Genomic DNA, 57671 nt, shown 5'->3' with positions numbered 1-57671 from the left:
CCGGAGCCGCTGAACTACACCCCGGTGCTGCGCACCCGCTACGGCGCCGATCCCGTGCATATCAAGGAAGCCGCGGCCGTGCTGATGGCGGCCAAACGCTCGGTGATCTACGCCGGCCAGGGCGTGCATTACGCCAAAGCCTGGCCGCAGTTGAAGCGGCTGGCCGAACGGCTCGCCATTCCCGTGACCACCAGCCTCGGCGGCAAGTCGTCGTTTCCGGAAGACCACCCGCTGTCGCTCGGCTCCGGCGGCCTGGCCGTGCCGCGCGCGGTTCCCAAATTCCTCGGCGAGGCCGATGTGATCTTCGGCATCGGCTGCTCTTTCACGGAAACCTCGTTCGGCATCGCCATGCCGAAGGGCAAGACCATCATCCACTCGACGCTCGACCCCAACCATCTCAACAAGGATGTCGAGGCCCAGATCGGCCTGGTCGGCGACGCCGGCCTCGTGCTCGACGCGCTGCTCGAGGAGATCGGCAAGACCGTCAAATCGGATCGCGACGCCAGCGCCGTCGCCGCCGAGATCGCGGCGTCGCATAAGGAGTGGCTGGCGAAATGGCTGCCGAAGCTGACCCACAACGACGCGCCGCTCAATCCCTACCGCGTGCTGTGGGACCTGCAACATACCGTCGACATCAGGAACACCATCATCACCCATGATGCCGGCAGTCCGCGCGACCAGCTCTCGCCATTCTGGAAGTCGGTCGAGCCGTTGTCCTATATCGGTTGGGGCAAGACCACCCAGCTCGGCTACGGGCTGGGCCTCGCCATGGGCGCCAAGCTGGCAAAGCCGGACAAACTCTGCATCAACGTCTGGGGCGACGCCGCGATCGGTTTCACCGGCATGGATTTCGAAACCGCGGTGCGGGAGCGGATTCCGATCATGTCGATCCTGCTCAACAATTTCAGCATGGCGATCGAATTGAAGGTGATGCCGATCTCGACCGAAAAATACCGCTCGACCGACATCTCCGGCGACTACGCCGCGATGGCGCGCGCCTTCGGCGGCCATGGCGAGCGGATCACCAAACCGGAAGACATCATCCCCGCCATCCAGCGCGGCATCGCCAAGACCAAAGAAGGCATTCCAGTGCTGCTGGAGTTCATCACCTCGAAGGAAACCGAGGTATCGCGGCCGGGGACGTGAACGGCTGCAGCCGTCAACGCGACGACCGAGGTTGCGCGGCCGGGGTCCTTAGGATCCCGACGAGCGCCGTCTTAGGGCTTGAAGAATGCGGGATCGTTCAGCGCCTTGATCATGGTGTCCACCATGTCGGCGGCGGCATGGTCTTCGCGCTCTTCCAGCAGTTCCCACATCTTGCGCAGGTTGGCGCGCAGCGGCGCCTTCAGCGAGGGATCGCGTTCGATCAGGGTCCGTGCGATGCAGAAGGCGATCCCCTCGGTACCCATCTTGGTCTGTTCAATCGTGGCTTTGCTCATGACGAGTTCCTGCAGGTTAGATGTCCGGTGGTTGCGGCCGCTGTAGATGAATTGCCGGCCGATAGATAGCCGCCACGGCAGGATGCGGCGTAGGCGCGCGTTCTATTCCGCCGGATCGGCCGGGATCATGGCCGGACCGGCCAGCGGCCGCTCTTCCATCAGGATCATGCACAGCAATGAGACGGCGATCAGGGCCGTGGCGGCGCCGAACACGTAGCGGAACGCCGTGACCATGTCGGCCGCGGCTATCGCATTCACCGTCCCGCGATGCTCGCCGACGGAGATGCCGGCGCCGAGCGACATCAGCAGGATGGCGCTGAACGCGGCCACCATGAACGACGCCATCAGCGCGCGAAAGAAATTCATCGCTCCGGTGGCGGTGCCGATCTGGAATCGCGCCACCGAATTCTGCACCGATACCACGCTGACCGGAAACACCGTGCCGAGCCCGAGCGCGTATACCGACAGCAGCGCCAACAGCCCCCATAACGGCATCGCCGCCACCGCGAGCACGCCTCCCGCCAACACCGCACACCCGGTCCCGGCGATGGCCACCCGCTTGTAATGCCTGGCGCGGGCCATGGTCTTGCCCGCGATCGCGGCGCCGACCGTCGAAACCGCCGCCAGCGGAATCAGCGCCAGCCCGGCCTCGCTGGCGCTGAGATGATAGACCACTTCGTAATACAGCGGCAGATGCACGGTCAGCCCCAGCATCGCACCCATCGCGCAGCTGCCGGCCGCCATCGCATAGGGCACCACCGTTCCGCCCAGCAGCGGCAGCGGCAGGAAAGGCTCGTCGGCATTGCGGGCATGCCACACGAACGCCAGCGCGAGCGCGATGGATGCGCCGATCATCGCCATGATGACCGGCGAGAGCCAGAGGTAGCGGTTGCCGCCCCAGGTCAGCACCAGCATGATCACCACGGCGGAAGCCATCAGCAGGATGCCGCCGAGCCAGTCGACCTTGCGCCGGCGGTGAAACACCGGGATCTTGCCCATCTTCGGCAGCAGCAGCGCCAATGCGCCGAGCGCCAGCGGCACGTTGATCCAGAAGATCATCGACCAGTGCAGGTGCTCGGCGAACACACCGCCGAGAATCGGCCCGCTGATGCCGCCGATCACCCATACGCCGCTGAAATAGGCCTGGTACTGGCCGCGCTCCCGCGGGCTCACCACGTCGGAAATCACGGTTTGCACGATCGGCATGATGCCGCCGCCGCCGAGCCCCTGCAGGGCGCGCGCCAGGATCAGCACCGTGATGTTCGGCGCCAGCGCGCACAGCACCGAGCCCGCGACGAACAGGCTGAGGGATACGATGATCATGGCACGGCGGCCGTAGATGTCGCTGAGCGTGCCGAACAGCGGCGCCACCGCGGTCGATGCCAGCAGATAGGCCGAGATCACCCAGGCCAGGCTGGAGACGTCATTGAACTGGCGGCCGATGGTCGGCAGCGCGGTGGCGACGATGGTCTGGTCGAGCGCGGCCAGAAACATCGTCAACAGCAGGCTCATCAGGATGGTGCGGACTTCGCCTTGCGTCAGCGGCACCTGCGGCGCGATCGGCGGCGCATCGCTGAGTTCGAGGACCTTCTCCGGCGATGGCGGCGGATCGCCGGCGCTGGCCTCAGGCAATGTTTGCTGGTCGGCCGGGTGATGGCCCTGCCGTTCGAACTTGTTCATTTGGCCGCGTGTGATCGGGGCGCGGCGGGGCCGCGGAATCGCTGTATCGAGGCAATGTAACGGGGAAATCGTGGCCCCGGCAGCGGGTTGCACGCATGGGTGCATCCCGCGAAGCGACAATCGCGATCGCGTGATCGGCCCTCCCCGCCGCAGTTACCTCGGTGGCCGCTTCTTCAGCCGGGCCCGCTTCGGCAACAGCGCCGGCCATTGCACGATATGGTCCTCGAGGTCGGCGTCCGCGATCTCGTTCTCGGTCCCCTGCACCCGTCCGCGCACGGAGACGCCGGCTTCGTGAACGGTGGTGGGGTCGCCCGAAATCAGCGGGTGCCACCAATAGAGATCGCGGCCCTCCGCCACGAGCTTGTAGCCGCAGCTCGGCGGCAGCCAGTTCAGGGTGCGGACGTTGTCAGGCGTCAGGCGAACACAGTCGGGAACCTGGTCGGAGCGGTTCGCATAGTCCTTGCAGGCGCACAACCCGGCATCCAGCAGCTTGCAGGACACATGGGTGAAGTAGATCTTGCCGGTATCCTCGTCCTCGAGTTTTTCCAGGCAGCAGCGCGCGCAGCCGTCGCACAGGCTTTCCCATTCGGCGCTGGACATCTCTTCCAACGTCTTGGTTTTCCAAAAGAATCCCTCTTGACCCGAGGGCGGCTTGGGCTGGGCGGTCATAATTCCCTGACTGGGCGGTAATGGGCTCGGACCCCTTCTATAGCGATTTCGACCGACGTGGGTACCGGTAACTCCGGTCCGCGCGCCAAAGCTGACCGGCGGCGTTAGCCCTGCTGTTCAAATGGTGAGCCAGACCATTGGTTTATGGTCCCCGCTCGGTTAGATAGGAGACGAGTCCCCGATGGCGTAAAAGCGCCTTGGGTTTGCCGCAACATTCCCGCATGACGTCTCGACGGTGCCCGGCCGGGCGCCTTCAAGCGCTGCGAACTGACTTGGGGTCCCGGTGCGCCAGATCGTACCACCACAGTGGAAGAAGAAGATCCGGCACTGGATGCTGGATCTGGATGCGCGCATCGACTCGACGCTGTTCTCGTCGGGCAAGGGCCTCCGCGAGCTTTATGAGCGGTTCTCCACCTTCATGGACCGCTTCTATGTCGGCCGCTGGAAACGCTGGGTCTTCATCGAACCCGTCTCCGAGGCCGCGACCATCGGGCTCGTCGGCCTGGTGCTGATGCTGGCGCTGGCCGTGCCGGCGTTTCGCGAGACCGCGGACGACGACTGGCTGAAGAAGTCCGATCTCGCGGTGTCGTTTCTCGACCGCTACGGCAATCCGATCGGCAATCGCGGCATCAAGCACAATGATTCGATTCCACTGGAGGATTTTCCGGATCACCTGATCAAGGCGACGCTCGCCACCGAGGACCGCCGGTTCTATGACCATTTCGGCATCGACATCGCCGGCACCAGCCGCGCGCTGGTTACCAACGCGCAGGCCGGCGGCGTCCGCCAGGGCGGCTCATCGATCACCCAGCAGTTGGCGAAGAACCTGTTTCTGAACAACGCGCGCACCATCGAGCGCAAGGTCAAGGAAGCCTTCCTGGCGGTCTGGTTGGAAACCCGCCTCACCAAGAATGAAATTCTGAAACTCTATCTCGACCGCGCCTATATGGGCGGCGGCACCTTCGGCGTCGATGGCGCCGCGCATTTCTACTTCAACAAGTCGGCGCGCGACGTCACTCTGGCGGAATCCGCGATGCTGGCCGGGCTGTTCAAGGCCCCGACCAAATATGCGCCGCACATCAACCTGCCCGCCGCCCGCGCCCGCGCCAATATCGTACTGGACAATCTGGTCGATGCGGGCTTCATGACCGAGGGTCAGGTGTTCGGCGCGCGGCGCAACCCGGCGATGGCAGTCGATCGCCGCGACGAGAATTCACCGAACTACTATCTCGACTGGGCGTTCGAAGAGATGCGCCGGCTGGTCGATACCTTTCCGAAATCCTATGTCGAGCGTGTCTTCGTGGTCCGCACCTCGGTCGACATGACGGTGCAGCGCGCTGCGGAGGCTGCCGTCGAAAACCAGTTGCGCCAGTTCGGCCGCGACTATCACGCCACCCAGGCCGGAGTCGTGGTAGCCGATCTCGACGGCGGCGTGCGCGCGATGGTCGGTGGCCGCGACTACGGCGCCAGCCAGTTCAACCGCGCGGTGGACGCGATGCGCCAGCCTGGTTCGTCGTTCAAGCCATACGTCTACGCCGCCGCGCTGCTGAACGGCTGGAAGCCGAACGACACCATCATCGACGGCCCGGTCTGCATCGGCAACTGGTGTCCGCAGAACTACGGCCATTCCTACTCCGGCAAGGTTACGCTGACGACGGCGATTACCCGTTCGATCAACGTGGTGCCGGTCAAACTGTCGATCTGGCTTGGCGGCAAGTCGCCAAATCCCGCCAAGGCCGGCCGGGCCAAGATCACCGAGCTGGCCCGCAAATTCGGCCTCACGGCGCCGCTGCCGGATACGCCGTCGATGCCGATCGGTTCCAACGAGGTATCGGTGCTCGAACACGCGGTTGCCTATGCCACCTTCCCGAACAAGGGCAAGTCGGTGACGCCGCATGCGGTGCTGGAAGTCCGCACCGGCACCGGAGACCTGGTCTGGCGTTTCGACCGCGACGGCAAGAAGCCGGTGCAGGCGATCCCGGCCTCGGTCGCCGCCGACATGTCGGGCATGATGAGCCACGTCGTCAGCGAGGGTACGGCGCGACGCGCGCGGCTCGACGGCATTCCGACCGCCGGCAAGACCGGAACCACCAACGCCTATCGCGACGCCTGGTTCGCCGGATTTACCGGCAACTTCACCTGCGCGGTGTGGTACGGCAATGACGACTACTCGCCGACCAACCGCATGACCGGCGGCTCGCTGCCGGCGCAGACCTGGCGCGACATCATGGTCGTCGCCCACCAGGGCGTCGAGATCAAGGAGATCCCGGGGATCGGCGCCGGCACGAAGCTGCCACAGCCCGCGGCCGCCGCGGGGATGGCGGCCAGTGGCGGGCTGAAGCTTCCGGACATCAAGCCCGGCCCCCCGCCGATCCTTACCAGGCGCGGCGCGGATATTCTGGTGCGGGTGGAAAAGATGCTCGACGAGGCCGGCAAGACCGCGGGCAAAGCCGCGCCGGGCGATGCCGCCAAAGCCGCCAAGCCGGTATCGTCAAGCGCTATCGCATTCCCGGATAGTTTTGCCGCGGCTGCACGGGGCGAAGCCGCGGCGACGCCTGCGCCCCGCAAGAACTGACCGTGCGGCTGATCTTCATCACTCTGCTGGCGTTGATCCTCGCGACCGTCGTCGGCCTCGGCGCGACCTGGATGACGGCGACGCGCGGCACCGAACTCGGCACCCTGACGATCGGCGCCTGGACCGCGCGGCCGAAGACCGGCACCGCCGATGTCGATCCCTATTCGCGCGCCTCGATCGCCCGCAGCGGCGAACTGCCGGTCGGCACCGGTGACGGCGTCGCCTTCTCGGCGACCACCGACGACCGCAACCAGCCGCTCGACGGTCGCTGCGACGTCCTCGTCAGCGGCGTCACCCCCGCGGCACGGTTCTGGACGCTGACGCTCTACAATACCAAGGGACATCTGGTCGCGAATTCACTGCAGCGCTACGGCTTCACCAGCCAGGAAATCGTTCGCGGCGCCGATGGCGCCTTCGAGATCCGGGTGGCGTCGCGGTCACGCGCCGGAAACTGGCTCCCCACCGGCGGCATCGAGCGCTACGCGCTGATGCTTCGGCTTTATGATACCCCGGTCGGCGTGGCGACCCGGACGCAGCGCGACGCGCCGATGCCGTCGATTGCGACGGTGGGCTGTCCATGATCCGCCTGCTGTTCACGATCGTCGCAGGCGTGCTGCTGGGCGCCGTCGTGCATCTCGTCAGCGTGTTGGCGCTGCCGTGGATCGCGACCCAGGACGCCTATTCGCGCCTCGCGCCGATTACGACCCTCAATGCGGTTACCGCGCTGCCGCCGGCGGAGCCGAACAAGGCACCGCTGCCGTTCATGGATCCCGCATTTGCGACCGCGGTCTGCCGCTACGACCTGTCGGGCGGACCCATCAAGCTCACGGTGCCCGTGAGCCAGGCCTACACCTCGGTGTCGTTCTATACCCGCAACGAAGTCGCCTATTACGCCATCAACGACCGCTCGGCCGGACGCAGGCTGATCGAACTCGACCTGATGACGGAGGCGCAGCACGCCGAACTGCCCAAGGATGAGGAGATCACCGCGGCCGACCGGCTGATCATCGACTCCCCGACCGCGACCGGCCTGATCGTGCTGAAGGCGCTGGCGCCGGAGCCGGGACTGATGCCGCAGGCGCAAGCCTCGCTCGCAGCTTCCAGTTGCAGGGTGCAGACCGAGCCTGCGCCTGCCAAGCAGGAAGAGCCCGCCCCCGCGCCGCCGCCGCCGCCGCGGGCCAAGCGCTGATCCGATAGCCGGATCGCAGCGGCACCTGCCTACGGCGCGAGCGGCCAACCCCGAAATTCTATCAAAAGTTGTGTAAGACCTGCTGACCAATTACGGCGACTGCGATGCCTAGCTTTCGCCAAACAATCGAATACAAATATGGAACGCCTCGTGGCGGCGTTCGCCGAACGCGACCGACTGAGCAACGCCAACAATAAATTCAGGAGGGGTGACTCACAGAAATCCCAGCCAGGCCAACCAGCAGCAAGGAATTTCGCAGCGACGACGGTGGGCGCCCATCCCTCGATGTTTTGCCGCACACCTCGAAGCACCATCAGCAGCCTATCAAAGCGAGGATCGAGCATGATCAAGGTGAAGGTGAACGGCCAGCAAAGAGACTGGGATGGCGATCCCGATCTTTCGCTACTCTGGTTTATCCGCGACGAAATCGGATTGACCGGCACGAAATTCGCCTGCGGGCAAGCGCTCTGCGGCGCCTGCACCGTGATCGTCGACAAACAGGCGGTACGCGCCTGCATCACCTCGGTTTCCGATGTCGTCGGCCGGGAAATCACCACGATCGAAGGCCTTCACCCGACGGGCGATCACGCCGTCCAGAAGGCATGGCGCCAGGTCAACGTGCCGCAATGCGGCTTCTGCCAGACCGGCCAGATCATGCAGGCGGCCGCGCTGCTGATGGAAAACCCGAAACCCAGTCACGACCAGATCCGCGAAGCGATGGCGGGCAACATCTGCCGCTGCGGCTGTTACCAGCGCATCGAAAACGCGGTCCATCTCGCGTCGACAGGGGTCTGATCATGAATATCATCACAAATCCCGGCAGGCTTCGCGGCATCGGGGGTCGCATCCAGGTCGAAAAAATCTCCCGCCGCAGCGTCCTCAAGGGCCTCGGCATCGCGGGCGGCTTCGTGCTGGCCGCGCCGGTGATGTCGCGGCAGGCGTTCGCGGCTTATAAAACCGGCGCCGGCGATATGCCGCACGGCACCGTGGTCGACCCCCGCGTGTTCGTTGCCATCGCCTCCGACGGCACCGTGACGATCGTGGCGCATCGCGCCGAAATGGGAACGGGTGTGCGGACCAGTCTGCCGCTGATCGTGGCCGAGGAAATGGAGGCCGACTGGTCGCGGGTGAAAATTCAGCAGGCGCACGGCGACGAGGCCAGGTTCGGCAATCAGGATACCGACGGATCGCGCAGCACCCGGCATTACTTACTGCCGATGCGTCAGATCGGGGCATCGGCGCGCGCCATGCTCGAAGCCGCGGCCGCCAAACGCTGGGGCGTGCCGGCAGCCGAGGTCAAGGCGGTCAACCACGAGGTGGTTCATTTCGCGACCAGCCGCCGCCTCGGGTTCGGCGAACTCGCCGCCGACGCGGCGAAGGAACCGGTGCCCAGCGTCGAGGGACTGAAGCTCAAGAATCCCGCGGATTTCCGTTATCTCGGCAAGGGCCAGATCGGCATCGTCGACCTTCGCGACATCACCGTCGGCACCGCGCGATACGGTGGCGATGTCCGCCTGCCCGGCATGAAGTATGCCGTGATCGCGCGTCCGCCGGTGACGGGGGGAAAACTGAAATCGTTCGACGCGACCGACGCGATGAAGGTCTCCGGCGTCGAGAAAGTGATGGAGGTGCAGGGCTGGCCGTGGCCGTCCAAGTTCCAGCCGCTCGGTGGCGTCGCGGTGATCGCCCGCAATACCGGAGCGGCCATCAAGGGGCGCGAGGCCCTGAAGATCGTCTGGGACGACGGCGCCAACGGCAAGTATGAATCGGCCGCCTACCGGACCCAGATCGAGGAAGCCGCGCGAAAACCCGGGCTGGTGGTGCGCAAGGAAGGCGACGTCGACGCCGCGTTGAAAGGCGCGGACAGGGTCATTGTCGGCGAATACTATCTGCCTCACCTCGCCCATGTCGCGATGGAGCCGCCCGTTGCGCTTGCCAACGTCAAGGATGGCAAGGCCGAAATCTGGGCGCCGGTGCAAAGTCCCGGCGGAACGCGGGAAGACATCGCCAAGACGCTCGGAATTCCCCAGCAGGACGTGACGGTCAACGTCACGCTGCTCGGCGGCGGCTTCGGGCGCAAATCGAAATGCGACTTTGCAATCGAGGCGGCGCTGCTTTCGAAGGCGATCGGGGCGCCGGTGAAGGTGCAATGGACCCGGGAAGATGACGTCCGCAACGGCTTTCTCCACGCCGTGTCAGCCGAGCGAATCGAAGCCGGCCTCGACAAGAGCGGCAAGGTGGTGGCCTGGCGGCACCGCAGCGTGGCGCCGAGCATCGCCTCGACCTTTGCTCCGAACGCCCTCCACCAGGCAGCGTTCGAACTCGGCATGGGGCTGATCGACATGCCGTTCGAGATTGCCAACATCCAGTGCGAGAATCCGGCAGCCGCCGCGCATACCCGCACCGGCTGGTTCCGCGCGGTGTCGAATATCCCGCGCGCCTTCGCGGTGCAGTCGATGGTGGGCGAACTCGCCCATGCCACCAACCGCGACCAAAAGGACATGCTGCTGGAGCTGATCGGCTCGCCCCGGATCGTCAAGCTCGACTCGGTGAAGGACCCCTGGAACTACGGCGAGCCCTACGACAGCTATCCGATCGACACGGCGCGGCTGCGCCGCGTGGTCGAGGTTGTCGCGGACAAGGCCGGCTGGGGACGGACCATGCCCAAGGGACACGGCCTCGGCATTGCCGCGCACCGCAGCTTCGTCAGCTATATCGCCACGGTCGTCGAAGTATCGGTCGGCGAGAAGGGTAAGCTGGTCGTCCACCGGGTCGATACCGCGATCGATTGCGGCACCTTCGTCAATCCGGAGCGGATCGAGTCGCAGATCGAGGGCGCGGCGATCATGGGCCTCAGCCTCGCCAAACATGGCGAAATCACCTTCAAGGACGGCAGGGTCCAGCAGGGCAATTTCGACGACTTCCCGGTGATCCGGATGGACGAGGCGCCCCTCGTGACCCACGTGCACATCGTGCCCGCCGATACCGATGCGCCCCCCAGCGGCGTCGGCGAACCCGGCGTGCCTCCGTTCGCACCCGCCCTGATCAACGCCATCTTCGCAGCGACCGGCAAGCGGATCCGGGCATTGCCGATCGGCAAGCAACTCGAAGCTTGAGGCGGGCTCGAATGTTTTGCTTCCTGGAAGGGAGCAACGGATGAGTGCAGGAATGAGGACGCCCGTCGCGTTGCTGTCGGGCGTCCCGGTTTCGTGCAGACATTCGCTTGCCGAAGCCCGGCTCAACGCGCTGGTCTAGGGGCGCATGAACATGAAATCCGTTCCGGGATCGCAGTTTTCGGCGACAAAGCGAAGCTCCGACTGGACGTCGGAGACGCTCCTGCGCTCGAGGTATTTCGCGACCACGAGGCCAAGCAGCGACCGGCAGACGCTGTCATCACCCACCCCGGCGGCTTCCGCTTCAGCGATGGCCGCTGAGAAGTGAAGCTTCGCGATCTCGGCTGCAGACATCTCGGTTTCCCCTTTTTGTCCTTGTCTCATCAACGCCCCGAATGTCGTTTGATCTGCGTCAAAAATAGCCCTGCTGCAGCCGCCTGCGCAGCACATCCATCCACCAGCTTCGACGAGAACTCTCGGTTTGTTGACTTGCTGACTTGCCGGACTACAAAAGCAAGATAGCGCCGCACCGGGGAATTGGATCGCATGACGTTGCCGATGAGCTGGGACGAGTGGGCGCAACACGATGGCGTGGCGCTGGCGGCACGCGTCAGGAAGGGCGAACTGACCGCCGGGGAATTGGCAAGTCAGGCGGCCGCGGCAATCGCCAGGGTCGATCCTGCGCTGTCGGGAGTGGTCGAGGTCTTCGAGGACGCGGTCCGGGCTCCGGCCACGGACGGCACCAACCTCGCCGGGCCGTTTGCCGGCCTGCCGTTCCTGATGAAGGATCTGGGCCCGACGATGAAGGGCCGGTTGCAGGAAATGGGCTCGCTGCTGATGCGCGGCAACCGCGCCGGCGCCGATACGTTCCTGACCGCGAGGATTCGCGAGGCCGGACTCAACCTGATCGGACGGACCACGACACCGGAGTTCGGCCTTTGCAGTTCGGCCGACAATCCCGCCGTCTACGTGACCCGCAACCCGTGGGACACGGACTACACGACCTGCGGATCGTCGGCCGGCAGCGGCGCCATGGTCGCGGCCGGCGCCGTGCCCATCGCGCATTCAACGGATGGCGGCGGCTCGATCCGCATTCCGGCCGGGGTCAACGGCAACATCGGCCTAAAGGTCTCGCGGGGTGTGTTCTCGCTCGCGCCGCACATGTCGGACTTGACCGGGCTGGTGTCGATCCAGGGCTGCCAGTCGCGTTCGGTGCGCGATACCGCTGCTTTCGTGGATGCCTGCCGGGGTCCGGCGCCGGGCGAATTCATGCCGTTCTGGACCCCGCCCGAGACCTACCTGAACATGATCGAGCGCGATCCGGGGCGGCTCAGGATCGCGCTCTCGCACCAATGGGGCGACTACCGCGCGACGCCCGAGATCGCAGCCGAACTCGAAAGAACGGGAAAATTCCTCGAAGGCCTCGGCCATCACGTGGATTTCGCGTTGCCCGCGATCGATTTTCGTGCCGCTTTCGACGCCCAGACCACCTGCTACATCAGCAATTTCGCGATTGTGATCGGCAACCTGCTGGCGGCGCGCGGGCTGGACCGGCCGCCGGCCGATCTGGTCGAGCCGGTCAACATACGGGTCTGGGAAGCTGGCCGGCACACCTCGTTTGCCGAGCGCGCCCGCATGCAGGCGGTCTTCAATACGACCACGCGCGGCTTCGGTGCGTTTTTCGAGGAGTGGGATATCATTCTGACGCCGATCACCGCGCTGCCGACACCGAAGGTCGGCACGACGGAATATCTGACGATCTCGGACAACCCGTCGGTGCTGGACTGGTTCGGCAACCTCTGGCGCAACTTCGCCTTCACGCCGCTGGCCAATCTCAGCGGACTTCCCGCCATCTCGCTGCCGCTGGCGCAACACGCGAACGGGTTGCCGCTCGGCATTCAGGCGATGGCGAGGCAGGCCAATGATGGACTGCTGCTGCAGCTGGCGGCACAGATCGAGCGGGCAGTCGGCGGCCGCTGGAACGCCGGACGCACGCCCGGGGTTCACGTGACGAAAGGCTGAATTCTTCTCCCCTCCCGCGACACGCAAGGGCGCGTGGCGGGGGAGCGAAAGAGCATCGCCAGCGATGCAAAAATCTCGATCCCCCACGCCTTTTGTTACCCGCGCAATATGGCGTAGAACCCCGGCATGTCGAATCCCCCCGTCATCACGCCGCTGCCATTTGACCAACTGGCCGAAGCCGTCAAGGCCAGCCGCTCCGTCTATGGATATATCAGCGGACTTCGGCTCGACCGCGCATCCAAAGGCGAAGCCTGGTCGAGCCTGCCGTACCGCCCGGTTTTCGTCGGCGACACCGCGACAGGCGTTCTGCACGGCGGTGTCGTCACCGCCATGCTGGACGAGAGCTGCGGCATGGCTGTCCAGCTCGCGCTCGACGGCACCAGCGCGATCGCCACGCTCGACCTGCGGATCGACTATCAGAAGCCGGCGACGCCGGGCCTCGACATCAGGGCGCATTCGGTCTGCTACCGCGTCACCCGCTCGATCGCCTTCGTGCGCGCAACGGCCTATCAGGAATCGGAAGACGATCCCGTCGCCACCGCGACCGCCTGCTTCATGGTCGGCGCGAACCGGACCAACATGCTGGACCGGGGCATGGAGGATCGCGCGTTGCCGGTGCTCGACGCGCCGGAGGATCCGGCAAGCCCGTTCGCCAACAGCCCGTTCGCGCGCTGCCTCGGCATCCGCATCGGCGGGGATGGCACGCTGGTGATGCCGTTCTCGCCGAAGATCATCGGCAACCCGATCCTGCCTGCCATCCACGGCGGCATGACCGGCGCCTTCCTCGAAACCACCGCGATCGTGGGCGTGGCGCGCGAACTCGGCGTGTCGTCGCCGAAGCCGATCGGCCTCACCGTCAACTATCTCCGCTCCGGCCGCGCGCTCGACAGTTACGCCAAGGTCTCGATCGTCAAGCAGGGCCGCCGCGTCGTCGCCTTCGAGGCGCAGGCCTGGCAGGACGACCCGGCCAAGCCGATCGCCTCGGCGTTCGGTCATTTCATGCTGCGGCAGACACCGGGCGCGGACGAGGAATAGGCGCAGCGTTCGCAGGCTGGAGAATTCGGGTGTGCCTTTGCCGAACGGCGATGGAGCCGTCAGTTCAGGCCGGAACCGCCCGCCACGATTCGTTCGTTCAGTTTCTGATCCACGATCTCGACCGTGCGGTCGATCTCGGCATTGGCCATGCCGAGCTGGTGCGAGATCAGCTTGACCAGCAGGTCGACGCGCTCGATGAAGGGCGCGCCGCTGGCGACCGCCCGGGCCGCCGATGAGGGCTTCAGCAGGCTTTCCGCCGCCTTGGCATATTTGCCGAAAGGCACCTGATCCTGCGGGTCAGCCCCGAGACGGCGGGCCACGGCGTCGACATGATCATAGATTGCCTGCGAGAGCTTCAAATCGCCATGCACGGCGTCGCGGATCGACTGCGGCTCGTGCAGCGTGATGCAGCGATAATTGCCGGTCAGCAGCATCGACCATTTGGCAAGGGGGACGAACAGCGAATCGAACACCTTGAGCTTCACCGGAACGTCGTGGCCGTCCAGCGTCACCGCGTCGATGTCCGCTTCCAGCTCCCGCAGCACCGCGTTGTGTCGCTCATCCGCGAATATCGACGCCTTGAAGTTGGTGGGCAGGCCGACATGAAGCACGTTCGCCGCTTCTTCCGGCGGGCGGAAGGCTTGCGGATCGGGCGAGCACAGCGAAACCAGTCCGGGCTTGAAGCGCTCCCACACCTGCGCATTGGTGTAGGCCTCTTCCAGATCCATCTCTGCCAGCGCCGGGATCCGCTTGAGGTAGGGCAAGGGCGGCATGTTCATGATCGAAAGGCACGGCAGCCCCGCCGCGGCGATCCTGACCATCAGGACCCGTACCGTATGGTTGGTGTATTGCGGCTCCTGCATGGCCAGCGCCACCATGTCGTAACGGGAGATGTCGACATTGCCGGGCTCGGTCGCGTCCAGCTTGCCCGGCAGGTCGCGCGAGAAAATCGCCCGGTGCACCGCCTCGTCGCGCAGCTTGATGCGAACTTCCGTTCCGTCGCGGTTGATGAGCTCTGCGGTTTTCTTCCGGCAAACCAGCGTCACGTTGTGACCCGCCATCAAGAGCTTGGTCCCCAGCAAGGAGCCGTACGAGGCCCCCAGGATCAGAATGTTGCGCGCCATGCTCTATCTTCCACCCTTCGTCTCGAGTTTTTCTTGACGTCGCGCCCGGCACGGCCGCCGATTTTCCGGAATTCCGCACAGGACGTGGCACCGGGGGCCACGCTGGCGTCGCAGAGAGACAGCCCCCTCCGGGCGCCTCCGCATGCTTATCGTAGTTTCTCTGGCATTACAAATACCAGCCCTCGATCAGGCGCGCCGGCCGAACAGGAGGATCGCGCCAAGCGGGAAGATGAACCCCAGCGCGGTTGCAATGATCAACAGCGGTCCCAGGTCCGAATATTCGCCACGCTGCACGACGAAAAACTCGTTGAGATACTTGGTCTGCAACTGGCCTGCGACGAGCGCCAGATTCATCAGCGAGGCCATCAGGGCGAACCAGGTCGCACGATGGCCTGCGGGCGCGTAGAACGCGATCAGCGTGAGCAGCGGAATCATGCTGAGCTGGGCGAAGGGCGAGGCCGCGGCGGCATCGATGACAGCGATCGTGCGGGCGCCGAATCCGAATGTCTCCTCGGTCCAGTGGTGAAGGCCGTAGAACAGGCTGATATTCGGCAGCGACAGGACGGCTCCGGCGATGGCCAGCCAGAACAGCACCTTGGTCACCGAATATTCCGTCAATTGCCTGCTGAAGGTCCACATCGCGACGATGGCGATCACGGCCGCGGTCTGGCGAAGGCTGCCGTAGAAAGCCTCGTCGAACTTCAGCACGTCGAGCGTCCACCAGAAATAGCCGTCTCCGACGGATGGCGTGGCGCGGAACGCGAAGATGATGATGCTCGCGAACAGAATGGCGCGCCTGGTCCGGGCGTCGAGTTCGCGGGTGACGAAGAACAACATCGTGCAGATGACCAGCATCGACAGGACGAACACCACCTCCTGCCCGAACGGCAGACCGCCGAGGGCGACAGCCAGCACGACGAGGCCAAAGCCGATGCCGCCGCCGAGGATGCGCCAGTCCAGCGGCCGTCGCTCGCTGGATTCCTGCCGGATCAGCAGCACGCCGAAAGCCGAAATGCCGGGAATGACGAGGCCGAGAAGAAACACGGTCTCCCGGGCGAGGAACTGGGCGAGCCATCCGGACAGTCCCGCCACCGAGAGGATTCCGATACCGAGCGCAAGCCGACCAAGGACCTGAACCATGCCCAACTCGGCCTTGATCTCGCCCTCCGGACGGGCATTCCCGGCAAGATCGACGCGGGACACGACCTCGGTCGACATCGCATCCGCAACGACGTCCTGGATCACCGTCCCGACCACCATCAGCATCGCACCCAGGATATAAAGGCCGTCGGCCCGGGCGAACGCGATCCATCCGCCCGCCGCGCCGGCCAGCGTGACCAGCCCGCAGGCGGTAAAGGCGGCCCCGATCAGGATGTAGGACCGCCGCTGCGAGCCGAAGATCGGAACACTGTCGACCAGCTGCCCGAACACCATCTTCACCGTCCACGGCAGGCTGAGCCAGACGCCTATTCCCGCAAGCTCGGCCGGGGTAAGCGTCAGACGCTCCTTGATCCACATGTCGCGGCTGACGTCGATGATGCCGAGGGCGCCGTAGGCGAAATAGACCATCAGCAGCGGCAGATAGGTTCGGCGGAAACCGAGCACCGGCCGCATCAGGCCGGGCATGCGCGCCGCAGCAGCCTCGACAATCGTTCCCCACCGCGTCCCGCGCGCCGTTGGCCCTTCTGAGAGTTGGCTCATGGTGATGAGTTCCTTGACGCGAATCAAATACGCCCGCGAATGAGAATGTAGTGCAAAGACGAGCGTGGCAGCTGCCATCTTCCGACAGCTGCGAAACTGGACCGACCGAGGAGACCGTTGAATGTCCGTCCAGCCCAAAGCCGCGCGCAACGGATCATCGCGCCTTGTTCGCTCCCTCACGCTGACGCATGCCGTACTCTACGGACTTGGCGTCACGATCGGCGCCGGCATCTACGTTCTCGTCGGTCTCGCGGCGGGACGCAGCGGCATGCATGCGCCGCTTGCCTTCATGATGGCGGCGCTCGTCATGGCCTTCAGCGCCGCATCGTTCGCCGAACTGGGAACGCGCATGCCGGTGAGCGCCAGCGAGGCGGCCTATGTGCAGGCCGCGTTCCGGCTCGACTGGCTCAGCCTTGCCGTCGGGCTTCTCGTGGTCACGACCGCGATCATCTCCGCCGCGACCATCAGCGTCGGCAGCGCGGGCTATGTTGCGGTTTTTCTGCCCGCCCCCGCGCCATGGATCATTGCCGGGGTGGTTCTCGCCATGGGGGCCGTGGCCTGTCTCGCCACCGTTCAGTCGATCACTTTCGCCGGCGTCATGACGCTGATCGAAGTGGGCGGCCTCGTGCTGATCATCGTTGCCGGCCTCGGTCAGGGAAGCGACGTCGTCACCCGCCTTCCGGAGATCTGGCCTTCAGCCGGCGACACCACAGCCTGGATCGGAATATCCGGAACGGCCTTGATCGCGGTGTTTGCCTTCATCGGCTTCGAGCATCTCGTCAACATCGCGGAAGAAATCAAGGAGCCTAATCGCACGCTGCCGCGCGCGCTGTTCCTGACGCTCGGCCTCACCGCGCTGCTTTACGGCGTGGTCGTGTGGATCGCGGTAACGGCGGTGCCTCCGGAAGAACTCGCCCGCTCTTCGGCGCCCCTTGCCCTGGTCTTCGAACGGCTCACGGGCCTGCCGCTGGTTACCATGAGCGCAATCGCCATTGTGGCGACGCTGAACGGCGTCATCGTCCACATGATCATGATCGCCCGGGTGATCTACGGTCTGGCCGACCGGGGCAGCCTCCCGAAGGCCCTCGCATCGCTAAACCGGGTGACGCACACACCGCTGCTGGCAACGGCGATCGCCGTCGCCGCCATCCTCGTCCTTGCGCTGGCAATTCCGCTCGCGGGTCTCGCCGACCTGACCGCCGGCTTCACCCTCGTGATTTTCGCGATCGTGAACCTCGCGCTGATCCGGATCAAAAGCAGGAATGAAGCCCCACCCCCGGGAACGTTCAATTGTCCGCGCTGGGTACCGTTTGCGGGCCTCGCTTCCAGCGTCATGCTACTCGTCGTCGACCTGATCGTGTGAAGATCCGCTGTCGGCCGGGCGGCCTCCCTGCACTCAAGACTGATGTGAGGTCTTGCGCTGCCTAAACATCGACGGGATGCTGGCGATCTTTTCCCCGAGGCGCCGGCCGAAACCCGCGGGCATCATTTCCGGGTCGAGCAGGTCATTCTCCGCGAGCATGCTTTCGTCTTTCTCGATCGTTGCCCGATCAAACGGCCTCAACGTTCTCCCGGAGCCACGCAAGGCTTCGATCGCTTTCAGGACAGATCCGGAGCTATCCTCGAGGGCGGTAGAAAATCTGTGCGGCTCGACGTCCAAATGCTCGCAGACAAGATTATCGCGAACTGCAGCGATCGTGTCGCGCAGCTTTGCCTGATCCGGTGAATGATCTGTTGCTTCCACCGCGAGATCGCACTCGGTATCGAAGCTCATGGAACGATTGTTGAGATTGGACGACCCTACCCGCAGCAGCCTGTCGTCCATGGTCAGTATCTTGGCATGCACGTAAATCGGCTTGCCTCCGGCCGTCACGGGGTAATAGACGCCAAACCGTTGATGTCTGTCTGCCTTCCACAGTTCGTGGAGCAGCCTGTGTCGCGCGCCATCCATGACCTTGTGCTCGAGCCATCCTTCCGTCGTCTCTGGAAGCACCAGGATTATCTCGGGACCGTCCGGCTCCTGCAGTCGACGGCCCATCGCATCGGCGATCCTGCGCGACGCCAGGTACTGCGTTTCGATGTAGACGGTGTGCTTCGCCTGTCCGATCGCATCAAGATAGAGCGACTCGATCTCCTTGACTCCCTGCTCTCCATTCAACTCCGGGAGGGTACGGGCAATCGCCACATCGACATGCTCCATGGTGGGAATTAGATTGTCAGGCCACAGGTCCGACTTCCGCGCGACAGGCGGGAGCGATTTTCCAGTCCCCCGGAGCCAACGTTCACGGGCCAGATCCGCGATGGCGCGGGCGGCATCGCCATCAACGGCGGTGGTCGCGTCATGCCAGGGACCGCATATTTGTCCGTTCGGTTTGGTGCGCAGCGGATTGTCGTCGAGGTGCTCAGGGGTATCCCAGCGATCGGTGGTCATGTCGATTCCACCGCAGAACGCCAGCACATCATCGATAACGACGATTTTCTGGTGGTGAGCAGCACCGACGGGATGGGCATGATCAAGTCTCAGGTGCAACCGCTTGTCGGTGATCCAGTCCAGAACGAACCATGGCGTCATGCCCCGGCCCAGGCCCTGTATCATGCCCAGATCCCACTTGAGCACATGGATATTCAGGTTCTCACGATGCTTCGGAAGCCACGAGAGAAATTCTCCCAGCACGTTCGGTCCCTCGAGCGTCTGCTGCTCCGGCTCCAGCTTGATCCGCGTGTCAAAATCCCACCCGATCAGCATGATCCTGTGCTGAGCCTTGAGCATTGCGCTTTTCACGTGGCGAAAGTAATCGGCCGCGTCCACAATGAGTGCCAGACGTTGCGCGCGCTCGATGCGCCAGCAATTCCGACCCACCGACAGCATTCGCCCGCTCTCGTCGTTCATACAGCCGAGCCTCTCCGTACGTTCTGCTTACTGCCGTTGGGCTGCGCGTGGCGACGAATGATGATGCGCGATCACCCATTTGCCGTCGCGCCTGACAACCACAAACGTGAAACGCGATGGCCGGGGTGCATAGTCTTGCTCCTTGCGGGAAAAGTCATAAAATCCCGCGACAACGACCGCGTTTTCACCGAGCACGATGACATTCTTCTCTTGAATCGTGTTCCTGCGGCCGCCCTTGTCGAGCGCCGCGAAATATTCCCGAATCGCCTCCGTGCCTCGGGTCGCGACCGGGTCGGTCGTTCCGAGAAGAAGCGCATCCGGAGCATAGAGTTTGACCAGTGCGTCGCGATCGTTGGCGCTGTAGGTTGTCGACCACTGATCGACCACGGCGCTGGCCTCTTCCGCAGGGCTGGCGAGAGCCGGCGTTGCCGCCAAAGTCAGCGCCACACATAGAATTTTTGACAGTATTCCCATTTACCCCCTCCCAGGGAACGGAGGAATTACAATAACACCCGAAGTCGCCCATTGGCACTACCCTGAGGTCGGCATTACGGACAATGTCCGCGCTGCGCAATGCAGTTATTCACCGGAAGCCCGGTGGAACTTCCCGGACACCGCCGATTTGACCAACGGGGCGTTGCGCGCGCGGGGCTTCTTCATGTGCGACGTCCGGCAGGACAGTTCACCCGGCGCATTTTCAGGAGTTTCCCCTGCCAGCGATGATGGAGCATCGGATGCGCACAACACGCCGAGCATTCGTGCGGGCCTCCCTGGCGACGGCCGCCGCGGCGCTCTTGCCAACAACCTCTCTGCTTGCCCGGGAAGGCTCGGCCGCCCACAGAGTCATACCCTCCACCGGCGAGGCCATGCCCGCCGTGGGGTTAGGCACATGGATCACTTTCAACGTCGGCAACGACCCGGTGCTCAGGAATGAATGTGCGGGTGTCATGGCCGCCTTCTTCGAGGCGGGCGGCCGCATGATCGACTCTTCGCCCATGTATGGCTCGTCTCAGCCGGTGATCGGCCACGGTCTTCAGAAGCTCGGACGACCCAGCACGCTGTTCTCGGCCGAAAAAGTCTGGACGTCCTCGGCAACGGCAGGACCGCCGCAGATCGAGCAATCGCGTCGCTTCTGGGGCGTGCCCAGGTTCGACCTCGTTCAGGTTCACAACCTCCTCGCCTGGAAGGAGCATCTGCAGACGCTTTTTGAGATGAAAGCGGCGGGTTCAGTGCGCTACGTTGGGATCACCACCTCCGAGGGGCGCCGCCACGATCTGCTCGAACAGATCATGCGGAAGCAGCCTGTCGACTTCGTGCAGTTGTCCTACAATGTCGTCGATCGCGAGGCGGAGAAGCGCCTGCTGCCGCTGGCGGCCGAACGCGGCATTGCGGTGATCGTCAACCGGCCGTTCCGGCAGGGCGCGCTGACCCAGCGGCTCAAGGACGAGCCACTCCCGGAATGGGCCGCCGAACTCGGCGTCTCACGCTGGTCGCAGCTCATCCTGAAGTTCATCCTCTCTCACCCGGCCGCCACCGTTGCCATTCCGGCGACCACCCGCGTCGACCACGTACGCGAAAACCTTTCGGCCGCCTCCGGCCCCCTGCCGGACCTCGCGATGCGGGAGCGCATCTCGGCCTACGTGCAGGCGCTTTGATGTCGGAATGGTGGACCTATCGGCCGGAGGATTTCCTGCTGTTTTCTCCGCGTGTCTATTGGCGGATGTTCGAATTGCAGAATGCGGCCCTCTGGCCGCTGCAAGCGCTCACACTCGCCGCCGGCATCCTTATCCTGTTGCTCGTGGCGTGGCGGCCGAGAAGTTGGGCGCGGTGGCTCGCACTCCTGCTCGCGATTCTCTGGATTTTCGTCGGGTGGTCCTTCCTGTGGAACCGCTACGCTCCCATCAACTGGGCGGCCGCCTATGTCGCGCCGGCCTTTGCCGTTCAAGGCATTCTATTCCTGGTCGCCGGGTTCTGGCTCAATGGCCTCGCCTTCGGCCGACGCGGGCTTGCCGGCTGGACAGGATATTTCCTGCTTGCCTTCGCCCTCGCCGGACAGCCCTTGCTCGCGCCGCTACAGGGGCGTGGCTGGGCATCGTCCGAGGTTTTTGGCGTCGCACCGGACCCGACGGCGATCGCGACGCTCGGCCTTCTGCTGCTTGCCCGCGGCAGGCTCGTGCCATTGCTCCTGCCAATCCCCGTTCTCTGGTGCTTCCTGAGCGGCATAACCCTCCACACGATGGGAGAGCCGCAAGGCTGGATATCTCACATCGCCCTGTTGCTCGCCGTCACGGCCTGGATTTCGACGATCATCCGTCAGCGCAGTTCGCCTTCAACTCCGTGATGCACCCCAAGGACGACGATCGAAGCCAGGCCGCTCTTTGCCGCGTCGGTCCCTCTTTGCCCGACGCGCGCGGGATCGTAGGGTGTGTGTACGAGCCTGAAAACAGGCCCCGGCGCCGTTCGATCATCGGCGCTTATTTCGCAAGACGGGAGAAAATACGACATGGCAGGCATTCTCGATCGCAAGGTGGCGCTGGTCACCGGTGGCGCCTCCGGCATCGGACGGGCGACTTCGCTGGCGATGGCGCGCGAGGGTGCGCGGGTGGCGGTCGCCGACCGCGCCGAGGAGCGCGCGGCTGATACCGTCGCCCTGATCAATGCGGCCGGCGGCCAAGCGATCGCGATCGGCGGCGACGTCACCAACGAGAACGAGGTCGCCGCGATGGTGGCGCGCACGGTGGCCGCCTATGGCCGGATTGATTGCGCCTTCAACAATGCGGGCGTTGCGGGCGGATCCGTCGGCCCCGGCCGCCAGCGGCTGCACGAACTCAGCCAGGCCTCGTTCGACGCCATGCTGGCGATCAACCTCACCGGCGTGTTCCTCTGCCTGAAGCACGAGATCGCGCAGATGCTGGCTCAGGGCGGCGGCGGTGCCATCGTCAACACCGCTTCGATCGCCGGCCTGATCGGTCTGGCGACCTCGGGGCACTATGTGGCGGCCAAGCACGGCGTGGTGGGACTGACGAAAACCGCGGCGATCGAATACGCGCAGGACGGCATCCGCGTGAACTGCGTCAATCCCGGCTACGTCACCACCCCGATGACCGAGGAAGTGGTGCAAACGCGCCTCGATGCCGTGATGGCGAAGGTGCCGATGAACCGCATGGGTGTGCCCGAAGAGATCGCGGAGGCCGTGGTCTGGATGTGTTCCGACAAGGCGTCGTTCATGACCGGCGCCGCGCAGGTCGTCGACGGCGGATATTACGCGGCGTAGCGGCTCTGCCCGCCTCCTCCCGCGAAGCGGTGGGGAGGGGAGTGAGTTGTCAGCCCTTCACCACGACCGCGCGTCCGATCACCGGGCGCGCCGCGATCGGCGGGTTGGCGGTTTGCGCCGCGAGTTCGCCGATCAGGCGATCGACGTCGGCCGCGATGCCGTCCGGCGCCTGGATCACCAGCCGCTCCAGCGCCCAGCGGTACGACGAAATCCGCCGTTCCAGGCTTTGCTGCACCCACTGCACGATCAGTTCGTTCTCTTCCATGCGGGCGATCGCGTCGGCGCGCTCGCGCGGCGACAGTTCCGAGACCAGCCTGAGGCTGGCGTTGCGCTTGCGATCGAGTTCGAGAACCCGGGCGGCGGAGGCGAAGAACGGCTCGAAGCGGGTGATGTCATTGCGCACATGATCCATCAGGACGGCGTAGCGCGAGGTGTGCGAGCGGTGCGGTTCGTCGATCAGCAGCCGTCCATAGGCGGTGCGGTCGAAGATCACGGCCTGCCGCCACGGCGACGGCAGCGGCTTGTAGTCGCCGAACACGCTCTTCCAGGCGGGGCGCGAATGCGGTGGCTCGATCAGGGGATAGGCATAATCGCGCAGCTGCCGTTCACCATCGGTGAGTTGGAATTGCGACGCCTTGAGGCCGACGCTGCCCGTGACTTCGGCGCCGAGCCAGCGATGCATGTCGTCGTTGCGGACATTATCGCGGCTGCGGCCGAAATCGCCGCCGCTGCAGCCGCCGAGCGCAGCGCCGAGCAGCAACAGCATCGGAAGCGGCGATTGCCGCCGGGCCTGCGATCTGGTCCGGATCGGAAGTGGCGTCTCCGGCATTTCGAAATGTCCCGGGATCAGCGCCGACGACGCCGGCGGCCGGGCGCGGTGCCCTCTTCCGGTCCGCTGCCACCGCTGTTTTCATCGGTGTTGCGCTCGATCCGGATGGCGGGAAGGATCACAATGGTGGCCGTGCCCGTGCGTGGAGCGCCATCGATGGTTGAGCCCAGCCGCCGCGAAGCCGCATCTGCCGGAAATTCAATGATGGTGCCCATGTCCCACTCTCTCTGGTGGCCGCGCTGGCACGAGTTCGCCGGCGGCGCGGCCACATTAAGAACAGGACGTGGTTAACGGCATCTTAATTTCGGCGCCTGCCCGATCCGGCCAGGGCACCCGCATCAAATACAGCGAATACGACCGGGACGCTTCACCTCCTGTTTTCCTTAACGAGCTGTTAAAGCAAGCCACGTAAATTGGCGCTGATATTACTCAGTCGCGTACCCCTGACATGACCAAACCGCCATTCTTTCCCGGCTTCGACGGGCTCATGACGCTCTCCCGCCGCGAGGGCGTCGATATCCGCCCCACGCTGCTGCGCGTGCTGACCGATCTCTACGTTCAGACCCATGTGCACAGCGACGACGAAGCGCGGCAATTCGTCGAACTGACCTCCCGCCTGATCGATGAAGTCGACGACACCACGCGCGCGGCGGTGCGGGCGCGGCTCGCGATCTATCCGGCCACGCCGCCCGAAATCCTGAGACGGCTCGGGCTGAAGCCGCAACATGCCGGCTTGCGCGTTCCGGTCGCCGATGAAATTCCCGCAAGCCCGGCCGCAGCGCCAACCGTCCGGCCGCCGACCGACGCGCAAGTGCGGATGGCATCGAACCTGTCGATGCGGCCCGGGGACGCGGCCGAGATCAACGACATGTTTTTCGCGGCCAGCGCCGGCGAGCGCAGCCTGATCCTGCATAATCTTGCTGAAACCCCGTTGCGCGCCGCGGCGCGGATTCCTGCCGCGCGTGCGGCGCGCGCCGTGGAGGCGCTGGAAATGGCCGCCTGGGTGGGGGATATCGAGAACTTCACGCAGGAGCTCGGCGAAACCCTGATCCTGCCGTCGCGTATTGCGGCCCAGGTGGTTGGCGATCCCGGCGGCGAGCCGCTTGCCTGCGCGGCCAGGGCGCTGGATATGCCGGCTCCTGTGTTCCAGCGCGTGACGCTGTTTCTCAATCCGGAATTCGCCTCGGTGAACTACGTCTACCGGATGTCGCGGCTGTATGCCCGCCTCAGCGAGCGATCCGCCCTGATCATGTTGGCCGCCTGGCGCGGCTCGACCATGGCGGCGACCCGCGCCAAGTACCGGCCCGCGCTTTACGACGACGAACGCCAGCGCGCGCGTTCGGCACCAGGCCAGACACGTCCGGCTGTGCAGCCGGGCGTCGCCGCCGCGCCGCGTACCGGCACGCAAGGCTCGGGGCGCTAGGCCCGCGCCAGATCGAGAAAGTGTCGCCCTGCCCGGTCTTCGGTCTCGACCACCCAGGCGTCCGGATCGAACTTGATTTCCCTGACCAGTCGCTCTTCCACCACCGTCTCCGGCACCGGCTGCGGCGACATCGGCGTGAAGATGCGCTCGATCGGGCGGCTGTCGTCATACACCGTCTGCGGCGCGGGCACGTAGAGCATGGCATTGCCGTCGAGCGTGGCGACCTTGACGAACACCGCGCCGGCCTCTTCCGCGCCTCGCCGGCGCACCGCGCCGAACACGCCTGCGGTCTGGCAGCGGCGCAAATAGGCCGCCACCCATATCGCTGATTTCAGTCTCATGGGGCGACGATATAGGCCAGCGTCGGAACCGAAGCTAGTCGACAGGCCGGCCGATCATCACGGCGAGCTCCTTCACCAGCCGATCGGATACCTGCCCGGTCACAGGCAGCTTGCGCTCGCGTTCGAACTTCTGGATCGCGGCCTGGGTGTCGGAGCCGAGCGTGCCGGTCGGCTTCAGCTGGCCGTAGCCATATTCGGTCAGCGTGCGCTGCACCGCTGCCACGCGCCGGGCGGCCGGGGTTTGATACGTGACGGTCTCGTTGCGGGCGGCAGCCGGGATTGGCGCCGGCGGCCGCGCGACATTGGAAGGCATGGGCTGCTGGACTGCCGTCGCCTTGACCAGACTGGTCATGGGATCACTTTTGGGATCATTCTTCGAATCGCTCTTGGCATCACTCCTGGCATCGCTCTTGGGATCCGCGCTCCTCAGCTCGATCACCTTCGGTTCCGGATCGGCTACCCGTGTCGCCGCCTCGACCGGGCGCGGACGCGGCAACGGACTGGATGCCGAAACGGCTGCCGCCATTTTCGTCACCGTGCCGAACATCGGCGACGGGTGGCGGCCGGCCTGCAGAAACAGCGCGTTGGCGATGATGGCGCTGACCGCGGCAAACGCCAGAAAACCTGCCACCATGTCTTTCGGGCTGTGCAGCAGGATGCGCATCACAAGGCCCCGCTCGGCCTCCGCCTTCACGACCGTCGCCCGTGCGCCGCGACGGCGGCGCGGCATGTCTTCGTTGTCGGTATGTCTAGGCACTTTTCTTCACCTGATGGGGTTGCACGGGGGTTGCCGGTCGCACCGCCGGCGTGAGCGTTGCGATATTGCTGGATGCCTGCCCGGCTTTCGGTTCAAAGGCCAGCGGCAAGGCCACGGTCACGGTGGTGCCTTCGTCGAGCCTGCTCTGCACATTCATCTCGCCGGCATGCAGGGCGACCAGGCTTTTCACGATCGACAGCCCGAGGCCGGTGCCTTCGTGCCGCCGCTGATAGGTCTTGCCGGCCTGGAAGAAGGGATCGCCGATCCGCTTAAGGTCGTCGGCCGAGATCCCGACGCCGGTGTCGGAGACGCGAAGCACCAGCCGCGATGCCTCGACGCCGGCGGTCACCGTCACCGAGCCGCCGCGCTCGGTGAACTTTATGGCATTGGCGACCAGGTTCAGCACGATCTGCTTGAAAGCACGCGGATCGCCATTCATGACCGGCAAATCCTCCGGCGCGCGGGTGACGAGATCGATGGCGTTTTCCCGCGCCTTCAGGGCCAGCAGGTTGCAGCAATTGATCAGGGCGGCGCGCGGCGCGAACGGTTCTGGCGAGATCTCGAAATTGCCGGTTGCCATCTTGGACATGTCGAGAATGCCGTTGACGACCGACAGCAGATGCTGGCCGGAATCGTTGATGAGTTGGGCATATTCCTTGCGGCGCACGGCGTCGATCATCAGAACGTCTTCCTGAACGATCATCTCGGAAAATCCGATGATGGCATTGAGCGGCGTGCGCAGCTCGTGGCTCATGGTGGCGAGAAAGCGGGTCTTCGCCGCGTCGGCCTGCTCGGCGGCGGTGCGTGCGAGGTCTAGCGCCTGCTCCTGTTGCTTGCGGTCGGTGACGTCGCGCATCACGGCGACCACCTCGGCCTCGGCATCGGGCGGCAGAGCCACTTCCGAGGCCTGCTCGAGCGGCCGGCAGCGCATTTCGACCCAGATGAAGTCGACCTGTCCGTTGGGCCCCCGCGCGCCGGCGCGCGGCACCTCGCGGCGCAGCCGGAATTCGACGCTGCGGGCTTCGCCGCCGCGCGCCGCATCCGAAAGAGCGGTAAGGTAGGCCGGACGATCGGCGACGTGGACGCGGTCGAACAGGCCATGGCCCAGCAGCCGCGATACCGGCGTCCCCAGCATCGCCTCCACGGCGGGCGAGATGAACTGCACCGCGCCGTTGTGGCGATGCCGCGAGATCACGTCGCTCATGTTGCGCGCCAGCAGGCGATAGCGATCCTCCTCGACATTGAGCAGCGCCACGCTGGTGCGCGCCAGCGACTCGGCGCCGAAGGCGAGTCCGGCCGCATAGAGCGTCGCCGACGCCACGCCGAACGCCATGAAGATGCCGCGCGACGCCGAATTGGCATCCGCCGGCGGCAGCAGGTCGAAATGCCCTGATACGATCAGGGCCGCGGTGCAGGCCAGCGTCAGCGCGCAGGCGAACGCCACCGCGCGGCGCGATGCCGAGAGCGCGGCCTCCAGCGGAACCACGACCAGCCAGATCGCGGCAAAGGATTCGATACCGCCGGTGGTCATCGCCACCGTCATGACGAGGCCGGTGAGCGCCAGCGACGACAGCACATGCGCGCCTTCGTAACGGCCGGTGCGCGACAGAAACCATGACAGCAGGATCGGCGCGATCAGCCAGGCGAATGCCGCGACCTCCAGCGCCGTGGGCGCGCCGCGCATCGCCAGGTAGACCGGGAAGGCCGCGAAGGCCGCAAGGCTGCCTAGCAGCCGCGGCGCCATGAACGCGCGATGACGCGCCCGCGTCAGCGCATCGTATCGCGCGGAGGGATGCAGCAACGCGTCGAGGCAATCGCGGATGGTATTCAAGACTGTCACGGCTCTCGCGCTTCGGCTTGTTCGTCTGGCAGGATCGTTCTGCTGACGCGCCGGAACGCCTCCTTTATCGTTGCCCCAACCTGTCAGACCGAACTTAAGCGAACGCTAAGGCGAGCCCGCCCGCGACCTCAGACCGTGGCGTCACGGGGTTTCGCCGACGTTGCGACGGCTCATTCGGCGCAAATGGTGAACGGAGGGTTTCCGGAACCAGCCTCGTATGGTTTCGAAAAGGTGTGCGTCCGGCTCTCCGTCGGCATCCGTCATCAATCCAAAATTTACACCAAATCGAATGAGTCGCATTTTTCGCGAATTTTCGGCGTTTTTCGCTCAATGCGAACACTTGCGATTTATCGACGGCTGCTAGTCAGGGGATCGATTGCGAGAACAACCGCAACGGTTGCGAACAACCGACCAAAGAAACGACCGGGGTCGCGAGATGTTTTTTCTGCTTCGCATGGCATTCTGGCTCGGGCTGGTGCTCGTGCTTTTGCCCAGAGAGAGTACGCCTGAATCGGACAAGCTCCCGCAACTGGGGGCGTCGGAAGCCGTTTCGGCTGCAACCGCGGCGGTGTCGGACATGAGTCAGTTCTGCAAGCGGCAGCCGGCAGCCTGTGAAGTGGGCGGCCAGGCCGCCACCGCGATCGGACAGCGGGCCCAGGAAGGCGCGCGCAAGCTCTATCACATCATCACCGACAAGAAGGCGCCCGACCATACCGGCTCGATCGGCGGCGCCGACGATGCCGACGCTGCGCCACCGGAGGCGGCGCCGCGCGACACGCTGACGCCGGACGACATGGTGGCGGAGTGGCGCGGCCCCTGAGCGCGAATTGGCGCGGAACAGTATCGCTTTCCGGCTCCCGCAATCCTATATAGATCGCTGGGATTGAGCGCGGGACACGATGACGATCGACGAAATCAGGGACAATTTTGCGCTGCTGGAGGATTGGGACGACCGCTACCGGTACGTCATCGAGCTCGGCCGCACGCTCGACCCGATGCCGGAAGCCGAGCATTCCGCCGCCAACAAGGTGCAGGGCTGCGCCAGCCAGGTCTGGCTCTCCAGGCAGGTCGACCGCAGCGGCGGGCAACCCCAGTTGAACTATCTCGGCGACAGCGACGCGCATATCGTGCGCGGGCTGATCGCGATCCTGCTGACGCTGTATTCCGGCCGCACCCCGCAGCACATCCTTGCCACCGATGCGCTGGAACTGTTCGACGAACTCGGATTTCGCGAGCACCTGACGCCGCAGCGCTCCAACGGGCTGCGTTCCATGGTCGAGCGGATTCGCTCCGACGCCCGCGATGCGCTCGCGACCGCTTCCTGACTGGAGCGCTTTCTTCCTCCCTCCTCCCGCGCAGCGGTGTGGAGGGGGCGGACTACTTCCGCCGCCGACGCTGCTGACCGAGCCCCATCTTCTTGGCGAGCGCCGAACGCGCCACCGCGTAATTGGGCGCCACCATCGGGTAGTCGGCCGGCAGGCCCCATTTGTCGCGGTACTGATCCGGCGTCATGTCGTATTGGGTGCGCAGGTGCCGCTTCAGCGACTTGAAGAGCTTGCCGTCCTCGAGGCAGACCAGGTAGTCGGGCGTCATCGATTTCTTGACGGATACTGCGGGCCGGACTGGTTCCAGCGGCACTTCGGTCCGGCCGCTCGATACCCGCTGCAGGGCTGCGTGAACCTGGCCGATCAAGGCGGGAATTTCGGAGGCCGGCGTGGGATTATGGCTGAGATAGGCCGACACGATTTCAGCTGTCAGGTCGATGAAACTCTTTCCGGCGCTATCGGTCATGGCTGAACCTTCCAGAAACGCAATCGATCGGCATCCCACCGGATCGGACCAGTATCCCGAAGCCCCAATACGCGGATCGGAATCACGGATTCTTGCTCTACTTGTCGAATATGAGCGGATTACTGTTGGCGTGACAAGAACGGCCGCGCTTTATTTTTGATGGGCTTCGCCGCAACTACAGGCCCGCTCAGGAACGGTGGTCGAGATGCGCGCGCAGTTCGTCGATCGACGCGAACCGCATCATGCCTTCGGGCATTTGCGCCTCGATCGAGCCATCGGAATACAGCGAATAGGCCATGCCGTCGACGACACCCGATTTGAGAACCGTGACCTGTGCCGGTTCGTCATTTCGCACCGCCGGCGGGTGGCGATCCGCGTTGTCGACGGCAGTATCCGCTTCGGCGAAGGTCGAAGGCGTGCGGCCGGCGCGACGCGGCGGCGGAGTATCGCTCCGCGCCCGCTCCGGCTTCGGCCAGGCGTCATCAAACGACGCGGGCGGCGCTTCCGGTGGTTCGGAAACCGGCGGCGGGGCCGCCGGTTCGGGGGCGGTCATGGAAGGATCCATTCGCGCCTGGGCGCGCTCGCGCTCCTTGCGCGACGACGATGAGAACAACAGGTTGCGCTTCGGCCTTGGGGCCGGCACGGGCTCGACGGCTACCGGCGATGGCTGCCTTTCGTCCGGCCCGCGGTCGCTCGCGGTGACCTCCCCAGGCCATGGCGGTTCTGATGATGGCGCCGCCGGTTCCACACGACCATGATGGTCCGGTTCCGCAATCTGTTGGTGGGGCGTATCGCCTGTCGTCGCTGGTTGAGATGGGTTGTCCGCGTGAAATGCCCTTGTTGCGTCGGGCCCTAGCCGTCGCGCGATCTTTTTCAGTTCCCTGACGGCCATCCACAGGCCGATCAGCAGCATCCCGCTGCACGTGCCCATGGTTCCGGCGACGATCAGGGTATTGCCCAGACTGAATTCGTTGATCTGTATTCCGAACCCGATCGCCGTCAGGCCAGCCAAAAGCAAGCCCAACCCGGCCAGCAACAACACGACGACCCCCATCGAATTCACCCCTTGGCCGCGCCCGAAATGCTCGTCAGCCATATCTCCACAATACCGTCATAATGCGCGTACCGCCAACCGCCAATTCTAACCGCCGTTCCCCCAATCCGGTTTCGCTGGGCGACCTCGGCAGCGATCCCCGCGAAGGTCTTTAACCGTTCTGCGATTGCTGCATCGCATCAGGGAAATTACGCCACATTTACCAATTACTTGGAGAGGCAACTGCGCTATACGGATGCCGGGGAAGAGGCTCAAAGCGCCAAAAGGTCTGAGCCGCAGGGGACACCGGGTTACCGAGAGCCATGTCATCCATCACTGCTTCGGCCATCGACACGCCCGCCCGGCGATCGATGGAACGGACTTGCGACGAACTCGCCATCGCGGTGCTCGCGGCGATCGGCTTGATCGCGGGTCTGACTTTTGATGACTATGGTCTGGGCTGGGATGACTACACCCATGCCGAATATGCCGATCTGTTGCTGCGCATGTACGGATCCGGCTTCAAGGACATCGCCGCGCTGTCCTTCGCGAATCTCTTCATGTATGGCGGCGGCTTCGATATGGCTGCAGCATTGCTGCACAAGATCGTCCCGCTGGAGTTGTTCGAAACCCGCCGGCTGCTCGGTGCCATCGTCGGCCTGATCGGTCTTGGCGTGACGTGGCGGCTTGGCCGCCGTGTCGGCGGTCCGCTGGGTGGACTGGCAACGCTGCTTCTGCTGGCGCTGTGTCCGACCTTCTACGGTCACATGTTCATGAACCCGAAGGACGCGCCATTCGCGGTTTCGATGGTGATCCTGATGCTCGGCCTTGTCCGCCTGGCCCAGGAATATCCGGCCCCCTCGCCGCGCACCGTTCTGATCGTCGGCCTCGGCGCCGGCCTGTCGATCGGTTCGCGCATCCTCGGCGGGATGGCCCTGGTCTATGCCATGGTCGGTTTTGCGCCGCTGTTGCTGGAGGAGCTTCGCACGCACGGCCTGCGTGAATCGGTTCGCCGCTTCGCCCATGTCGTCTACGTGCTGCTGCCCGGCATGGTGTTCGGCTATCTCATCATGGGGCTGATCTGGCCGTGGTCGATCATGGAGCCGGGCAATCCGTTCCGCGCGCTGACCTATTTCTCGCACTTCTTCGAGAAACCGTGGAAGGAGATGTTCGGCGGAGCGCTGGTGTCGGTGCCGGATATGCCATGGTCGTATCTGCCGACGCTGTTCGCCCTGCAGCTTCCCGAAGTGCTGCTCGGACTTTGCCTCGCCGCCATCGTCGGCACCTTCCTGTCGCTGTCGCGCGCCGGTGTGCCGGCCCGCCGCAAGACCATCTTCCTGATGCTGACGCTGGCGGCGACATTGCCGCTGGCGGTAGCGATGGTGAAGCGACCGGCGCTCTATAACGGCATCCGCCACTTCATTTTCGTCATTCCGCCGATGGCGGTGCTGGCGGGAGCTGCCTTCGCGTGGGCAATGAACTGGCTCAAGCACAGCCATCGTCGATGGCAACCCGCCGCTTTGGCCATCTTCACTTTCGGCCTGCTGCTGCCGCTCGGCGAAATGATCCGGCTGCATCCCTACCAATACACCCACTTCAACCAGATCGCCGGCACGGTTCGCGGCGCCAACGATCTGTTCATGCTGGACTACTGGGGCCTTGCGCTGAAGCAGGCTTCCGACGGTCTGCGCGAGGAACTCGTCGAGCGCCAGGAATTCCCGCCCGCCAATCGCAAATGGAAAGTCGCGGTGTGCGGACCGCAACGCCCGGCCCAGGTCGCACTCGGTCCCGATTTCACGATCGGCTGGGACTCCCATGCCGCCGACTTCGCGATGACGCTGGGCCAATTCTACTGCAAGGGCCTGACCGCCCCGGTAATGGTGGAAATCAAGCGCGACGACGTGGTGTTTGCCCGCGTTTACGACATCCGTGGCCAGAACATTTCCGATCTGCTGTCGATTCCGGCGCCGTAAGCGCCGACCGCCTGGAACCGTGGTCGGCAATGCCGTTCTGGCCGGCGCCGCTGCGCAGGATCGACAGGCTCGCCCCCACTACACATGGATTGAAATCTCTCGGGTTTTGTGTAGATTGATTTTCAACAACCTCTGCACTGCGAATCCAGACGCCGCCCAATTCCGGGCGGCGTTTTTGTTTTTCTTGGCATGTCGACCGATGACGGTAACCGGGCGTGGCGCCTTGCCGCAAAATGGTCCGGTTGACCGTTTCGGTCACTACGCAGGGAAAAATTTGCCTCAAATTAACCGAAGCAACCAACATTGGCCGCAACCGCTCGATTCCATCTGGCCTTATGGGAGCCGCATGTCGTCACTTTCCTCACCGTTTCTTTCTTCGATCACCCGCGCCGGCCGGGCGCGGAGCGCCGCAAGTTCTGCCGACATCGCATTGCTGGCGAGCCGGCTCGCGGAATCCGAAGCGCGCGACCAGGCGCTGGCCGACTGCATCGACGCCATCACGGAGGGTCGTCTCGACGTCGAACGGCCGGCGACGCAGGATCGCCTCTCGATCGCGATCGGCCGTCTGCTGGATCGATTGGCCTCGAGCGCGTCGCGGGACCTCGATCGAATCGTCAACCTCAGTATCCAGGGCAGCGAGACCGCGATCTCGACCGCCCGCCTGCTCGGAACATCCCGCGAGATCGACCATCGTACCCAGTCGTTGGCGGCCGCAGGCGAGGAATTGGTGGCTTCGATCGCCCAGATCCGGGCAACCGCGCAGACCGCAAGCGAAGACGCTTCGGAAATGCGCGCCAGCGCCGAACAGGGAATGTCGACCGCGGATTCCGCATCGGCGGCAATGAGCCGCGTGGGAGTGACGGCGAACCTGGCGTCGGAGAAGATCATTGCCCTGAACGAGGCATCCGAGGCGATAGGAACGATCGTAAGCTCGATCGATGCCATTGCAAAGCAGACCAACCTTCTGGCGCTGAATGCAACAATTGAGGCGGCACGAGCAGGCGCGGCCGGCAAGGGCTTTGCCGTCGTGGCGACGGAAGTCAAAAGCCTTTCGCAGCAGACAAGCTATGCCACCGTGGATATCCGGGCCCGCATCGAGCAGTTGCGGGCCGATATCCACACCATCGTTGCCGCGATGTCCGACTGCACAACAGCCGCTGAGGAAAGTCGTGACGTCGTGGCATCGCTTGGTGAAGCGATGGCCGGTGTCGGTCGGCAGGTTTCCAGCGTTACTACCGGCATGGCCGAAATCTCCGGCATCCTGAACCAGCAGACCGACGCTTCACGCGAAATCGCTCAGGGCATTTCCGCCATCGCCGCCATGACGCAGCAGAGCGTCGACCAGGTGGTGGCGATTTCCGACCAGCTCGATACCGTCCACGGTCTGGTGGCCGAGGAAATCCAGAATATTTCCAGCTTTTCGTTCAACAACAAGATCCCGCGCCTGGCGAAGGCCGATCACGTGATCTGGAAGAAGCGGCTGGCGGATATGGCCGTGGGACGGACCGCGTTGAAAGCCGATGAACTGGCGGACCATCATTCCTGCCGGCTCGGCAAATGGTATTACGGCGATGCCTCGCACGATTCTCGCAGCCATCGCGCGTTCGCCCAGCTGGAAAAACCCCACGCACTGGTCCATCAGCATGGCAAGCAGGCCGCAAGATTGTTCGCAGCAGGCGATCTTTCCGGTGCCCTGCGGGAAATACAGCATGTGGAAACGGCATCGAAGGATGTCTTGCACCTGCTCGATGAGTTCGGCAGATAGCAGCCGGACGACGGCGCGGGCGGAGCGACGCATGCGCGCCAGACCGACAGAGAGCGGCAGGTTGTCTGGCGCCCCGTCACCGCAATCGTAGTTCAAGCGAAATCGCGCAAAGGGGCTGCGACAAAACAACTCGACGGGCAAATCACCTGAAACTCCGTCAAGACCCCAAAGCAAAAATATTCTGTTTTCCAGAATTTGCAAATCAGTCTATATTGCACCCTGTCTCACCCGATGAGAGGGGCGGATCGCGATCGTCACGAACGCGCGGTGGGATGCGGTGACGCAATGGCGGCGAAAGACGAATGCCCCGTTGCGTACGGAGAAACCGTGTGGTCCTGGCACCCCGACGCTGGTGTCAAGCTCGCGCTCAGGCGCGCGGGTGACGGTGGCAAGAAAGCCCGGTCACCGGGGAGAGCGCGGTATAATCCGTAGAGCATCGCGCAGGGAAAGTCGGATTGCCTTAGCTGCCCTGTATGCTCGTGTGCGCAAGTTTTGTGCGAGTTTGCACACGAGACCGCGGGTGCAGCGTGCATCCGGCTTTCCCTGCGCCCTCTTTCTTCAGAGGGCGTCAAACGTCGCAAAGCTCGGGCGCATCGCGCCGCGACAACGCGGACGCACGCCCTCTCGATGTTCGACAATTGAGACCGGAAGCTCACCCCAACGTCGTCCCGGAAAAGTGAGCGCCGATCCGGGACCATACGCCGCGGCTTCGCGGCAAAGACTCCGGTGTGAGATGGCTTCTTCACTTTCAGGCGCCGGTGGCCTGGAATCCCCGCTTTCGCAGGGACCACGCGGAGAGATCACATTGCAACCCCGAAGCCGCCTTCCTGCCCCACTCTACTTCGGCGCCTCCGCGAACGCACCCAGAATTCGCGCCCAGGAGCGGATGCCCTTGTGAAAGCTCTTCAGATCGTACTTCTCGTTCGGCGAATGGATGTTGTCGTCGTCGAGCCCGAAACCCACCAGCACGGTATCGAGCCCGAGGGTGCGCTTGAAATCGGCGACGATCGGGATCGAGGCGCCGGAGCCGATCAAGAGTGCTTCCTTGCCCCACTCCTCGGTCAACGCACGCTTGGCGGCGGCGAGCGGCTTCATGTTCCAGTCGAGCGCGATGGCGGGCGCATTGGAATGGTCGATGAATTCCGCGCTGCAATCTCCAGGCAGCCGCTCGGTGACGTAGTCGCGAAACGCCTTTCGAATCCTGTCGGGCTGCTGCCCCTCCACCAGCCGGAACGAGACCTTGGCGGAGGCTTCCGCGGGGATCACCGTCTTGGAGCCCTCGCCTGTATAGCCGCCGATGATGCCGTTGATGTCGCAGGTCGGGCGCGACGAGACCTGCTCGATCAGCAGGCGGTCGGTTTCGCCGGCCGGAAGCGCAAGCCCGATCGGCTTGAGAAAGGAATCCGGCGTCAGATTCAGATTCTTCCACTGAGCGAGGATCGCCGGCGGCAGGTCCTTCACGCCGTCATAGAAGCCGGGGATGGTGATGCGGCCGTTCTCGTCGTGAAGGCCGCCGAGAATGCGGGTCAAGACCCGGATCGGGTTTTGCGCGCCGCCGCCGAAGATGCCGGAATGCAGGTCGCGGTTGGCGGCCTTGATCCTGACTTCGTCGTAGACGAGCCCGCGCAGCGAGGTGGTGATCGCCGGCGTGTCGGAATCCCACATGCCGGTGTCGCAGACCAGCGCGAAGTCGGCCTTGAGATCGCTCTTGTTCGCCTCGAGAAACGGCACGAAGTTCTTCGATCCGACTTCTTCTTCGCCCTCGATGACGATGGTGATGTCGACCGGCAGCGATCCGGTGACGGATTTCCAGGCGCGGCAGGCTTCGACGAAGGTCATCAGCTGGCCCTTGTCGTCCTGGGCGCCGCGCGCGACGATGATCTTTCGCCCGTCGGCATGGTCGGTGACCACGGGTTCGAACGGCGGACGATTCCACAGATTGAGCGGATCGACCGGCTGCACGTCGTAGTGGCCGTAGAACAGCACATGGGGCCGCGAGCTCCCGGCACTATTTGCGGTGGCGCCATTGAGCTTGGCGACGATGGCGGGATGGCCGGCGGTGGGCCTGACCTCTGTCGTAAAACCGAGCGTCGCGATGTCGGCGGCAAGATGGTCGGCCGCCGCCCTGCAATCCCCGGCAAAAGCGGGATCGGCCGAGATCGACTTGATCCGCAGCAGCGCAAACAGCCGCTGCAGACTGTTGTCGAAATCCGCATCGATGTGATCGAGGACCGGTTGAACTTGCGTCGCGTTGGACATTGCGATCTTCCCTTGGCTAGCGGGGTTGCTGCTGGATGGCTGGTTGTAGCTCGCCGGCCGCTAGAGACAAGGCGACGGCATCCGACGGCGGATGCAGGATGTGCCAGACCAGTCCGCCTGCGATCACGGCAGTCGCCGCGAGATTGTTCCCCCAGGCCTGCAGATCATTCGGAAACACCGGAAACGACAGGCACATCAGGCCGCCCGCCAATGCCAGCGCCGCCCATGTGCCCGCCCGGACCGCCGCGCGAGGATCATAGGCCGCCCGATGGATCAGGACCGTGACCGGAAAGAACAGCCACATGAAGTAATACTGCCGGGCCAGCGGCGAGGCCACCGTCATCAGACAGAACAGGATGCCGAGTTCCTCGGCGGTCGAGCGTGGCGTCATCCGCGCGCGCGACGGCATCACCGCGAGGAAGCCGGCGCCGATCAGGAACGATATCGCCAGCACGATCCAGTTGGCGGTCCTGAAATCGAGATCAACCAGATTCATGGTGCGCGGCGGCTTGCTCGGATCGTCCTGGTTGTAGTTGACCGGCCGCGTCAGCCGATGCGTCATCGCGATGATGGATTGATTGACCCAGGACCAGTTCTGCTCGTCGCGCTGGCCAAATCCCTTCTCCGAGCTCGACCCCACCATGCCCTGGTACCAGGTCTTCAGCTCCGTGACGTTGTGCTGGTAGCCGCGGAACGGCGCCGGCAGCACGAACAGGAACACGCCGAGGAACACCACCATCCCCGCAACGGCCGCCCACTGCCTTCGCCAGATCAGGTAGGGAAACACCGCCACCGGGAAAACCTTGATGGCGGTGGCCAGCGCGAACATGCTTCCCCCCATCCACGGCCGGCCATGCTGCAGCAGCCAGAAACCGAACAGCATCAAAGCCAGCAGAACGAGGTTCGGCTGTCCGAGATCGAACATGTCGAACACGAAGGTAATCGTGACGAACCCCGGCAGCGCGAACAGCCAGGGACCGGACGTCCGGCCGGAGCCCGCCATCGCGTGCGAGAACTGCGCCGTCATCCACCACGCCACCGCGTTGAAGAGCGACAGGCATAGATAGAGCGGTATCTTGCCGAAATAGCTCGGTATCGCCAGCAGCACCGCCGACAACGGCGGATAGATGAAATCGAAATAGCTGTTTGGGTTGCTGGGATAGAGATCCTTGCCCGCCAGCACCTGCTGTCCGGCCCAGAACCACAGCGGATAGTCCTTGGTCTTGCCGTTGCCCCAGATTTCCGGAACCAGAACGTCAGCCGTCAAAGCGACGCAACAGACCAGAAACAGAATATCGAGCGGCGCTCGCAACGACGGATATCTCAGCACACTGAAGGTTTCCCGGAAAATCGGAGGCAGATTTCGTCGCAGCCACGAATCCTATCGTCGCAGCAGCCCGCCAAGCGCGCCGCGCACCAGCGCGCGGCCGACCGAACCGCCCATCGCGCCGCCAACGGATCTACCGAGACGGGCAGCGACGCCGCCAACCACCTGGTTGGTGACCGTGCGTGTGAGGTCTCGCGCGATGACCTGGCCGGTCGACAGTTTTCCCCGCTTGCCGTTGGTGCCGAAAATCGTCCCGACGATCGCGCCGATCTGCCCGAAGAATCCCCCGCCTGCCGAGCCTTCGGCGGACGCGGGCGCGGCCGTCTCGGCGACTCGCTTCTGCAGCATCTCGTAAGCGGACTCGGCATCGATGGCGGTGTCATATCTGCCCTTTACCGGGCTCTTGCTCATGATCGCCTTGCGTTCCTCCGGCGTAATCAGTCCCATGCGTCCCGCAGGCGGCCGGATCATCACGCGCTCGACTATCGCCGGCGTGCCGTTGCCTTCCAGGAACGACACCAGTGCCTCGCCCTTGCCCAGTTCCGTGATGACCTTGGCGGTGTCGAGCTTCGGATTGGGCCGGAAGGTCTGCGCCGCGGCCGCCACCGCCTTCTGGTCGCGCGGAGTGAAGGCCCGCAACGCGTGCTGCACCCGGTTGCCCAGCTGGGCAAGCACCTTGTCCGGCACATCGATCGGATTCTGCGTGACGAAATAGACGCCGACGCCCTTGGAGCGGATCAGCCGCACGACTTGTTCGATCTTGTCCAGCAGCGCCTTCGGCGCATCCGTGAACAGCAGGTGCGCCTCGTCGAAGAAAAACACCAGCTTCGGCTTCGGCAGATCGCCAACCTCAGGCAGTTCCTCGAACAGTTCCGACAACATCCACAGCAGGAAGGTCGAATACAGCCGCGGGCTCTGCATCAATTTGTCGGCGACCATAATGTTGACCATGCCGCGGCCGTCGCTGTCGGTCTTCATGAAATCTTTCAGAATCAGCGCCGGCTCGCCGAAGAACTGGCTCGCGCCCTGGTTCTCCAGCACCAGAAGCTGACGCTGAATGGTGCCGACAGTGGCCTTGCTGACGTTGCCGAAGGTCTGCGCCGCCTTGCGGATCGGCGCCAGTGCATCCTCGTCGGCATCGGCGGCCTTCTTGCCGACGGGGACGATCGCATCCAGCAGCGACCGCAGATCCTTCAGGTCGATCAGCGTCAGCCCGTTCTCGTCCGCGACGCGGAAAGCGACGTTCAGGACACCTTCCTGCACGTCGTTGAGGTCGAGCATCCGCGACAGCAAAAGCGGCCCCATTTCGGTGACCGTGGCGCGCACCGGATGGCCCTGCTCGCCGAACACGTCCCAAAACACCGTGGAGAACTGGTCCGGCTGGAACGCAAGGCCCATTGCAGTGGCCCGCTTCAGAATGAAATCCTTCGCCTCACCGACTTCCGCTATCCCCGAGAGGTCGCCCTTGATGTCCGCCGCAAACACCGGAACGCCGGCGCGCGCAAATCCTTCAGCCATCACCTGCAGCGAGACGGTCTTCCCGGTTCCGGTGGCACCGGTGACGAGACCATGGCGGTTGGCAAGCGCCAGCGTCAGCCACGCCGGTTGTTCGCCCTTGCCGATGAAGATCTTGTCGTCGGTATCCGCTATCTTGGTTTCGGATTTAGCCATTGCATCGCCTCTTCGCGCGCCTACCCAGGGCTTCAGTCGAGGGTTTCAGTCGCCGGAAGCCACCATCATACTGCATCTTGCAGGCCGATTGAAACCGTTCCAACGCTGCTCCCCCGGGGATTTGAATTCCCGGGGCTGCTCAAGATGAGACCGACCGGCTTCGTTTGATCCGTGGGCGAAAGGGACACTGAAGCCGCTTGGCCGGCGACAAATCTCCGTAAATCCCACGCTCACTCTTGCAACGCTGCAACACTCGCGACGCGATCTGGGATGAAAACAGCTTTCGCATGCGGGGATCGCTTGTAATTCGCAACGCGGAAGATCAAGATAAATTCACAAGCAAGGACCCGGCAAGTAACGGGTCGAGGACGGGGCAATATGGACGAACTGATTGGGCAGCTGGCTGCAAAGGCCGGCATTGATGAAGCTGTGGCTGAAAAAACCATCGGCATCATCCTGGGGTTTCTTCGCAATGAAGGCCCTTCCGACAAGGTTCAGGCATTGATCGACCAGATTCCCGGCGCGGAAGCCGCCATCGCGGCCTCCAGCAACAGCGGCGGTCTTGCGAGATTGATGGGCGGTGGTCTGATGGCGCTGGGAACCAAGTTGATGGGACTTGGTTTGGGTATGGGCGAAATTCAGAATATCGCGCGTGAACTTTTCCGGTTTGGCCGAGACAAAATCGGAGCGGATCAGATGGGCGAGATAATTGCAGGGACACCGGGCCTCAGCCAGTTCGCTTAAAGCACCTTTTTGATATCGAGTATCATGACATACCCCATCTCCGAGATCGACGGCCTGCCAGCCTTCGCCGCTTCGAAACTGAAATCGCTTGGCATCCGCACCACCGACGGGCTTCTTGAAGCCGCCCGCACGGTCAAGGGCCGCAAGGCGCTCTCGGAAAAGACGGGCATCAGCGAGCAGCAACTGCTCGAATGGGCCAATGTCTCCGACTATATGCGGATTCCCGGCATGGGCAGGGCCAAGGTCGGGCTGGTGCGCGCCGCCGGCGTCACCACGGTTCGCGAACTCGCGCTGCGCAACCCGGCGCGGCTGGCACAAAACATGAAAGACGTGAATACCAAGCGCAAACTCGTCCGGATCCTGCCTTCGGAAAAGTCGGTCAAGCAACTGATCGAAAAGGCCCGCAAGCTTCAGCCCAAGATCACTTACTGACGGTCACCTTTCGAACCGCTCCGGATCGGGTCCGGCAGCGCGCGCCGCATCTTGACTCCCATGCACGGACCGCGCAAAGCGACCGCATGATCTCGACCGCCGCCAGACCCGCCCCGGCCGCCACCCCGGCAGATCGTCAGGTGCTGTGGGCGCTGCTGTCCCGGGCCTATCCCGCCGTGATGGGAGTGCTGAACGTCACGCCGGACTCGTTTTCCGACGGCGGCCAGTTCCTCGCGCCGGAGCTCGCGCTGGCGCAGGCCCGCCGCATGATCGCCGATGGCGCTGACATCCTCGACATCGGTGCGGAGTCCACCCGGCCCTATGGCGCACAACCCGTCACCGCGGATGAAGAACTGCAGCGCCTGCGGCCAGTGCTGGCCGACGTGGTTTCGCTGGGTGTTCCCGTGTCCATCGACAGCATGAAACCGGCTGTGGTCGCCTGGGCGCTCGACGCCGGTGCATCGCTCGCCAACGACGTCTGGGGCCTGCAGCGCGATCCTGACATGGCGAGGCTCCTGGCGGCACGCCAAACGCCCGTCATCGTCATGCACAACCGCGATCGGGTCGACCCCGACATCGATATCATGAAGGATATGGCAGCCTTCTTCACGCGCTCGCTTGATATCGCCGAAAAGGCCGGTATTTCACGCGACAACCTCATGCTCGACCCCGGCATCGGCTTCGGCAAGACACCGGAGCAGAGCATGACGGCGCTGGCCCGGCTCGATGAACTCGCTGTATTCGGCCTGCCGCTGCTGGTCGGCGCGTCGCGCAAGCGCTTTATCAGTTCGGTAAGCCCCTCGGAACCGCAGCAGCGGCTGGGCGGCTCGATCGCGGCCCATCTGATTGCAGCCCAGGGCGGCGCGAGGATCATCCGGACCCATGATGTGGCGGAAACCGTGCAGGCGCTGCGGGTGGCCGCGGCAATCGGGGACCGACGATGACGGATACCATCTTCATCACCGGCGTCGTCATCCATGCCCGCCATGGCGTGATGGAACATGAGACCGAGGTCGGGCAACGGTTTGTCATCGATCTCGAATTGTCCGCCGACCTGTCGGAATCCTCCCGCACCGATCGGCTGGCCGATACCGTGTCCTACTCCAACGTGGTGGCGACGGCGACCGCGGCCTTCAAGAATGCCAATTACAAACTGCTGGAACGTGCCGCCGGCGCCGTCGCCGAAGCCGTCCTCTCGGCGTTTCCCCGTGTCAGCGCCATCAAGGTCACCGTGCACAAGCCGCATGCCCCGATCGCCGCGATCTTCGAGGATGTCGGCGTGGTCCTGACCCGCACCCGGCAAGCGACCTCGCATGGCTGACGTCCTGATCGCGCTCGGCGGCAATGTCGGGGACGTCCGCGCGACATTCCGGAAGGCGATCAGCAATATCTGCGGCATGACGCAGGCGGCGTTGCTGGCGCGTTCGTCCGATTACGCCACCCCGCCCTGGGGCGACGAGCAGCAGGCGCGCTTCATCAATGCCTGTATCGAGATCGAGACCAGCCTCGATCCGCATGCGCTGCTGTTCACGCTGCACAGAATCGAACACAAGTTCGGCCGCGATCGCGCCAAGGAAATGCGCTGGGGTCCGCGCACCCTCGACCTCGACCTGATCGCCTATGACGACGTCTCGATCCGGAAGCCGGAACTGACGTTGCCGCACCCCCGGTGGTCGGAACGGGCCTTTGTGCTGGTGCCGCTGGCGGAGATCGCTCCCGACCGTGTCATTGCGGGACGCCGCGTTGCGGCGGCGCTGGCGGAACTGTCCAGCGCTGGAATCGAACGGTTGCCCGACCTAAACTGACCCGAAGGGACCAAAAACTACCGTTTGGCTTGGCGGCCGCCACGTGGCAATTTCCGGCCAACAAATAACGGCGTCTGGGAGCGATCTGCGTAGATGACATCTGTAACCGACGACCTGCGGCTGGCCGCGGATTTCGCCCCGGCGACCTATGATGACTGGCGCAAGCTGGTCGATGGCGTGCTGAAGGGCGCGCCGTTCGAGAAGCTGGTCGGCAAGACTTATGATGGCCTGAAGATCGATCCGATCTATCCGCGCGCGCGCGATGCCGTGCCGATTGCAGGAAGGGCTGCGGCGTCTCCATGGCAGATCATGCAGCGGATCGACCATCCCGATGCCGCCATGGCCAATGCGCAGGCGCTGCACGATCTCGAAAACGGCGCCAACGGGCTGACCCTGGTGTTCGCGGGCGCCAATGCTGCCCATGGCTTTGGGCTCGATCCATCCGCGGAAGCGATCGAGAAGGTCCTGGACGGCGTCTTCATCGACGCCGGCATCGGAATCGAGCTTCAGATCGGTCCGCAGTCTCGGATGGCGGCGATTCACATAGCGGAACATGTCAAGCGCAGGGGACTCGATCCCGCCGCCTGTCATATCCGCTTCGGACTCGATCCGATCGGCGCCTGCGCGGTGTGGGGATCCAGTCCCTATGCATGGGCCGAGATCGTGCCCGCGGTCACCGGCGCGATCAAGGGCCTCGCCGCCATGGGATTCAAGGGGCCGTTTGCGGCCGCCGACGGCCGGGTGATCCACGATGCCGGCGGATCGGAAGTGCAGGAACTGGCATTCGTGCTGGCAGCTGGCGTCGCCTATCTGCGCGCGATCGAAAGCGACGGAATTCCGCTCGAAGACGCACAGGGCATGGTCTATGCAAAGCTTGCGGCCGATACCGATCAGTTCCTGACCTTGGCAAAATTCCGTGCGCTGCGGCTGTTGTGGGCGCGGGTCGAACAGGCCATCGGCCTTGCGCCGAAACCGTTGTTCATCGCCGCCGACACCGCGTGGCGGATGCTGACCCAGCGCGACGCTTACGTGAACATGCTGAGGGCGACGATGGCGACGTTTTCCGCGGGCCTCGGCGGCGCCGACAGTATCACCGTGCTGCCGCATACGCTGGCACTGGGCTTGCCCGATGCGTTCGCGCGGCGCGCCGCGCGCAATACCCAGCTGGTGCTGCTGGAGGAATCCAATCTGGCCAAAGTGTCCGACCCCGCCGCAGGCTCCGGAGGCATCGAAACCCTGACGCGGCAGCTTTGCGAAGCGGCATGGTCGCTGTTTCAGGAGATCGAGAAAGCCGGCGGCAGTTTCGCTTCGCTCGAGCAAAGCCTGATCCAGCGCAAGGTCGCTGCGACGCGCAAAGTGCGCGAAGCCAAGATCGCCAGGCGCCAGGAGGTGCTGACCGGTGCAACCGAATTTCCGAACCTGCACGAGGCGCAGGTCGCGGTGCTGGAGGCCAAACCAATTGTGCTCGCGCCCTATGGCGAAGCGAAGATAAAATTCGATCCGCTGCCTCCCATGCGGCTGGCCGCCCCCTTCGAACACCTGCGCGACCGCTCCGACCAGATCCTGAAGAAATCCGGCGTGCGTCCCAAAATTTTCCTCGCCAATCTCGGTACTCCCGCCGACTTCACTGCGCGCGCCGCGTTCGCCAAGAGCTTTTTCGAAACCGGCGGGATCGAAGCGATGGATACCGAGGAATTTTCCGATCCGGCCGCCCTCACCGCAGCCTTCAAGGCCTGCGGCGCTGATCTCGCCTGCGTGTGCTCATCGGACAAAATCTATGCCGCCCAGGCGCTCTCTGCCGCGAAGGCCCTTCAAGATGCCGGTGCAAGGCATATCTATCTGGCAGGCCGGCCGGGAGAACAGGAAGCCGCGCTGCGCGCCGCGGGCGTCAATGATTTCATCTTCGCCGGCGGCGACGCGCTTGCGGCGCTGCAGGACGCCTGGCAGCGAATGGAGCAGGCATGACGACGACTGCAACACCCGTTCTGACCGGCGGCTGCCAGTGCGGCGCGGTTCGCTTTGCGCTATCGGCGCCGCCCGCCAAGATCAGCATCTGCCATTGCCGGATGTGCCAGAAGGCGTCCGGCGCGCCGTTCGCGTCATTCGCCGATATCGAACACGCCGATTTCGTCTGGACCAAGGGCAAGCCGGCCACATTTCGCTCCTCCTCGATCGCGGAGCGCGATTTCTGCCGGGATTGCGGCACCCCGCTGAGTTACCGTCTCATCGGCGGTCCCCGGATCGAGATCATGACGGGCACCTTCGATCGCCCGGACCGGGTGGTGCCCACGCGGCAGTATGGAACCGAATCCCGCCTCGGCTGGGTGGTGAGTGTCGCCAACCTGCCGAGCCAGACCACGCTGCAGAACTACGGGGCGGAAAAGCTGGGCAGCATCGCCAGCCACCAGCATCCTGACCATGATTGAGAGTAGCGACCCCCGAAGTCGCCCGTGCTATAGTGGAAGCCTATGAGCCGCATACCGAACTTTGCGAATATCGCGTTTGAAAACTCCGCCCGGGCCGAGGCCGCCGGCACCGCCGAGCCGTGGCTGACGCCCGAAGGCATCATGGTCAAGCCGGCCTACAGCGAAGCCGACCTCGAAGGCATCGATTTTCTCGAGACCTGGCCCGGCATCGCGCCCTATCTGCGCGGCCCCTACCCCACGATGTACGTCAACCAGCCCTGGACTATCCGGCAATATGCCGGCTTCTCCACCGCGGAGGATTCCAACGCGTTTTACCGCCGCAATCTCGCCGCCGGGCAAAAGGGCCTCTCGGTCGCTTTCGACCTGGCCACTCACCGCGGCTACGACTCGGATCATCCGCGCGTGTCGGGCGACGTCGGCATGGCCGGCGTGGCGATCGACTCGATCTACGACATGCGCACGCTGTTCTCCGGCATTCCGCTCGACCAGATGAGCGTGTCGATGACCATGAACGGCGCGGTGCTGCCGATCCTGGCACTGTTCGTGGCGGCTGCCGAGGAACAGGGCGTGCCGCCGGAGAAACTGTCGGGAACGATTCAGAACGACATTCTGAAAGAGTTCATGGTGCGCAACACCTACATCTATCCGCCGGCGCCCTCGATGCGGATCATCTCCGACATCTTTGCGTACACCTCGCAGAAGATGCCGAAGTACAATTCGATTTCGATTTCCGGCTATCACATGCAGGAAGCCGGCGCGACGCAGGACCTCGAACTCGCCTACACGCTGGCTGACGGCGTCGAGTATCTGCGCGCCGGTCTCGCCGCCGGACTCGATGTCGACCGTTTCGCACCCAGGCTGTCGTTCTTCTGGGCCATCGGCATGAATTTTTTCATGGAGGTGGCAAAAATGCGCGCGGCGCGGCTCTTGTGGGCCAAGCTGCTGACGCAATTCAACCCGAAAGACCCACGCTCGCTGTCGCTGCGCACGCATTGCCAGACCTCGGGCTGGTCGCTGACCGCGCAGGACGTCTACAACAACGTGATGCGCACCACGATCGAGGCGATGGCGGCGACGCAGGGTCACACCCAGTCGCTGCACACCAACGCGCTCGACGAGGCGCTGGCACTGCCGACCGATTTCTCCGCACGTATCGCCCGTAACACGCAATTGTTCCTGCAGCAGGAAAGCGGCACCAACCGCATCATCGACCCCTGGGGCGGCTCGCATTATGTCGAGCGGCTGACTCGCGATCTCGCGGCAAAAGCCTGGGGCCATATCCAGGAAGTCGAAGAACTCGGCGGCATGGCCAAGGCGATCGAGGCCGGCGTGCCGAAATTGCGGATCGAGGAAGCCTCTGCCAAAACCCAGGCGCGGATCGACGCCGGCCGGCAGGCGGTGATCGGCGTCAACAAGTTCAAGCCGGTGAATGAGGCGCCGATCGACGTCCTGAAGGTGGAGAATTCCACCGTGCGTCGCCTGCAGATCGACAAGCTGGCGCGGCTGCGGTCCGAGCGCAGCCAGAAGGACGTCGACGCGGCGCTGGCGGCGCTGACCCGCAGCGCCGGTGAAGGCAACGGCAATCTGCTGGCGCTGGCGATCGATGCCGCGCGCGCCAAAGCCACTGTCGGCGAGATCTCCGATGCGATGGAGAAAGTGTTCGGGCGGCACCGCGCCGAAATCAAATCCATCACCGGCGTCTACAAGCGGGAGGCGTCTACCATGTCCAACCGGGTCGAAAAAGTGCAGGCGCTGATCGACGCCTTCGAGGACGCCGAGGGCCGCCGTCCGCGCATCCTGGTCGCAAAGATCGGCCAGGACGGCCACGACCGCGGCCAGAAGGTCATCGCCTCGGCATTTGCCGATGTCGGCTTCGACGTCGATATCGGGCCGCTGTTCGCCACCGCCGAAGAGGCGGCACGGCAGGCGGTCGAGAACGACGTGCATATTCTGGGACTGTCGTCGCTGGCGGCGGCCCATCTCACCGCGGTGCCGGAACTGAAGGCCGCGCTGAAGAAGCAGGGCCGCGACGACATCATGATCATCATCGGCGGCGTGGTGCCGCCGCAGGATTATGACGCACTGTACAAGGCCGGCGCCGAGGCGATCTTCCCGCCAGGCACCGTAATCGCGGATGCCGCGGAAGAGCTGATCCACAAGCTCAATGCGCGACTGGGGCACAGCGAGGCGGCGGAATAGGTTCCCCGCCCGCCATGTCCACTTTCAAAGGATCACCCCTGCGCCACGCATGGACGTATGCCCGCAGGCTAGGCCTCGCGATCGCATGCCTCGCTTCGCTCACCGCTGCCTTCGCCGCCGACCCCAGGCCCGACGCCTCGATCAAGAACAAGGCTGTCGAGGCCAGCATCTTCCTCGGCGACCGGATCAAGGCCGATGCTGCGCTGGCGGCGGATTGTCTGGCCGAGGGCAAGAAGTGGATCGACAGGAATGCCGCCGACGCCGCAGCCTCGCGCAGGCAGGATCCGGCGCTGTTTCGCGATGGCGGCTGGACGTTCGAGCGCAAATACGAAGTCCGCTCCGTGGTCGATGGCCGCTATGTCAGCATCGTCAGGACCGACTACATCAATACGGGCGGCGCGCACCCCAATTCGGATGTCGACACCATCCTGTGGGACGCCACCGCGAACAAGCGCATCAGCATCAGGCCGTTCTTCATCGAGACCGCCGATAACGGCCCGGCGATGAAGGCGATGCTCAAGGGCGTGATCGAATCGCTGAACGCCGAAAAGAAGCAGCGCGATGCCGGCGATACCGCAACCGCCGAGTGGTACAAAGGTCTGGAACCAAAACTGCTCAAGATCGGCGCGGTAACGCTCGCGCCGTCGACCATCTCAGGCAAGAGTTCCGGCCTGACCTTTCACTATCCGCCCTATGCGGTCGGCCCCTATGCGGAAGGCGGGTATGTCGCTTTCGTGCCGTGGGCGACCCTGACGCCCTATTTGACTGCCGCGGGCACCGCGATTTTCGGTGGTTCACGGCCCAAGGGCGACGACGACGGTCAGCGTTGATCGGCCGCATGCCCGAAAAAGCGATCCCCGATCGCGAAGCGTTGACGCCTTGCGACCGCAGCGCAAAGCTGCCTAGAATGGCATATTCATAAGAGCACCGGGATTCACTGGCGCCACGGGAGGAATGCATGCCCAAGATTACCCGCCGCGACTTCGCGGCCCTCGCGGCTGCTGCCGCCACCGGTCAAGCCCTCGGTCTGAAGCCATCCTTCGCGCAGGAAGCCTATCCGACCCGGCCGATCCAGATGATCTGTCCATGGGGCGCAGGCGGCGGCACCGACGCCACCGCGCGTATCGTCGGCGTGTTGCTGGAAAAGGAACTCGGCCAGCCGGTGAATGTGGTCAACCGCGTCGGCGGCTCGGGCGTGGTCGGCCACTCGGCGATCGCAACGGCCGCGCCGGACGGCTATACTCTGGGCATCATCACCGTCGAGATCGCGATGATGCATTGGGCCGGCCTCACCCAACTCACGTCGAAGGATTTCACTCCGCTGGCGCTGATGAATGAGGATCCCCCGGGCATTCAGGTCAAGGCGGACTCCCCCTACAAGACGGTGAAGGACCTCGCCGACGCCATCAAATCGTCAGCGCCCGGCAAGTTCAAGGCGTCCGGCACCGGCCAAGGCGGCATCTGGCATCTCGCCCTGGTCGGCTGGCTGCAAGCCATGGGCCTACCGCCGAACCAGGTGGCATGGGTGCCCTCCAACGGCGCTGCGCCGGCCATGCAGGATCTCGCCGCCGGCGGCATAGACTTCACCACCTGCTCGATCCCCGAAGCGCGCGCGATGATCGATGCCGGCAAGGCGCGCAGCCTTGCGATCATGGCCCCGGCGCGCGCGAAGACGTTTCCCGACGTCCCGACGCTCAAGGAGGCCATGGGCATCGACTACAAGACCGGCGCCTGGCGCGGTTTCGCAGGACCCAAGGGGCTGCCGCAACCGATCGCGGCCAAACTGACGGCCTCGCTGAAGAAGATCTACGACTCCAAGGAGTATAATGACTTCATGTCATCGCGCGGTTTCGGCGTGGTGTGGAACGACGCGGCCGGCTATGCCGCCTTCATGGACAATGCCGACAAGCAAATGGGCGACGCCATGAAGGCCGCCGGCATCGCCAAGACCTGACAACCCGGCAGGTCTGAGCCTCATCGCCGCGCTGTTGGCAGCGCGGCGTTCCCTCATCACAGGAGTAGCTATTGCGCGCCAATGACGCCATCGCCGGGCTTGTGCTGATCGTACTCTCCGCCGTGATGATCGCCTTGACGGCGAGCTTTCCCGAATTTCCCGGCCAGAAATATGGCCCGTCGCTGTTTCCGCGAATCCTCGGCGCCGGACTGATCGTCTGCGGCGCCGTGCTGATGTGGAACGGCCTCGCATCGCGACGCGCAGGCGCGCCTTGGGTCGAGATTGCGCCCTGGGCGCGGCAACCGCGCAGTCTCACCTCGTTCCTGCTCGTGATCGCGCTGTTGCTGCTGTACATCTTCGTTGCGGAAACCGTCGGATTCATTCCGATGGCGCTGCTGTTTCTCGGCACGCTGTTTCTCTGGCTCGGCGTGCGGCCGTGGATCGCCGCCGTTACCGCGTTCGCCGGCACGCTGCTCATCTACTGGTTCTTCGCTTCGCTACTGCGGGTGCCGCTGCCGCGCGGCTGGCTGAACTCGATTCTCTGAGGCCGACATGGATGCCTTCCTCGCTGCCGTCCGCCTCGTTTTTGATCCCTATGTGCTTTGGGTCATCACGGCTTCGGCCGCGTTCGGCATGTTCGTGGGTGCGATGCCGGGGCTGACGGCGACGATGGCGACCGCGCTGCTGGTGCCAGTGACGTTCTTTATGGAGCCGGTTCCGGCGCTGGGCGCCATCGTCGCCGCCACCGCGATGGCAATTTTCGCCGGCGATATTCCCGCGGCGCTGCTGCGAATCCCCGGTACGCCGGCATCGGCCGCCTACACCGACGAAAGTTATGCGATGTCGAAGAAAGGTCAGCTCGACCTCAATCTCGGCGTCAATCTGGTGTTTTCGGTGATGGGCGGCCTCATCGGAGTCGCTATCCTGATCCTGTGCGCACCGGCGCTGGCGGAAGTCGCGATCAATTTTTCCTCATTCGAATATTTCTGGCTGGCGCTGCTTGGCCTGACCTGCGCGGTTTTCATGACCACCGATATGCCGCTCAAGGGCGTCACATCCCTGCTGCTCGGCCTCGCCATCAACTGTATCGGCATCGATCCCGCCGCCGGCTATCCGCGTTTTACCTTCGGCGGCGTCGAACTGCTGCAGGGCATCAGCTTCATTCCCGCGATGATCGGCATGTTTGCCTTGTCGGAGTTATTGCGCGGCATGGTCAGCATCGACGCGCGAGGGGCCATGATCGCCCAGCAGATCGGCAACATTTTCACCGGCGTGTTCGACGTATTCAAGCGCTACTGGTTCAATTTCCTTCGGGGATCGACGATCGGCGTGCTGATCGGAGCGCTGCCCGGCGCCGGCGCCGACATCGCCGCGTGGATTTCGTTCGCGGTCTCGAAACGATTCTCCAAGCAGCCCGAAAAGTTCGGCACCGGCCACGTCGAGGGCATCGTCGATGCCACTTCGGCCAACAATTCGGCGGTAGGCGCCGCCTGGATTCCGGCGCTGGTGTTCGGCATTCCCGGCGATTCCATCACCGCCATCGTGATCGGCGTCCTCTACATGAAGGGAATGAACCCCGGGCCAACCGTGTTCCTGCAAAACCCGCAGTTCATCTATGCGGTATTCATTATTTTCATCCTTGCCAACCTCCTGATGCTGCCGCTGGGTTGGGCAGCGATCAAGGGCGGCAAGCAGCTGCTGCGGGTGCCGCGCAATATCCTGCTGCCCGTCATTCTGATCTTCTGCGTGGTCGGCTCCTACGCCATGACCAACTCGGCCTATGGCATCATCATCATGCTTGTCATGGGGCTGATCGGCTGGCTGATGGAGCAGCACGGCTTTCCGATCGCTCCGGCGATTCTCGGTTTGGTGCTCGGCGAAATGCTGGAGCAGAACTTCATGACCTCGATGATCAAGGCCGACGGCGCGTTCATCATGTTCTTCGAGCGGCCGATAGCGGCCGCACTCGGGGTGACTACCCTGCTGATCTGGAGCGCGATGTTGTGGCGCTCCGTCAAGGGCAAGCCGACAAGCCTCAGCGGCGTGGCTCCCGTGCCGTGATTCCTACAGCCACTTGGCTGGAAAACGCCAAGCCCCTCGCCTGCCGGGTCCGGCCGTTGTAAACGAAGGCATGACCCTTCCGAAATCCGCCTCCATCGACATCAAGGCATTGGCCAAGGACCTTCGCGCCGGCAACCGCGCGGTGCTGGCGCGCGCGATCACGCTGATCGAAAGCCGGCGTGGCGACCATCAGGCCGTGGCCCGCGAACTCGTGCAGGCGCTGCTGCCGGATACCGGCAAGGCGATCCGGGTCGGCATCACCGGCTCGCCCGGGGTCGGCAAATCCACCACCATCGACGTGCTCGGCATGTACCTGATCGAGCGCGGCCACAAGGTCGCGGTGCTGGCGGTCGACCCCTCCTCGGCCCGCACCGGCGGCTCGATCCTCGGCGACAAGACGCGGATGGCGCTCTTGTCCGCCTCCGACCATGGTTTTATCCGTCCCTCGCCGGCCGCCGGCACGCTGGGTGGCGTCGCGGCGAAAACCCGCGAGGCGATGCTGCTGTGCGAGGCCGCAGGATTCGACGTCGTACTGGTGGAGACCGTCGGCATCGGCCAGTCCGAGACCGCGGTCTACGACATGACGGATTTCTTCCTGGCGCTGATGCTGCCGGGCGCCGGCGACGAGTTGCAGGGCATCAAGAAGGGTCTGGTCGAGCTTGCGGACATGATCGCGGTCAACAAGGCCGACGGCGACAACATCAAGCGCGCCAACCTGGCGGCGGCCGAGTATCGCGGCGCGCTGCATATCCTCGCTCCACGTTCGCAACACTGGCAGCCGCCGGTCGAGACCTATTCGGCGCTGACGGGGACCGGCATCGACGTGCTGTGGCAGAAGATTCTCGATCACCGCACCGCGATGAATGCGTCAGGCGAATTCGCCGAGCGGCGGCGGCAGCAGCAGGTGAAATGGATGTGGTCGATGCTGGAGCAGCGGATGATGGCGCGGCTGCGCGCCGATCCCGCGATCCGCGGCAAAGTGAAGAAGATCGAAGCCGAGGTAGCCGACGGCCGCATTGCGCCGGCCGTCGCTGCCGAGCAGATCGCGGAAATGCTCAAATAACGGGAGCATGCCGGTTCGGGATTTACCTGACCCGCGATGCACTATCGGCACCCGGACACAACAAAAAGCCTCCTGCGGAGGCCTCAACAAAAAACACGAAAACAACCCCATGCAATGACAAGGTTACGGTAATTTAATACCGATAACGGCATCGCATCGGGGCATACTCAAGGCCGGTCCGCCGGCATCAATAACGCGACGGCATCGACGACCTGACCGGCATCGGCAAGCAAAATGTACTCGCCGCGATGCAGTGTCGTTCCGCTCGCGACGACAACGGCCCGCTTGGGGCAGATGCCAAAACAAGCGGTCATCACGAGGCGCGGGCGCCGGCCCGGCTGCGCATCGCGCAGGCTCTTCACCGCTGACTTCAGCGCTCGCTTGATTCTGGAGCCGCCCGTAACGCGCTTGAGGCATTTCCTGCAAACCAGGACGGGCTCGCGCCGGGAACATACGGTTACGGTGGATGCGGTTTTGACCATCCCCGATATATAGGTACGATTGCGAAAATTTGGCCGGCGTGACGGCAGAGGAACAATTTGGACACCAAACTCCGCATCCTCATCACCGGCTTCGGCCCGTTTCCCGGCGCGCCCTGCAATCCGACCCAGCCGCTGGTGGCGCGGCTGGTGCAGCTGCGCCGTCCCGCGCTCGCCGATGTCGGGTTGCACGGCCACATTTTTCCGGTGACCTACAGAGCGGTCGACAGCGAACTGCCTGACATTTTGAAAGCGTACCGGCCGCAGGCGCTGCTGATGTTCGGCCTCGCCGCCCGCACGCCTTACGTCCGGATCGAAACCCGCGCCCGCAACGCCGTCACAACGCTGTGGCCCGACGCCGATCACACGCGCGTGCGCAAGGGATCGATCGCGGGCGGCGCCGACGCCATGACCTTCGGCCCGCACACCGCCAGACTGCTGCGCGCCGCCGTCGGCACCGGGATCGATGCACGCCCCTCGCGCGATGCCGGCAGCTACCTCTGCAATTACCTGAGCTGGCGCGCGATCGAGGCGACCTGCGGCGAAAGCGGCCCCCGCCTCGCCGCGTTCGTCCACATACCGCCGCTGGCGCGCGATGGCGCACGGCTGCGCAAGGGCTCGATGCACCGCGTCACGCTGGAAGAACTGGTCGACGCTGGCGAGGCGATGTTGATGGAGATGGTGAAGCTGGCGCGACGGGCCACGCTCGCCAACGATTAACCCTACCTCCAACATTCGCCTTCTTCGTCGCCGCCGTCACCATGCCCCGCCGTGTTTTTGCGTTACTCCTGAGCTTGCGGACGTTCGTCCGCCGGAGACGCGATCATGGACGTCAATCGCCGCCATCTCATCGGAGTATCCGCCGCCGGCATTGCCGGCGCGCTGGCGATCTCGCCGGGTTCCGCACGCGCGGCGCCGACGACCTCGGCGCTGGGACGCGATGCCACCCAGTATGGCGTACGGCCCGGCAGCCCCGACGACCAGACCAGGACTTTGCAGCGCGCGATCGACGAGGCCGCTCGGGCGCAGGTCCCGCTGGCGCTGCCGCCGGGGGTCTATCGCACCGGCATGCTGCGCCTGCAAAACGGCACCCAGCTGGTCGGCGTGCGCGGCGCCACCAGACTGGTCTTCAGCGGCGGCGCATCCATGCTGCAAGGCGAAGGCGGCAGCAGCATCGGCCTCAGTAACATCACGCTCGACGGCGGCGGCATTCCGCTGCCGACGCGGCGCGGCCTGGTGCATTGCCTCGACGGGCGCGACATCCGCATCACGGACTGCGAAATCACCCGCAGCGGCGGCAACGGCATCTGGTTCGAAAACTGTTCCGGCGAGGTCAGCGGCAACATCATCTCGAGGATCGCCGTCACCGGATTCACGTCATTCGACGCGCGCGGCCTGATGGTTGCGCGCAACACCATCCTGGACACCAACGACAACGGTATCGAAATCCTCCGCCACGCGATCGGCGACGACGGCACCCTAGTGCTCGACAACCGCATCGAGGACATCAAGGCCGGCCCCGGCGGCTCCGGGCAATATGGCAACGCCATCAACGCGTTTCGCGCCGGCAACGTCATCGTGCGGGGCAATCGTATCAGCAACTGCGACTATTCCGCGGTGCGCGGCAATTCTGCCTCCAACATCCAGATCACGGGCAACAGCGTCTCCGGCGTGCGCGAGGTGGCGCTGTATTCCGAATTCGCGTTCGAGGGCGCGGTGATCGCCAACAACACCGTCGACGGCGCGGCGCTGGGCGTTTCGGTCTGCAATTTCAACGAGGGCGGGCGTATCGCGGTGGTGCAGGGCAATATCATCCGCAACCTGCTGCCGAAGCGCCCGATCGGCACCGCGCCGGACGACGATGCCGGCATCGGCATTTATGTCGAGGCCGACACATCCGTGACCGGCAACGTGATCGAGAATGCGCCGTCGTTCGGGATCATCGCCGGCTGGGGCAAGTATCTGCGCGACGTCGTGATATCGGGCAATGTGATCCGCAATGCCTTCGTCGGCGTCGGCGTGTCGGTGACGCCGGGCGCCGGCACCGCGCTGGTCAACAACAACATGATCTCGGAAACGCCGCGCGGCGCCGTGGTCGGGCTCGACCACGCGCGGCCGGTCACGCCGGATCTAAGCGCCGAAGGCGCGCAGCGTTTTGCCCAGATTGTGGTGGGCACCAACGCGGTGCGGAGATAGCGATCACACGATCGCCCTCTTGCGCCGCCGCACCAGCAGGGCGAATACAACCGCGAGCGCCGACGCCACCGTGTACATCGTGAACGCATTGAGATAGCCGATCATCACCGACTGCCGCATGATCTCCCGCGCGACCCGGGCGAGGCCCGGCACAGTGTCGAAGTTCCACGCCCCCGTCACTTCCGGCATGTTGATTGCCCGGTTGTAGGGCGTGATCATCTCGGTCATGCGGCTGTAATTGGAGCCGGTCGTACGCACGATCTCGGCGATCGACAGCGAGATGAAGAAGCTCGATCCGATGTTGCGCAGCAGGTGGAAGATCGAGGAAGCCTCGGCGTAGTCCTTGGCTTCCAGGGTGTCGAACGCCACCACCGTGATCGGCACCCAGACGACGCCAACGGCAAAGCCCTGGATGGCGCTGTTGACGACCAGTATCTCCATGGTCACGTTGAGATCGAATGTGAGCATCCAGAGTCCCGCCGCGGTTTGCAGGCCAAAGCCGAACGCCATGCTGATGCGCGGGTCGATCCGGCTCATCAAGCCCGCGGCCAGAAAACCCAGCAGCATTCCCAGGCCGCGGCATCCGATCACCTGCCCGACCAGCGCGTCCGAGAATCCGACATGCTGCTGCAGCAGTGGCGGCAGCAACACCATCGGCGTGAAATTGAGCATGCCGTAGATCGTCACCAGCGCGAGCCCGATTGCGTAGTTGCGGTCGGTGAGCAGCCTCAGGTTCAGGAACGGCGCGCGGGCGCCGAGGCTGTGTACGATGAACACGTAGAATGCGATCGCTGCGATCAGGCACTCGATCACGATCTCCGTCGAGTTGAACCAGTCCAGCCGCACGCCGCGCGCGAGCACGAGTTGAATCGCGGCAAGCGCTATGGCGAGCGCAAGAAAGCCGGTCCAGTCGAAGCGAACCTTTTCCAGTTGCACGGAAGACTGCAAGGTCAGGTGCATGCCGATGGTGGCGCAGATGCCGATCGGCACCAGCATGTAGAACGACCAGCGCCAGCTGTAGATCTCGGCGAGATAGCCGCCGAAAACCGGACCGAAAACCGGCGCGACCGCAACCGCCATCCCGAAGATCGACATCACCATCGTGTGCTGATGGCGAGGAAACGTGGCGAACAGGATCGACTGCGACAACGGCACGACCGGCGCACCCGCACCGCCCTGAATGATGCGCCACAGCACCAGCATTTCGAGCGATTGCGCCATCCCGCACAGCAGCGTTGCGACCGTGAAGACGGCAATCGAGTACACCACCACGCGTTTGGTGCCGAAGCGGGACACCAGCCAGCCGGTCATCGGCGTCACCACCGCGGTGGCGAGGATGTTGAACGTCATCGCCCAGGCGATCTCGTCCTGGGTTGCCGACATCGCACCCTGCATCTGCGGCAGCACGGTCGATGTCGTGAGCAGCGCGGTGCCATAGAGCGAGGACCCCAGCACCACGGTGGCCAGGGTCCAGTATCGCTGCGCCGCGGTCAATGCCGGAGCCTGGGTATCTGCGCTTGCGGTACTTTCGGTCATCTCGTTGCGCTGCAAAATGAGCCAGATAATAACCTAGCTTACCAATTAAATAACCTAGCTTACTAATTCGCCGGCGGCTACAATTGAAGCATGCCGAATACCGACGAATACATTGGCGTGGTGATATCCGACGTCGCCCGGCTGTTGCGGACGGAGTTCGATCGCCGCGTACGCCGGCTCGGGATCACCAGGGCGCAATGGCTGGTGCTGACCCGTCTGCACCGGCATCCGGGCGCCTCGCTTTCCGAGCTTGCCGAGATGATGGAGGTGGAGAAGGCGACCGCGGGCCGCATGATCGACCGGCTGGTGGCCAATGGCTGGGTGGCGCGCCGGACCCAGCGTGAAGACCGCCGCGTCAAGCGCGTATATCTCACGCCGGAAGCCGAGCGGGTGCACAAGCGCATCTGGCGCGTCGCCGAAGCAACGGTAGAAGACGCCCTCACCGATCTCTCGGTGCCGGAAAGCAGGCAACTCATGTTGTTGTTGCAGCGCATCAAGAAGACGCTGGTTTCGGCCGTGGATGGCGGTCCGCCCGGGAAAGCCGTGGTTGCCAGCCGCAAACCTGTTTCGCGCAGCGCGCGCGGCCTCAATGGGAAGGCCGCGCCATGAGCAAGCGACTGCGGCCATGGGCGCTAATCGGCGTGCCGGTGCTCGTCCTGCTCGGAGCGCTGATGTTGTGGCTGCAGGGCGGCCGTTACGCATCAACCGAGAATGCGTTCGTCAAGGCGGACATTACCCAGATTGCAGGCGAAGTGCCCGGCCGGATTATCGACGTGCGCATTCGTGACCACGCGGTCGTCAAGGCGGGCGACGTGCTGTTTCGTCTCGATCCCGCCCCCTACCGGCTGGCGCTCGCCAAGGCTGAAGCCGAGACCGATTCCGCGCGTGCTGCCGTTGAGCAGCTCAAGGTGAGCCTGCGTGAGACCCGGGCCGAGGCAACCGAGGCCGAGAACAAATTGGCCTATCTTCAGAGCCAAGCCAAACGTCATCGCGATCTGTCCGGACGCGGCGTCACTTCGGCCACCAGGGTCGAACAGGCCGACAGCGAAGAACAGG

General features: G+C 64.2%; 53 protein-coding genes and 1 pseudogene (1 of these 54 running past the window's edge). 34 read left to right on the top strand and 20 right to left on the bottom strand.

Annotated features, from left to right (window positions below; translation table 11 throughout):
* Positions 1-1146: pseudogene (locus tag Q8R73_RS18000) on the top strand (thiamine pyrophosphate-requiring protein); its annotated part reaches 522 nt to the left of the window's first position; the annotation flags it as partial.
* Positions 1147-1217: 71 nt separating this feature from the next.
* Here the strand turns inward: Q8R73_RS18000 and Q8R73_RS17995 are convergent.
* The 3 genes from Q8R73_RS17995 to Q8R73_RS17985 form a co-directional block, all read right to left on the bottom strand.
* Positions 1218-1439 carry a hypothetical protein gene (locus Q8R73_RS17995; RefSeq protein ID WP_305720902.1) on the bottom strand — a complete coding sequence of 74 codons (222 nt, stop codon included), beginning with the start codon at positions 1437-1439 and terminating at the stop codon, positions 1218-1220.
* 102 nt (positions 1440-1541) lie between these two features.
* Entirely contained in the window at positions 1542-3119 is a 1578-nt protein-coding gene (locus Q8R73_RS17990; RefSeq protein WP_305720901.1) for an MDR family MFS transporter, read from the bottom strand.
* 153 nt (positions 3120-3272) lie between these two features.
* A complete protein-coding gene (locus Q8R73_RS17985; RefSeq protein WP_305720900.1) occupies positions 3273-3788 on the bottom strand; it encodes a YcgN family cysteine cluster protein in 516 nt (171 codons plus the stop codon).
* A gap of 283 nt (positions 3789-4071) precedes the next feature.
* Between Q8R73_RS17985 and Q8R73_RS17980 the strand changes: the two genes are divergently transcribed.
* The 5 genes from Q8R73_RS17980 (at position 4072) to Q8R73_RS17960 (ending at position 10668) form a co-directional block, all read left to right on the top strand.
* Complete coding sequence (locus Q8R73_RS17980) at positions 4072-6363, top strand: transglycosylase domain-containing protein (protein ID WP_305720899.1); 2292 nt, start codon at positions 4072-4074, stop codon at positions 6361-6363.
* Positions 6364-6365: 2 nt separating this feature from the next.
* Positions 6366-6944 carry a DUF1214 domain-containing protein gene (locus Q8R73_RS17975; RefSeq protein ID WP_305720898.1) on the top strand — a complete coding sequence of 193 codons (579 nt, stop codon included), beginning with the start codon at positions 6366-6368 and terminating at the stop codon, positions 6942-6944.
* Positions 6941-7552 carry a DUF1254 domain-containing protein gene (locus Q8R73_RS17970; protein WP_305720897.1) on the top strand — a complete coding sequence of 204 codons (612 nt, stop codon included), beginning with the start codon at positions 6941-6943 and terminating at the stop codon, positions 7550-7552. The genes Q8R73_RS17975 and Q8R73_RS17970 overlap by 4 nt, the downstream gene beginning before the upstream one ends.
* Positions 7553-7894: 342 nt before the next feature.
* Entirely contained in the window at positions 7895-8347 is a 453-nt protein-coding gene (locus tag Q8R73_RS17965; RefSeq protein WP_305720947.1) for a (2Fe-2S)-binding protein, read from the top strand.
* Between the two features lie 2 nt (positions 8348-8349).
* The gene (locus Q8R73_RS17960) at positions 8350-10668 is read left to right on the top strand and encodes a molybdopterin cofactor-binding domain-containing protein (RefSeq protein ID WP_305720896.1); all 2319 of its coding nucleotides are present in this window, start codon (positions 8350-8352) and stop codon (positions 10666-10668) included.
* Positions 10669-10803: 135 nt separating this feature from the next.
* Here Q8R73_RS17960 and Q8R73_RS17955 read toward each other — a convergent pair whose 3' ends face one another.
* Positions 10804-11019, bottom strand: a complete 216-nt coding sequence (locus Q8R73_RS17955; RefSeq protein WP_305720895.1) for a hypothetical protein — start codon at positions 11017-11019, stop codon at positions 10804-10806.
* A 192-nt stretch (positions 11020-11211) separates the two neighbouring features.
* Between Q8R73_RS17955 and Q8R73_RS17950 the strand changes: the two genes are divergently transcribed.
* On the top strand, positions 11212-12687 hold the full coding sequence (locus tag Q8R73_RS17950; RefSeq protein WP_305720894.1) for an amidase: 1476 nt from the start codon (positions 11212-11214) through the stop codon (positions 12685-12687).
* Between the two features lie 126 nt (positions 12688-12813).
* On the top strand, positions 12814-13722 hold the full coding sequence (locus tag Q8R73_RS17945) for a hotdog domain-containing protein (protein WP_305720893.1): 909 nt from the start codon (positions 12814-12816) through the stop codon (positions 13720-13722).
* 59 nt (positions 13723-13781) lie between these two features.
* Here Q8R73_RS17945 and Q8R73_RS17940 read toward each other — a convergent pair whose 3' ends face one another.
* Positions 13782-14846, bottom strand: a complete 1065-nt coding sequence (locus Q8R73_RS17940) for a ketopantoate reductase family protein (RefSeq protein ID WP_305720892.1) — start codon at positions 14844-14846, stop codon at positions 13782-13784.
* 186 nt (positions 14847-15032) lie between these two features.
* The gene (locus Q8R73_RS17935; protein WP_305720891.1) at positions 15033-16547 is read right to left on the bottom strand and encodes a hypothetical protein; all 1515 of its coding nucleotides are present in this window, start codon (positions 16545-16547) and stop codon (positions 15033-15035) included.
* A gap of 121 nt (positions 16548-16668) precedes the next feature.
* Between Q8R73_RS17935 and Q8R73_RS17930 the strand changes: the two genes are divergently transcribed.
* Entirely contained in the window at positions 16669-17910 is a 1242-nt protein-coding gene (locus Q8R73_RS17930; protein WP_305720890.1) for an APC family permease, read from the top strand.
* Between the two features lie 33 nt (positions 17911-17943).
* On the opposite strand, the gene Q8R73_RS17925 is transcribed toward Q8R73_RS17930, so the two are convergent.
* Positions 17944-19437 (bottom strand): phospholipase D-like domain-containing protein, encoded by a 1494-nt coding sequence (locus tag Q8R73_RS17925; RefSeq protein ID WP_305720889.1) that lies wholly within the window; start codon positions 19435-19437, stop codon positions 17944-17946.
* 27 nt (positions 19438-19464) lie between these two features.
* Positions 19465-19884 (bottom strand): SgcJ/EcaC family oxidoreductase, encoded by a 420-nt coding sequence (locus tag Q8R73_RS17920; RefSeq protein ID WP_305720888.1) that lies wholly within the window; start codon positions 19882-19884, stop codon positions 19465-19467.
* 287 nt (positions 19885-20171) lie between these two features.
* On the opposite strand from Q8R73_RS17920, the gene Q8R73_RS17915 reads away from it, so the two are divergent.
* The 3 genes from Q8R73_RS17915 (at position 20172) to Q8R73_RS17905 (ending at position 22711) form a co-directional block, all read left to right on the top strand.
* Complete coding sequence (locus Q8R73_RS17915; protein WP_305720887.1) at positions 20172-21092, top strand: aldo/keto reductase; 921 nt, start codon at positions 20172-20174, stop codon at positions 21090-21092.
* Positions 21092-21778, top strand: coding sequence for a DUF6064 family protein (locus tag Q8R73_RS17910; RefSeq protein WP_305720886.1), 687 nt, complete (start codon positions 21092-21094; stop codon positions 21776-21778). The genes Q8R73_RS17915 and Q8R73_RS17910 overlap by 1 nt, the downstream gene beginning before the upstream one ends.
* 162 nt (positions 21779-21940) lie before the next feature.
* Positions 21941-22711: an SDR family NAD(P)-dependent oxidoreductase gene (locus Q8R73_RS17905; protein WP_305720885.1), complete on the top strand. Its 771-nt coding sequence runs from the start codon at positions 21941-21943 to the stop codon at positions 22709-22711.
* A gap of 49 nt (positions 22712-22760) precedes the next feature.
* On the opposite strand, the gene Q8R73_RS17900 is transcribed toward Q8R73_RS17905, so the two are convergent.
* On the bottom strand, positions 22761-23477 hold the full coding sequence (locus Q8R73_RS17900; RefSeq protein WP_305720946.1) for a hypothetical protein: 717 nt from the start codon (positions 23475-23477) through the stop codon (positions 22761-22763).
* A gap of 80 nt (positions 23478-23557) precedes the next feature.
* Positions 23558-23755 carry a hypothetical protein gene (locus Q8R73_RS17895; RefSeq protein ID WP_305720884.1) on the bottom strand — a complete coding sequence of 66 codons (198 nt, stop codon included), beginning with the start codon at positions 23753-23755 and terminating at the stop codon, positions 23558-23560.
* 233 nt (positions 23756-23988) lie between these two features.
* On the opposite strand from Q8R73_RS17895, the gene Q8R73_RS17890 reads away from it, so the two are divergent.
* Positions 23989-24963 carry a DUF2336 domain-containing protein gene (locus Q8R73_RS17890; protein ID WP_305720883.1) on the top strand — a complete coding sequence of 325 codons (975 nt, stop codon included), beginning with the start codon at positions 23989-23991 and terminating at the stop codon, positions 24961-24963.
* On the opposite strand, the gene Q8R73_RS17885 is transcribed toward Q8R73_RS17890, so the two are convergent.
* From Q8R73_RS17885 to Q8R73_RS17875, 3 genes are read right to left on the bottom strand one after another with little or no spacing between them, the layout of a single operon-like run.
* Positions 24960-25304, bottom strand: coding sequence for a DUF1491 family protein (locus Q8R73_RS17885; protein ID WP_305720882.1), 345 nt, complete (start codon positions 25302-25304; stop codon positions 24960-24962). The two genes, Q8R73_RS17890 and Q8R73_RS17885, sit on opposite strands and share 4 nt — an antisense overlap.
* A gap of 34 nt (positions 25305-25338) precedes the next feature.
* Positions 25339-26061 (bottom strand): peptidoglycan-binding domain-containing protein, encoded by a 723-nt coding sequence (locus Q8R73_RS17880; protein ID WP_305720881.1) that lies wholly within the window; start codon positions 26059-26061, stop codon positions 25339-25341.
* Positions 26054-27901 (bottom strand): ATP-binding protein, encoded by a 1848-nt coding sequence (locus Q8R73_RS17875; RefSeq protein WP_305720880.1) that lies wholly within the window; start codon positions 27899-27901, stop codon positions 26054-26056. Before Q8R73_RS17875 ends, Q8R73_RS17880 begins: the two co-directional genes overlap by 8 nt.
* A gap of 436 nt (positions 27902-28337) precedes the next feature.
* Between Q8R73_RS17875 and Q8R73_RS17870 the strand changes: the two genes are divergently transcribed.
* Both Q8R73_RS17870 and Q8R73_RS17865 read left to right on the top strand, forming a co-directional pair.
* On the top strand, positions 28338-28721 hold the full coding sequence (locus tag Q8R73_RS17870; RefSeq protein WP_305720879.1) for a DUF5330 domain-containing protein: 384 nt from the start codon (positions 28338-28340) through the stop codon (positions 28719-28721).
* A gap of 79 nt (positions 28722-28800) precedes the next feature.
* Entirely contained in the window at positions 28801-29226 is a 426-nt protein-coding gene (locus tag Q8R73_RS17865; RefSeq protein ID WP_305720878.1) for a SufE family protein, read from the top strand.
* Positions 29227-29278: 52 nt separating this feature from the next.
* Here Q8R73_RS17865 and Q8R73_RS17860 read toward each other — a convergent pair whose 3' ends face one another.
* The gene (locus tag Q8R73_RS17860) at positions 29279-29692 is read right to left on the bottom strand and encodes a MucR family transcriptional regulator (RefSeq protein ID WP_305720877.1); all 414 of its coding nucleotides are present in this window, start codon (positions 29690-29692) and stop codon (positions 29279-29281) included.
* A gap of 187 nt (positions 29693-29879) precedes the next feature.
* Positions 29880-30245, bottom strand: coding sequence for a hypothetical protein (locus tag Q8R73_RS26080; RefSeq protein ID WP_371126124.1), 366 nt, complete (start codon positions 30243-30245; stop codon positions 29880-29882).
* An 803-nt stretch (positions 30246-31048) separates the two neighbouring features.
* Here Q8R73_RS26080 and Q8R73_RS17850 point away from each other — a divergent pair.
* Positions 31049-32698 carry a glycosyltransferase family 39 protein gene (locus tag Q8R73_RS17850; RefSeq protein ID WP_305720875.1) on the top strand — a complete coding sequence of 550 codons (1650 nt, stop codon included), beginning with the start codon at positions 31049-31051 and terminating at the stop codon, positions 32696-32698.
* 19 nt (positions 32699-32717) lie between these two features.
* Entirely contained in the window at positions 32718-34463 is a 1746-nt protein-coding gene (locus Q8R73_RS17845) for a methyl-accepting chemotaxis protein (RefSeq protein ID WP_305720874.1), read from the top strand.
* An 837-nt stretch (positions 34464-35300) separates the two neighbouring features.
* On the opposite strand, the gene Q8R73_RS17840 is transcribed toward Q8R73_RS17845, so the two are convergent.
* From Q8R73_RS17840 to Q8R73_RS17830, 3 genes are read right to left on the bottom strand one after another with little or no spacing between them, the layout of a single operon-like run.
* Complete coding sequence (locus Q8R73_RS17840) at positions 35301-36722, bottom strand: M20/M25/M40 family metallo-hydrolase (protein WP_305720873.1); 1422 nt, start codon at positions 36720-36722, stop codon at positions 35301-35303.
* A 16-nt stretch (positions 36723-36738) separates the two neighbouring features.
* Entirely contained in the window at positions 36739-38049 is a 1311-nt protein-coding gene (locus tag Q8R73_RS17835; RefSeq protein ID WP_371126126.1) for a glycosyltransferase family 87 protein, read from the bottom strand.
* 54 nt (positions 38050-38103) lie between these two features.
* Positions 38104-39720, bottom strand: a complete 1617-nt coding sequence (locus Q8R73_RS17830; protein ID WP_305720871.1) for a helicase HerA-like domain-containing protein — start codon at positions 39718-39720, stop codon at positions 38104-38106.
* 378 nt (positions 39721-40098) lie between these two features.
* Between Q8R73_RS17830 and Q8R73_RS17825 the strand changes: the two genes are divergently transcribed.
* From Q8R73_RS17825 to meaB, 13 genes are all read left to right on the top strand, one after another.
* Entirely contained in the window at positions 40099-40464 is a 366-nt protein-coding gene (locus Q8R73_RS17825; protein WP_305720870.1) for a DUF2267 domain-containing protein, read from the top strand.
* A 24-nt stretch (positions 40465-40488) separates the two neighbouring features.
* Complete coding sequence (locus tag Q8R73_RS17820) at positions 40489-40896, top strand: DUF4332 domain-containing protein (protein WP_305720869.1); 408 nt, start codon at positions 40489-40491, stop codon at positions 40894-40896.
* 86 nt (positions 40897-40982) lie between these two features.
* On the top strand, positions 40983-41840 hold the full coding sequence (gene folP / locus Q8R73_RS17815) for a dihydropteroate synthase (protein WP_305720868.1): 858 nt from the start codon (positions 40983-40985) through the stop codon (positions 41838-41840).
* Positions 41837-42217: a dihydroneopterin aldolase gene (gene folB, locus Q8R73_RS17810; protein ID WP_305720867.1), complete on the top strand. Its 381-nt coding sequence runs from the start codon at positions 41837-41839 to the stop codon at positions 42215-42217. The genes folP and folB overlap by 4 nt, the downstream gene beginning before the upstream one ends.
* Entirely contained in the window at positions 42210-42701 is a 492-nt protein-coding gene (gene folK, locus Q8R73_RS17805; protein ID WP_305720866.1) for a 2-amino-4-hydroxy-6-hydroxymethyldihydropteridine diphosphokinase, read from the top strand. Before folB ends, folK begins: the two co-directional genes overlap by 8 nt.
* A gap of 93 nt (positions 42702-42794) precedes the next feature.
* On the top strand, positions 42795-44666 hold the full coding sequence (locus Q8R73_RS17800; protein WP_305720865.1) for a methylmalonyl-CoA mutase family protein: 1872 nt from the start codon (positions 42795-42797) through the stop codon (positions 44664-44666).
* Positions 44663-45127 (top strand): GFA family protein, encoded by a 465-nt coding sequence (locus tag Q8R73_RS17795; RefSeq protein ID WP_305720864.1) that lies wholly within the window; start codon positions 44663-44665, stop codon positions 45125-45127. Before Q8R73_RS17800 ends, Q8R73_RS17795 begins: the two co-directional genes overlap by 4 nt.
* A gap of 42 nt (positions 45128-45169) precedes the next feature.
* Positions 45170-47326, top strand: a complete 2157-nt coding sequence (gene scpA, locus Q8R73_RS17790; RefSeq protein ID WP_305720863.1) for a methylmalonyl-CoA mutase — start codon at positions 45170-45172, stop codon at positions 47324-47326.
* A 14-nt stretch (positions 47327-47340) separates the two neighbouring features.
* A complete protein-coding gene (locus Q8R73_RS17785) occupies positions 47341-48156 on the top strand; it encodes a DUF3298 and DUF4163 domain-containing protein (protein WP_305720862.1) in 816 nt (271 codons plus the stop codon).
* 128 nt (positions 48157-48284) lie between these two features.
* Positions 48285-49280 carry a tripartite tricarboxylate transporter substrate binding protein gene (locus Q8R73_RS17780; RefSeq protein WP_305720861.1) on the top strand — a complete coding sequence of 332 codons (996 nt, stop codon included), beginning with the start codon at positions 48285-48287 and terminating at the stop codon, positions 49278-49280.
* Between the two features lie 71 nt (positions 49281-49351).
* Entirely contained in the window at positions 49352-49825 is a 474-nt protein-coding gene (locus Q8R73_RS17775; protein WP_305720860.1) for a tripartite tricarboxylate transporter TctB family protein, read from the top strand.
* A 7-nt stretch (positions 49826-49832) separates the two neighbouring features.
* Complete coding sequence (locus Q8R73_RS17770) at positions 49833-51341, top strand: tripartite tricarboxylate transporter permease (protein WP_305720859.1); 1509 nt, start codon at positions 49833-49835, stop codon at positions 51339-51341.
* A 70-nt stretch (positions 51342-51411) separates the two neighbouring features.
* Complete coding sequence (meaB, locus tag Q8R73_RS17765; RefSeq protein WP_305720858.1) at positions 51412-52404, top strand: methylmalonyl Co-A mutase-associated GTPase MeaB; 993 nt, start codon at positions 51412-51414, stop codon at positions 52402-52404.
* Positions 52405-52571: 167 nt separating this feature from the next.
* Here the strand turns inward: meaB and Q8R73_RS26075 are convergent, their stop codons facing one another.
* Positions 52572-52766 carry a hypothetical protein gene (locus tag Q8R73_RS26075; protein WP_371126123.1) on the bottom strand — a complete coding sequence of 65 codons (195 nt, stop codon included), beginning with the start codon at positions 52764-52766 and terminating at the stop codon, positions 52572-52574.
* Between the two features lie 177 nt (positions 52767-52943).
* Here Q8R73_RS26075 and Q8R73_RS17755 point away from each other — a divergent pair, with 177 nt between their 5' ends.
* Positions 52944-53603, top strand: coding sequence for a pyroglutamyl-peptidase I (locus Q8R73_RS17755; protein ID WP_305720856.1), 660 nt, complete (start codon positions 52944-52946; stop codon positions 53601-53603).
* Between the two features lie 105 nt (positions 53604-53708).
* The gene (locus Q8R73_RS17750; RefSeq protein ID WP_305720855.1) at positions 53709-55079 is read left to right on the top strand and encodes a TIGR03808 family TAT-translocated repetitive protein; all 1371 of its coding nucleotides are present in this window, start codon (positions 53709-53711) and stop codon (positions 55077-55079) included.
* A gap of 3 nt (positions 55080-55082) precedes the next feature.
* On the opposite strand, the gene Q8R73_RS17745 is transcribed toward Q8R73_RS17750, so the two are convergent.
* Positions 55083-56615: a DHA2 family efflux MFS transporter permease subunit gene (locus Q8R73_RS17745; RefSeq protein ID WP_305720854.1), complete on the bottom strand. Its 1533-nt coding sequence runs from the start codon at positions 56613-56615 to the stop codon at positions 55083-55085.
* Between the two features lie 90 nt (positions 56616-56705).
* On the opposite strand from Q8R73_RS17745, the gene Q8R73_RS17740 reads away from it, so the two are divergent.
* Together Q8R73_RS17740 and Q8R73_RS17735 are read left to right on the top strand one after the other, a co-directional pair.
* Entirely contained in the window at positions 56706-57224 is a 519-nt protein-coding gene (locus Q8R73_RS17740; protein WP_305720853.1) for a MarR family winged helix-turn-helix transcriptional regulator, read from the top strand.
* Between the two features lie 32 nt (positions 57225-57256).
* Positions 57257-57671 (top strand): HlyD family secretion protein (locus Q8R73_RS17735; protein WP_305720852.1); only part of this gene is annotated, 415 nt, incomplete at its 3' end.

The sequence above is a fragment of the Bradyrhizobium sp. genome (genome assembly GCF_030697065.1).
Lineage (GTDB): Bacteria > Pseudomonadota > Alphaproteobacteria > Rhizobiales > Xanthobacteraceae > Bradyrhizobium.
Note: the sequence above shows the minus strand (reverse complement) of the source record. Positions and strands in the feature narration are given on the sequence as shown.

Coding starts and splice junctions, on each gene's coding strand:
- Q8R73_RS17995 (WP_305720902.1), bottom strand. CDS start 1,439: ATGAGCAAAGCCACGATTGAACAGACCAAGATGGGTACCGAGGGGATC.
- Q8R73_RS17990 (WP_305720901.1), bottom strand. CDS start 3,119: ATGAACAAGTTCGAACGGCAGGGCCATCACCCGGCCGACCAGCAAACA.
- Q8R73_RS17985 (WP_305720900.1), bottom strand. CDS start 3,788: ATGACCGCCCAGCCCAAGCCGCCCTCGGGTCAAGAGGGATTCTTTTGG.
- Q8R73_RS17970 (WP_305720897.1), top strand. CDS start 6,941: ATGATCCGCCTGCTGTTCACGATCGTCGCAGGCGTGCTGCTGGGCGCC.
- Q8R73_RS17965 (WP_305720947.1), top strand. CDS start 7,895: ATGATCAAGGTGAAGGTGAACGGCCAGCAAAGAGACTGGGATGGCGAT.
- Q8R73_RS17960 (WP_305720896.1), top strand. CDS start 8,350: ATGAATATCATCACAAATCCCGGCAGGCTTCGCGGCATCGGGGGTCGC.
- Q8R73_RS17955 (WP_305720895.1), bottom strand. CDS start 11,019: ATGTCTGCAGCCGAGATCGCGAAGCTTCACTTCTCAGCGGCCATCGCT.
- Q8R73_RS17950 (WP_305720894.1), top strand. CDS start 11,212: ATGACGTTGCCGATGAGCTGGGACGAGTGGGCGCAACACGATGGCGTG.
- Q8R73_RS17945 (WP_305720893.1), top strand. CDS start 12,814: ATGTCGAATCCCCCCGTCATCACGCCGCTGCCATTTGACCAACTGGCC.
- Q8R73_RS17940 (WP_305720892.1), bottom strand. CDS start 14,846: ATGGCGCGCAACATTCTGATCCTGGGGGCCTCGTACGGCTCCTTGCTG.
- Q8R73_RS17935 (WP_305720891.1), bottom strand. CDS start 16,547: ATGAGCCAACTCTCAGAAGGGCCAACGGCGCGCGGGACGCGGTGGGGA.
- Q8R73_RS17930 (WP_305720890.1), top strand. CDS start 16,669: ATGTCCGTCCAGCCCAAAGCCGCGCGCAACGGATCATCGCGCCTTGTT.
- Q8R73_RS17925 (WP_305720889.1), bottom strand. CDS start 19,437: ATGAACGACGAGAGCGGGCGAATGCTGTCGGTGGGTCGGAATTGCTGG.
- Q8R73_RS17915 (WP_305720887.1), top strand. CDS start 20,172: ATGCGCACAACACGCCGAGCATTCGTGCGGGCCTCCCTGGCGACGGCC.
- Q8R73_RS17910 (WP_305720886.1), top strand. CDS start 21,092: ATGTCGGAATGGTGGACCTATCGGCCGGAGGATTTCCTGCTGTTTTCT.
- Q8R73_RS17905 (WP_305720885.1), top strand. CDS start 21,941: ATGGCAGGCATTCTCGATCGCAAGGTGGCGCTGGTCACCGGTGGCGCC.
- Q8R73_RS17900 (WP_305720946.1), bottom strand. CDS start 23,477: ATGCTGTTGCTGCTCGGCGCTGCGCTCGGCGGCTGCAGCGGCGGCGAT.
- Q8R73_RS17895 (WP_305720884.1), bottom strand. CDS start 23,755: ATGGGCACCATCATTGAATTTCCGGCAGATGCGGCTTCGCGGCGGCTG.
- Q8R73_RS17890 (WP_305720883.1), top strand. CDS start 23,989: ATGACCAAACCGCCATTCTTTCCCGGCTTCGACGGGCTCATGACGCTC.
- Q8R73_RS17885 (WP_305720882.1), bottom strand. CDS start 25,304: ATGAGACTGAAATCAGCGATATGGGTGGCGGCCTATTTGCGCCGCTGC.
- Q8R73_RS17870 (WP_305720879.1), top strand. CDS start 28,338: ATGTTTTTTCTGCTTCGCATGGCATTCTGGCTCGGGCTGGTGCTCGTG.
- Q8R73_RS17865 (WP_305720878.1), top strand. CDS start 28,801: ATGACGATCGACGAAATCAGGGACAATTTTGCGCTGCTGGAGGATTGG.
- Q8R73_RS17860 (WP_305720877.1), bottom strand. CDS start 29,692: ATGACCGATAGCGCCGGAAAGAGTTTCATCGACCTGACAGCTGAAATC.
- Q8R73_RS26080 (WP_371126124.1), bottom strand. CDS start 30,245: ATGACCGCCCCCGAACCGGCGGCCCCGCCGCCGGTTTCCGAACCACCG.
- Q8R73_RS17850 (WP_305720875.1), top strand. CDS start 31,049: ATGTCATCCATCACTGCTTCGGCCATCGACACGCCCGCCCGGCGATCG.
- Q8R73_RS17840 (WP_305720873.1), bottom strand. CDS start 36,722: ATGTCCAACGCGACGCAAGTTCAACCGGTCCTCGATCACATCGATGCG.
- Q8R73_RS17830 (WP_305720871.1), bottom strand. CDS start 39,720: ATGGCTAAATCCGAAACCAAGATAGCGGATACCGACGACAAGATCTTC.
- Q8R73_RS17825 (WP_305720870.1), top strand. CDS start 40,099: ATGGACGAACTGATTGGGCAGCTGGCTGCAAAGGCCGGCATTGATGAA.
- Q8R73_RS17820 (WP_305720869.1), top strand. CDS start 40,489: ATGACATACCCCATCTCCGAGATCGACGGCCTGCCAGCCTTCGCCGCT.
- folP (WP_305720868.1), top strand. CDS start 40,983: ATGATCTCGACCGCCGCCAGACCCGCCCCGGCCGCCACCCCGGCAGAT.
- folB (WP_305720867.1), top strand. CDS start 41,837: ATGACGGATACCATCTTCATCACCGGCGTCGTCATCCATGCCCGCCAT.
- folK (WP_305720866.1), top strand. CDS start 42,210: ATGGCTGACGTCCTGATCGCGCTCGGCGGCAATGTCGGGGACGTCCGC.
- Q8R73_RS17800 (WP_305720865.1), top strand. CDS start 42,795: ATGACATCTGTAACCGACGACCTGCGGCTGGCCGCGGATTTCGCCCCG.
- Q8R73_RS17795 (WP_305720864.1), top strand. CDS start 44,663: ATGACGACGACTGCAACACCCGTTCTGACCGGCGGCTGCCAGTGCGGC.
- scpA (WP_305720863.1), top strand. CDS start 45,170: ATGAGCCGCATACCGAACTTTGCGAATATCGCGTTTGAAAACTCCGCC.
- Q8R73_RS17785 (WP_305720862.1), top strand. CDS start 47,341: ATGTCCACTTTCAAAGGATCACCCCTGCGCCACGCATGGACGTATGCC.
- Q8R73_RS17780 (WP_305720861.1), top strand. CDS start 48,285: ATGCCCAAGATTACCCGCCGCGACTTCGCGGCCCTCGCGGCTGCTGCC.
- Q8R73_RS17770 (WP_305720859.1), top strand. CDS start 49,833: ATGGATGCCTTCCTCGCTGCCGTCCGCCTCGTTTTTGATCCCTATGTG.
- meaB (WP_305720858.1), top strand. CDS start 51,412: ATGACCCTTCCGAAATCCGCCTCCATCGACATCAAGGCATTGGCCAAG.
- Q8R73_RS17750 (WP_305720855.1), top strand. CDS start 53,709: ATGGACGTCAATCGCCGCCATCTCATCGGAGTATCCGCCGCCGGCATT.
- Q8R73_RS17745 (WP_305720854.1), bottom strand. CDS start 56,615: ATGACCGAAAGTACCGCAAGCGCAGATACCCAGGCTCCGGCATTGACC.
- Q8R73_RS17740 (WP_305720853.1), top strand. CDS start 56,706: ATGCCGAATACCGACGAATACATTGGCGTGGTGATATCCGACGTCGCC.